A 57,671-nucleotide genomic window follows, 5' to 3' on the forward strand; every position below is an offset into this window, starting at 1 on the left:
GCCCGGCCTGTTCCACCAGCCGGTACAGGCTGCGTTCCATCTGCGAACGGTCATTGGTGTCGTCGCCGAATTCCTCGCATTCGACGATCCGCGGCGGCGGATCGTCCACGGGGCGAACGGGCGACGGGTCGATGCCATGAAGCCGATCATGGATGAAGCGCCCCCGATGGCCGAAAAGGGTTTCCATCTGATCGGTGCTGAGCATGGCGGCCTGAAATACCCGGGTCATGTTGAAATCATTCAAATGTGCCAGGTCGTCTGGCTCGATGCCGGGCACCAGAAAGAGGGGCAGGGGCGCCAGAAAGGCTGCTTCGTCGCCGGGATCCACGATATACTCGCCCAGAGGCTTGACCAGCCGGGTGGCGATTTTGGCGATGAGCTTGCTGGTGGCCACCGACCAGATGGGAGCCAGACCGAGGTCCCGCCGGATCCGGCGGGACAGCCGCCAGGCTACATCCACCGGCGGCCCCAGCAGACGGCTGCTGCCGGTGACATCCACAAACAGATGCCCATCTCCCTCACCCGGCTCGATCAAGGGCGAGCAGGGCAGGGCGGATTTCAGCATCCGGGCCATGGCCTGGCCGTAGCGATCCGGGCGGGGCGGCAGTACCCGGGCGTTCCGGCACCGGCGAAGGGCCCGGCTCAGGGGCATGTGCTTTCTCACTCCGGCCTGAAAGGCCTCTTCGCTCATGTCGACTACCGCGGCCCGGGTGGCTCTTGCCGGTGCGACGATCACCGGCCGGCTGTCGAGCCGGCGATCCAGCACGCGCTCCACCGCTACGGCGAAGTCGGCGACGTTGATGTGAATGATCGATCGTTCCATGATTGACGGATCCCTAAAACGTCCGATATCTGCGTTAGGCTTCATCCCTCGTCACTGCGGCGTACAACAAGTACGCCTCATTCCTCAGGATTCGCAAGCCTTGATCTCGAACGTTTTACGGACCCGTCTGGAATGTGAGTTTATACGATTACATCAAAATCCTGAGGTCAGAGGCCAGAACTTCGGGATCGGAATTCTGTCTTCAATTTTCGGTCAGCTGTTCCATCAGCATTCGGGCATTCTTCGGTGCCTGGCCGCGGACGTGGTTATTGAAAAAAATGATGCCGGTGTCTGCCTGCCGGGTCATTTCGGGAATGCGTGACCGGGACCACTGGGCCAGTTCGTCGTCGCTGTAGTCGTAGTCGAACTGTTTTTGCATGCTTCCCGAACGCCAGCCGGCAGCGTTGCGGCCGTGAAAGCGGATGTAGAACAGGTCCGGGTTGGTGACCACGGCCAGGGGCGGGAACAGATCCTTTAGTTCCGGGCCGTCCACGCAGGCCAGGGTGACCCGGCGCGCTTCCAGGGCGGCGAACACCCGGTCGATGGCCCAGGAGGCGTGGCGGAACTCCACGACCAGGGGCAGGCCGGAAAGGGCATCCAGCAGCCGGGACAGATAGCTGCGGTTTTCCGGATTGCGCCGGAAAAAGGGCGGCAGCTGCACCAGCACGGCCAGCAACTGGCCCGACTGCACCAGCGGGGCGATGCCCTCCCGGTACAGAACCGCCTGGGCCGGCCATCCGTTGGCGTCCATCTCGTGGGTCAGGCTGCGGGTGAGTTTGGCGGCAAAGCGAAAACCCTCCGGCGCCTTGCGCCGCATGCGGTCGATGGCCGGTGCTTTGGGCATCTGGTACCAGGTATAGTTGATCTCGGTGACCGGGAAGATACGGGCGTAATGTGCCAGCATCCGGTCGGAGCCGGTGCCCGGCGGGTAGAAGCCGGCATCCACCCACTCGCTGTATGCGTATCCGCTGGTTCCCACCAGGATGCCGGCCGGATTTTGGGTCTCCTTACGTTGCATGGCTGTTGTTTGGAAAAAAGAATCCGTTTCGGTTTGCTCGATGAATTCTGTCTTCTGGATTCTTCCCTCACATGTTTTCATGTGCCTTTGGCAGTTGTTTGGGATGTAATATCCGCTGGATGCCTACCACCCGTCCCTGAATCAGCACGTCGTCAAATCCGTAGCGCATGGCCGGATAGTCGGGGTTTTCCGGTCGCAGTTCCACGTGGTCCCGGTGGAGAAAAAACCGTTTTACCGTGGCTTCCTCCCCGTGGATCAGGGCCACGACGATCTCCCCGTTTTCGGCATACTGGCGCGGGGCGCACACGGCTATGTCCCCGTCCAGGATGCCCGCCCCTTTCATGGAATTTCCCCGCACCCGCAGGGCGAAAAGATGCTGGCCGCGGTAAAGGGTGCGGTCCAGCACCAGGCTACCCTCCCACTCCTGCTGGGCGTACAGGGGCAGACCGGCGGTGACCCGGCCCACTACCGGCACTTCCCGCCACCGCTGGGCCGCTGCCGTTTCACCGGCAGGACTGAGCAGGTGAAGGGTTCGGCTGTAGCGGCCCTGGCGCTTGACCACGCCTTTTTGTTCCAACAGCTTCAGGCCCTGGGAGACGGCAGCGTGGCTTACGCCAAGGTCCTGGGCCGCCTGGCGGAGACTGGGCGTGCTGCCGGTGCGTTCAATGATTTTTTTCAGGTAGTCGAAAAGCCGTCTCTGTCCCGTTGTCAATTCGGGTTCCATTTTGCATCTCCACGCATCGGTGATTTAGCTGTCTCCATTATAAAAAACAGAATGTAAATGTCAATGTAAAGTTTATGCGTTTATGTTTATTAACAAAACTGCAGGTGTTGGACTTGGGACTTTACCTGAAGGGGCGGCCGGTGTATGGATGCACGGTAATGCCGATGTTGCCGATGCCGCCTATCTCTCCTATGGACCCGGAAAGAACCGATTGCCATGACCCCCCAGAGATCCTTTGATATCGACCGCTTTGTTGCCGTCATCGAAGCCAATTACCGCCAGTGGAATCCTCCCATCATCACCTTTATTGCCAACCGCGGAGCCACCCCCTTCGAGGTGCTGGTCTCCACCCTGCTTTCCCTGCGCACCAAGGACGAAGTGACCGGTGTGGCTGCCCAGCGGTTGCTGGCGGTGGCCCGGACGCCGGAATCGATGGTCAAGCTGCCGGCGCGGGAAATCGAAACACTGATCTATCCGGTGGGGTTCTATCCCACCAAAGCCAAGCGGCTGCTGTCCATCAGCCGGATATTGCTGGACCGCCACGGCGGCAAGGTGCCGGATACCCTGGAGGAACTTACCGCCCTGCCTGGTGTGGGCCGCAAGACCGCCAACCTGGTCCTCGTGGAAGGATTCAAAATCCCGGCCATCTGTGTGGACACCCACGTGCACCGGATCAGCAACCGCATCGGCTACGTCAAGACGAAGACTCCGGACAAGACCGAGCAGGCGCTGCGCAAGAAACTGCCCAGGCGGCACTGGGTCCGTTACAACGAACTGCTGGTGGCCTTCGGCCAGGTGCTGTGCCGGCCCGTTTCCCCTTTTTGCAGCCGATGCCCGGTGGCCGCCATGTGCCCGAGAATCGGAGTGGACCGCCACCGCTGATTTTCTTGCGCACATGCGTAGATAAGGTGACGTAAATATTCAATCGCAGAGGACTCAGAGAGAAGGAAACCCATGCCAACGCAAACCATCAAACTGCTTTCCTGGAACGTCAACGGCTACCGGGCCGTCATGAAAAAGGATTTTCTGATATCCATCCGCAGCCTGGATGCAGACATCGTGGGGCTCCAGGAAACCAAGCTCCAGGAAGACCAGTTGACCCGAACCATGAAGGCCATCGATGGCTACGAGGCCGCCTTTTCCTTTTCAACGGTTAAAAAGGGGTACAGTGGGGTGGCCGCTTATTCACGCCTGATTCCCCAGGCGGTGCGCCACGGCATCGGCATCCCCCGGTTCGACGATGAAGGCCGTGTGGTGGAACTGGAATTCGATGCGTTTACGTTTTTTAACGTCTATTTTCCCAACGGCCAGATCAGCGAGGAGCGCCTCCGCTACAAACTGGATTTCTACCAGGCCTTTTTCGATTATGCCGAAAGGTTGCGCAAAGAGGGAAAAAGCTTGATCATCGCCGGTGATTTCAATACGGCCCACAACGACATCGACCTGAAGCACCCCGGGCCCAATTCCAAGCGATCCGGATTCCTGCCCATTGAACGTCGGTGGCTGGACCGCATCGTCGGGATGGGCTACGTGGACACGTTTCGCCACCGCTATCCCGATGCGGTGAAATACTCATGGTGGTCCTACCGCTTCAATGCCCGGAAAAACAACGCGGGCTGGCGTATCGACTACTTTTTCGTTTCCGAGGACATTATCCAAAAAGGATGGCTGAAAGATGCGTTCATCGACAACGACATTTTCGGATCGGATCATTGCCCGGTCGGGATCGTTCTTGAACTCTAAGCGGTTGAGGGATTGCCAATGCCAATGGTGAAGATCGGTGGTCTGGACGTGCACTATGAAATCCACGGGGAAGGAGAGACCATCGTGCTGCTGCACAACGGATTCTCCTGCGGCATGATGTGGGAGGAAATCCATCCGATGCTGGTGGCGGCCGGTTTCCGGGTGATGTTATATGACCGGCGCGGATTCGGTCGGTCGGATGGCGGCGCTGATTTCGCCAGCCACTATGTGGATGAGGATTTCCGCGAACATAGCGTGTCGGCAATGGCTGAATTGGTCACTCTGCTGGGGCTCGACCGCTTTCACATCGTCGGCCAGTGCGAAGGGGGGGTGGTGGGTGTGGACTATGCCGTTCGTTTCCCCGGCCAGGTCAGAACCCTCGTCACGGCCAGCACCCTGTGCCACAGCGTCATCTCAATGCAGGCGTTCAACCGTCAGAAGTTGCCGGCAACTTTTGACAACCTGGCCCCGGCACTTCAAAAAAAATACATCCGCTGGCACGGCGCCGACCGGGGGAGGATCTTCTACGACATCTGTGCTCAGGGAGGCGGTTGCTATGGCCAAACCGGCTTTTTCGATCTCCGGCCAGCCATTTCACAGGTGACCTGTCCGACCCTGGTCATGTACCCGGACCGGGGCTATTTTTTCGATGTGGAACAGGGGGTTGACTTTTACCGCCATTCGATCAAGGGTGAACTGCTGGTTTTTCCCAAATGCGGGCACAACATTTTCGAGCACTACCCGCAGATGTATGCCCGCCAAGTGGTAGACTTCATCCGACGCCAACGGTCACCTTCCCGGGCGGCCGAAGCGTAGAAAAAATAGAAGGCGGTTTTTATTTCGTTTCTAAAAAGCAGTTGACGGATGGTCGGGTGAAATGTCAGTTAACAGAAGGGGACTGAATCACATCTTGGGAATTGCCTGAACCGGGGAGGGCGCCAGGTTGAAGAACAATTATATCGATGATCTCATCCATTCTGTGGCACGGGTGGTGAAGCCGAATGTCCCGTTGCTGAAAGACCTTCTGGTGATCGGCGGCATGCCTGATAAAACACAGAATCTCCAATATCTGAGCTACAACCGCGATACCACTTTAGCCAGAGGCCTGTCCTGTGAATTTTCCGCCGTGGCGGTGATCAATAACCGGCGCGCCGCGGAATGGCAGCTCACCGGGTATCCCAAGAAAATCAGCCGCTGGATATTTAGTACCCGTTGGGCCCGCAACCCGCTGGATCTGTTTTTAAACAACCTCCGGTGCAACCCGGCGGTCATATCCGTTCTGGCCGGGGCGACCAGCAATTTTACCCTGCTTGGCATCCTTACCGAAACCGAACTTCATGGATCGGGACTGACGAAACGCCGGGCGCAGTACATCTGTCCGGTTGTGGCGGTACCCGGTATCGAGGTTACTGCCTTGCAGACCATTCAGGCTTTTGAATCGGCCAACCAAATTAAAAAATCAGGGATTATCGGCTTCCAGTTTTATCGAAAGACCGGCCGCCAGATGGCGGGGACCTGAAAAAAAAAGGTTCAAGGATTCCCAGGGGGCAAGGTTCAAGGATCTTTTTTCGGTGATCCTGTTCCCACCCTCCTCTGATTCATTGCACAGAGCCCGCAGGATGTGTGTCGGGCATATTATATTGCGCTTTGCCCTTCTTGAGCCTTTCACTTGAATCCTATCCCGTCCTAAAATAAAGCCTCCACGAATTGCTTCGGGTCGAATGGTTGAAGGTCTTCGACGCTTTCTCCCACACCGATATATTTCAGCGGGATGTTCAGGCCGCTGCAGATGCTCACAACGATGCCTCCCTTGGCCGTACCATCCAGCTTGGTGAGGGCGATGCCGGTAACCCCCAGCGCCTCGTTGAACATCTTGGCCTGTGACAGGGCGTTCTGGCCCGTGGTGGCGTCCAGTACCAGCAGCACTTCATGGGGAGCGCCGGGCATCCGTTTGGTCAGGGTACGTTGGATCTTTTTGATTTCCTCCATCAGGTTGACCTTGGTGTGAAGGCGGCCGGCGGTGTCGACGAAGACGATGTCCGTTCCTCTGGAGATCGCGGCATCGATACCGTCGTAGGCCACGGCCGCCGGATCGGCATTATCCTTGCGGCGGACGATGTCCGCACCGGCCCGTTCGGCCCAGATCGCGATCTGTTCGATGGCGGCCGCCCGGAACGTATCGGCGGCGGCAACCAGCACTTTTTTCCCTTTGCGGGACTCAAGGGCGGCCAGTTTACCGATGGTGGTGGTCTTGCCCACACCATTGACGCCCACCACCATGACGACGTGAGGCTTGGCGTCGGCTTCGGGCGCGGGACCGGGCAGGGCGTCGAAATAGGCCAGAATCTCTTCTTTTAAAACCGCTTTCAACTCCTTGGCACCGGCGATGCGCGACCGTTTTTTCGAGATCCGTTCCATGATGTCCATGGTGGTCCGGACACCCATGTCGGCGGTGATCAATAACTCTTCCAGGTCCTCAAGCATGTCGTCGTCAACCAGTTTTTTGCCGAGAAACAGGTCGTCGATATCGGTGGTGAGAATTTTACGGGTTTTGGAAAGCCCGGATTTCAGACGGGCGAACAGGCCCTTACCCTTTTTTTCAGCGGGCCCATCATTCGCCGGTGATGGTGCCGGCGCCGCTTCCTCCGCCGGGACAGGTGAGTCCGCTTCCTGTTCAGCATCCACTGCCGGTTCAATACCCGTGTTGATGGGGGCTTCCGTTTCATGAATGACCGCATCGCCGCTGTCATCTGTCGATGGCGCTGCGGCCGCTTCCTCATCGGGACGAGGCGGTGCCTCTGGCGGCGCGTTTTTGTCCTTATTCTTTTTAAACCATTTGAATGCCATGTAAACCCTTCAATACTACTAGGCAGCGGTCAATTCTTTTGAGTGGTTTTCGCGGTCCAGGTTGACCGATACCACCTTGGACAACCCTTTTTGCTCCATGGTGATGCCGAAAAGGGTGTCGGCAAACTCCATGCTGCTCTTGTTGTGGGTGATCATGATGATCTGGGATTTTTCCCCGATTACCTTCATCAGGTTGTTGAAGCGCATGACGTTGGCGTCGTCCAGCGGCGCATCGATCTCGTCCATGAGACAAAAGGATGCCGGCCGGAGCAAAAAGATGGAAAAGATGAAACTGATGGCCGACAGGGCCTTCTCCCCACCGGAAAGCAGACTCATGCGGGTCAGTTTTTTTCCTGGCGGGTGAACCAGGAACTCCACCCCGGTTTCCAGCGGTTCACTGGGATGGGTCAGTTCCAGGCGGGCGGTGCCGCCTTCAAACAGCCGTGGAAACACTTCCTGGAGTTTTTCGTTGATGCGGTTGAAGGTGTCCAGAAACCGCTCCTGGGTGATGCGGTTGATCTTGCGGATTACCTTGTGCAGGCCGTCGATGGCTTTGATCAGATCGTCCCGCTGCTCGCAAAGAAAATCGTACCGCGATTTCTGTTCCTCGAATTCGCGGATCGCTTCCAGGTTGACATCGCCGATCGTTATGATTTTCTGGCGGATGGTGGCAAGGGCCGTTTCCAGTTCCTCGGGGCGTTGTTGGCCGGTTTCATCCGGCGGGTCGTCCGTTTTTTTAAGCTCGTCGATGGCGCAGTGGTAGTATTCCTGGCAGCGGTTTTCCAAGTTTTCCCGCTTGATCCGCTTTTCGGCCAAATCCATTTCCAGCATTCGGATCTTCTGATGAAGCCCTTCGCGCTCGTTCTGGATCCGGGAAATTTGCGCGTCATTCTCCTTCAGTACGGCATCGATGTCACCAAACGCCTTTTCGTCCGCTTCCAGCCGGCCATCCAATTGTTTCAGGGCCTCATAGTGGGCGGCAAGATCCCTGCTGATGATTTCGTTGCGCTTGGCGGTCCCTTCGGTTTTTTCGCTTTTGGCGGAAATGTCACGGGCGAGCTGTTCGAGACGCCGGATCCCGTCTGCCTGGAAATCCTTCAGGCGGCGAAGCGTGCCGGTGCAGTTGTCCAGGTTGGCGCTGGCGGAGGTGAGTTTGAGCTTCAGGTCCACGATCCGCTGGTTGAAGGCTTCCAACTGTGAGGCGGTTTCATCCATTTGGGCCGACGAGCGGGCCACCTGTTCCTGGGCGTCGGTGACCTTGCGGGCGATGGTTTCCAGCAGGGTATGGTAGCGCTGGATCTCGTCGTCCAGGTCCATCTCTTCCCCCATGAGCTGTTCCTGCTCGAGCCGGACAATCTCCAGGTGCCGCCGGGCGCTTTTCAAATCTTCCCCGGCCCGGTAAAGGGCTTTTTCCGCCTCCATGGCGTCCTGGGCGGCATGACTTTTTTCGGCGATGGCTTCCTGCAGGTGCTTTTCAAGGCCGCGGACCCGGATTTCCATTTTCTTCTGGGCGTCGTGCGCCTCCTCCACCCGGGTGTCCAGCCGATCGCACTGCACGGCCAGGGATTTGATTTCCTGTTTTTTGGCCAAAATGCCCGACAGCTTGTCCGGGCTGCCCCCGATCATCACTCCCTGGTGGGACAGCAGGTCGCCGCTCCGCGTGACCACGGTCTGCACCCGGCCGTTGCGGTTATGCAGATCCCGGGCCGCATCCAGGGTGTCGGCGACCACCACGTGTCCGAGCAGGGCGCCGGCCACGGATTCGAAACCTTCCTTGATCCGGACATGATTCAACAGGAGATGGTCGGACTCCGGCCGTTTGTCCGGGCGATCGTCCATGGCCCGCATGCCGCCTACAGGGATGAATCCGCACCGTCCGGCCTGGGCCTGCTGCAGATAGCCGATGGCATGGGCTCCCGAGGGTTGGTCCTGCACCAGGATGTACTGGAGGGATTCGCCGAGGGCCGCTTCCACAGCGGTTTCATAGGTGGGGGCCGGATCGAGCACATCGGCCAGAAGCCCGACGATGCCGGTGGGCCGGGTGGCATCCGGATGCGGCGCTTCCTGTCTGGCGGCGTTGAGCACGGCCTTGACCCCGTCTTTATACCAGTCCAGGTTGGCTTCCATCTTTCTCAGGGCGGCCAGGCTGCTGCGGGCCTTGCTGCGCTCCATATCCATGGTCTGGGCGGTTTTGACCTGGGCGGACAGGGACGCGATGGCGGCGTCCAGTTCCTTCTTCAAGGATGCGATTCGGCCTTCCATACCCCGGATTTCGGTTTTTATCCGGGTCAATTCGGCCTCGGCGGCCTCGCGGCGGCCGGTCGCTTCCCGCACGGTTTTTTCGGCCAAGGCGGTTTCTTCATCGGTGCGTTTAAGGCGGCGCTTGAGGTTCTCACGGTTGTTGGCGGCGTTCTGGTGGGTGTTTTTAACCCGGGCCTCCTCGGCCACCATTTTCATCAGATCGTTCTTTCCGGTTTCCAATGCCTGATTCAAGGTGTCGATGCGACCGCGTAGGCTGGATGAATCGTGATTTTCCCTTGCGATGGTCTCCTTCATCTCACTGATTTGAGATTGCAGTCCTTGGTGCTGACGCTGAACCTGGTCGATCTCCGAAACAATGCTGCTGTTTTTGGCCTCCAGATCGGTTTTGGCCGCCTCCAGTTCGGCAACCTCGCGTATCAGGCGTTCCCGGTCCGTCTTCATATGGGCCAGGTCAGCCTCCATGCGGTCAATTTTTCTCTGAATGTCGAACTTGCGGGATTTTTGGGCGGCGATCTCCCGGTCTTTTTCAAAACGCCGGAGTTTGATGGATTCGATGGCCGCATCGATTTTTTTGAGTCGGGTGCTCTGGCCGATGTCTTCGTCTTTCAACGATTTTAGCAAATTACCGGCTTTGTCCATCTGGTGACCCAGGTCGGTATCGTGGACCCGGATAAGCCGGATGTCGATCTGTCGAGCCTCCGCTTTGAGACTTTTAAACCGCTCGGCTTTTTGGGCCTGCCGCTTGAGGCCGGCCATCTGGCGGTCGATTTCGGTGATAATGTCCTTGACCCGCAGCAGATTCTGGTTGGTGGCGTTCAACTTTCTCAGGGCTTCGGTCTTGCGCATCTTGTAGCGGGTGACCCCGGCCGCTTCCTCGATGAAGACCCGTCGTTCGTCGGGGCCCGCGTCGGTAATTGCGCCGATGTTTCCCTGCTGGATGACCGCGTAAGTGCGGGCACCCACGCCACTGCCCATGAAGATGTTGTGGATGTCTTTGAGTCGGCAGGGCTGCTTGTTGATCAGGTAGGCGGTTTCGCCGCTGCGGTAGAGGCGCCGGGTCACCATGACCTCGCTGAAATCCCGGAAGGCTTCGGGCATGCTGCCGTTGTCGTTGACCAGGGTCAGGGAGACCTCGGCCATATTCAACGACGGTTTGCCGCTGGCGCCGGAAAAAATGATGTCTTCCTTATCCTTGCCTCTGAGCTGTTTGATGCTTTGCTCCCCCATGACCCAGCGGAGGGCGTCCACTACGTTGCTTTTGCCACATCCGTTGGGGCCAACCACGGCACAGATGCCCGGTGGGAAGGCAATGCTCGCCTTTTCGAAAAAGGACTTGAATCCGACAATGTCCAGCTTTTTAAGTTTCATTGCTGCCTGCTCCTGCTTGCCTGTCCGGCGATAATCGCTCGATGAGGGTTGGCAACAGCTGTTATGCCCGAAGGCGAAAAGATATTGGATTGCGTTGATTACCCTTTAAATACCGGAAGCGGTCGCCGAACGGGGCGATTACTGGTACGTAGATATCATCATGGTCAGTGGTTGTAAAGAAGAAAGCACAATCGGGGGGGTGATAGGAAGATGTATGACACTATATGTGGTGTAAACATTCACATGATAGATTGCGGTTGAGGCCAAGGCCGCCGCTTTTTCGCAATCGCAGGCGTGGCATCGCACCATCGAAGATTGCGGAAACGTGAGAACGCTGGCCGGGGGCGCAAGGTGCCGTTTCCGGATAGACACGAGCTAATCTTTTTTTAACAACAGGTACAGCAGCGCCATGCGGATGTAAAGGCCGTTCATGGCCTGCTGAAAATAGCGTGCCCGGGGATCGTCGTCCACTTCTTTGGGAATTTCGTCCACCCGGGGCAGCGGATGCATGATGATGGCACCTGGCTTCATGGTCTGGACCCGGTCCAGGGTGAGGATGTATTTGCCGGCGGCCGCAAGGTAGTCTGCGGGGTCATGGAACCGCTCCTTCTGGATGCGGGTCATGTAGATGCAGTCCACCTCCGGCGCAACTTTGGCCAGGTCGGTCTCTTCCCGCCACGGAACGTTGTTTTTATCCAGGTAGGCTTTGATGTCGCCCTCCATTTTGCACACCGGCGGCGACACGAAGATGATCTCCACGTTTTCATACTTGGTCAGCAGGTAGGACAGGGATCGTACCGTTCGCCCATAGCGCAGGTCCCCCACCATGGCGATTCTCAGACTGCTCATCCCCGAGAAGGCATCCACGATGGTATACATGTCCAACAGGGCCTGAGTAGGGTGCTGGCCGGCGCCGTCGCCAGCGTTGATCACGGGGATGCAGGATATTTCCGAAGCCCGCGCCGCGCTGCCCGCCTCGTTGTGGCGCATGACGATCACGTCGGCGTAGCCGTTCATGATCCGGGTGGAATCGGAGAGGCTTTCCCCCTTGGCCGCACTGGAAAACTCCCGGGCATTTTCCGTCGTGATCACCGATCCGCCAAGGCGCAGCATGGCGCTTTCAAAGGAAAATCGGGTACGGGTGGAGGGTTCGTAAAACAGGGAGGCCATAATCCTGCCCTCCAGGGCCTTGGCAAAGTGGCGTTGACCATAAAGATCCGCCTTCATCTGGTCCGCGGTCTGGAAAACCACTTCCAGCAGGTCCCGGTCGAACTGCTGGGACTCAATCACGTGCGCCAACGGAAAAGTAGCCATGGGGGCGTCCTCCTTGATATCTTTGTTGTTAATTAACCGATGAACAAAAAATTAAGGGTTCAGGAGTCGAACGTCTGAGGGCAGAGATCGGGAGGGCCGAAGCCTGATTCGCAATTTCCGACCTCGGTCCTCCGACTGCGATCTTCCAGTCCCTCAATCAATGACGAATTCGGTGCCGGCCGTTCCCGCCACCGCGTCGACGATGCGGTCAATCCGGGTAATCACCGCCCGATTCCCTCCGCTGCCGACGAACTGCATGGCTGCTTCCACCTTGGGCAGCATGGCGCCGGAGGAGAACTGGCCATCGATGATATGTCTGGCCGATTCCTCGAGACTGACACGGGTCAGATAGCGCTCGTCGGGCTTGCCGAAATTAAGGGCCACGCCGTCCACATCCGTGGCCATAATGAACAGATCCACGCCCACCTCTTCAGCCAGGCGGGCACTGGCCAGGTCCTTGTCGATGACGGCGTCCACACCGTCGAAGGTCCTCCCGGCGCGCACCACCGGAATACCGCCGCCGCCGCAGCAGATTACGATGAAACCCGTATCGATCAGGGTTCTGATTTCCCTTTTTTCAACGATGGTCACCGGTTTGGGGGAAACCACCACGCGCCGATAGCCTTTGGCGGTTTTTACCGTGGGGTAGGGCAGGGTGGCGGCCTTTTCTTTAGTAAACACCGGTCCCACCGGTTTGGATGGCGATTTAAAGGCTTTGTCGGTTTCATCCACCACCACATAGCTGATCAGGCTGACCAGCGGCTGGCTGTTAACACCCATGGCCATGAGAGCTTCGTCCAGGGTCGATTCGATCATGTAGCCGATCTGTCCCTGGGTCTGGGCCACGAGAATCTCCAGCGGCAGTCGGGGAACCGTGTCGCAGCACTCCTGCTGAAGCAGCAGGTTGCCTACCTGGGGGCCGTTGCCGTGGGTGATGATGACCCGGAAATCCCTTGACAACCGGGCGATCTGGGTCATTGGAATTTTCAGGTTGTCGAACTGTTCCTCCACGGTGCCGATCTGGCCCTTCTGGATCAGCGCGTTTCCCCCCAGGGCGATCAGCAGCACGGGTTTCTGATTGGCCTTCTTCTTCATCAGGCCTTCCCGCAAATCTTCAGGAGGATGGCATTTTGGGCATGCATGCGGTTTTCGGCCTCGTCGAAGACGATTGACGCCTCGGATTCGAGCACCGAGTCGGTGGTTTCCACGCCGCGTTCGGCGGGAAGGCAGTGCATGAACAGGCTTGTTTTGCCGGTGGCGGCCATCAGTTCATCATTGACCTGGAAGCCCTGGAAACGGGCCTTGCGCGTTTCAGCCTCTTCCTTTTGCCCCATGGAGGCCCACACGTCCGTATAGACGATATCCGCATCCTTGACAGCCGCTTTGGGATCGTGGCTGATTTCTATTTCAGACAGGCCGGCTTGTCGGGAATCGGCGATGGTCTGAGCGTCGGGTTCATAGTCATCCGGGCAGGCGCAGACAAAATGAAAGGATAATCGCTGGGCCATTCGCAGCCAGGAGTGCACGATGTTGTTGCCATCGCCCACGTAGACCACCTTCAGGTCCTTGAGGTGGCCGCGGTGCTCAAAAATGGTGAACATGTCCGCCATGATCTGGCAGGGATGGTTGTAGTCGGTGAGGCCGTTGATCACCGGCACCGATGCGTATTCGGCCAGTTCCAGTACATGCTCGTGGGCGAAAAGCCGGGCCATGATCACATCGTTGTAACGGGCTACCACCCGGGCGATGTCTTTGACCGCCTCGCGCTTGCCGATGGAGATGTCCGACGGCCCTAAATAAAGGGCGTGGCCGCCCATGCGGAAAAAGCCCGTTTCAAAGGAGATGCGCGTACGGGCGGACGGCTTGGCGAAAATCATGGCCATGGAGTGGTCCTTGAACGGTTTGAAATCCTCCCGCCGCTTGAAGCGGGCCTTGACTTCTTTGGCCAGGGCAAAGGTCGCCTGGATCTCGTCGGCGGTAAAATCGGTGACATGCAGAAAATCGCGTTTCACGGGTTTTCCTCCTGAAAATAAGTGATGTTTCCACATTCAAAAAATTCGCAGCGTTCCGTTTCGGCTGGGATCAGGCAGTCATCACCGCAGCGATCTGCTCCAGTGCCCAGTCCACTTCGTCCTTTTTAATGACCAGGGGGGGGGCGAAGCGGATGGTATCTACATGGGTTTCCTTGCACAGCATGCCTTTTTCGGCCAGCTTGTAGCAGAACGGGCGGGCGCCGCCGACTTCGGGAAACAGCTCCATGGCGATCATCAATCCTCGGCCGCGCACCTCTTTGATGTGTGGACTCCGGATTTTTTTGAGGCCGGCCAGGAAATAATCACCCATTTCGCTGGCGTTTTCAATCATCTTTTCGTCGACGAGCACCCGAATGGCGGTTCGGGCGATGGCGCATGCCAGCGGGTTGCCGCCGAAAGTGGAGCCGTGTTCGCCGGGTTGCAGCACATCCATGACCTCCTTATTGGAAAGGACGGCGGATACCGGATAATACCCTCCGGACAAGGCTTTTCCCACCAGGGTGAGGTCGGCCTCGATGCCCTCGTGCTCCTCGGCCAGGAGCCTTCCGGTGCGTCCCAGGCCGGTCTGGATTTCGTCGAGGATCAGCACGACATTATGATGGTCACAGATTTCGCGGGTGGCTTTGAGGTAGCCAACCTTTGGTATGATAACGCCGGCTTCACCCTGGATCGGCTCCACCAGAAAACCGGCGGTGTTGGGGGTGATGGCCGCTTCCAGGGCATCGGCATCGCCGAAGGGGATGATCTTGAACCCCGGTGTAAAGGGGCCGAATCCGCTGCGGGCCGTGGGATCGGTGGAAAACCCCACGATAGTGATGGTACGGCCGTGAAAGTTGTTGGCGCAGACGATGATTTCCGCCTTGTCCTCGGGGATGCCCTTTACCTGGTAGCTCCATTTCCGCACCGCTTTGATGACGGTTTCGACGGCTTCGGCGCCGCTGTTCATGGGCAGCACCTTGTGGGAGCGGGTCAGTTCGCAGATCTCCTTGTAAAAATGACCCAACTGGTCGTTGCGAAAGGCCCGGGAGGTGAGGGTCAGTTTCTGGGCCTGGGCCATCATGGTTTTCATGATGGCGGGGTGACAGTGGCCCTGGTTGACCGCACTGTAGGCAGCCAGGCAGTCCAGGTAGCGTTTGCCGTCCACATCCCAGACCCAAACGCCTTCACCTTTTGTCAGGACGACATCCAATGGCTTGTAGTTATGGGCGCCATATTCGTTCTCGAGATCAAGATATTCCTGGGTGTTCATGGGTTGCCTCCTTTTTCGCCCGAGACCCTGTCGGACGGTTGCTGACTGTTCATATACCGGTTGAAACGACGCACGTGGCTTTGCATGAGCGAGCGCACGGCAGTGGTCTGCTGTTTTTCCAATGCACTGACGATGTTGCACAGATCCTGATAGTTTTCTTCCATGAACTGCCGGTCTTTGAGGGGATGGGCTTCATAGTACTGTTGGATGTTGTCGTGGACCATGCGCAGGACGAACTCGTAAACCCGGTTGCCGGCGGCTTTGGCGATGGCCACGTGGATGCGGTTGTCCACTTGGCAAAACGGCTCCCATGCCTCGATACCCTCTTTCACATGTTTTTTAGCCTGCCGAAGCAGTCCGTTGAGCTGGTCGATATCCGCCTGAGTGGCCCGCTGGGCAGCGATGGCGGCGACATCGCCCTCCACTCCTTCCCGAAATTCGGAGAGCTCTGCCAGGGTGATTTTACGGTGACGCACCAGCAGCCCCAGGCTTTCCGCCACGGGTGCCATGCCCGGCTGTTTGACCATTGCCCCACCGCGCACCCCGCGCTTGATGTCCAGAAGCCCCTTTTGTTCCAATACGCGCAGTGCTTCGCGAAGGGGTCCCCGACTGGTCTGGAACATATCGACAAGATCCCGTTGGGCGGGCAGCTTGTCGCCTGCCTTGAGGCGGCCATCGAGAATGGCCCCTTCAATCTGCGCGACCAGATCTTCGAAAATCCGCTGCTGGCTTGTTTTTTTAAACATGGCTGCCATAAACTGGATCTGTTTGCGGTCTTATGATGAATCCGTCAGATGGGTCCTGAATGTCAATGGGTAACCCATTAGTCCAATGGGGATTGAAAGTCAATGGAATTTGTGGTTCCGACAGCCCGGTTTTAAATCCGATCGGCAGACTTAAATGAGTCCTCGTCTCTATGAAGATGCTCACTATCCGGGGAGCCAAAAGAAAGCGCCATAAAGACGCAGTGGCTATCCTGCCTTAAGGCTTATTTGATGAAAGCGTGATCGAACGGCATGACGGCAAAGAAGAGAATTTCACTTCCTCGGCGATATGAGTTCCAACAGTTCCTGGGACGTGTCCCGAAGGTGCAGGCTAAGCAGTTGGGCGATTGATCGCAGGATTTTGACACCAATTTCCGGGTGTTCATCACAGATCTGATCAAAACGTCGGCGTGGCAGGGTGAGCAGGGTGGCATCGGTGCGTGATTTGACTGTGGCGGTGCGGGAAAAGTTGCCTATTACGGCCATTTCTCCCAGGGAACCGCCCGGGGCTTTAACGGCAATTTTCTTTTCAAGCTTGCCGTCATATAACTTCAATACGTCCAGCGTGCCGTCAACCACGAAGCACACTTCATCGCCCGGGTCGCCTTCGCTAAAGACGATATCGCCGGCTTCAAACCGCGATACGTGCATGTGGTCGCTGATCGTATTCAGCTCAGCGGGATTCAAGTCAGCGAAGATAGGAATTCCGGACAGGCAGTTGATGATGGCTTCTTTAAGCACATTTTTAGAACTGGTTGGTTTCACTTCCTGTATGTCCTCAGCGTAAAAGAATGTCTGTTTGAATGGGCTATGGAAGATGACGCATCCTAACCGGTGAATCACCTGATTGGTTATCCTAAGATACCCTGCCATGTCAAATGCCAATGCGGGTAAAAAGGAAATGAAAGCAAACAAACGTTTTGGATGGCGATACGGACCTTGTATTTTTGTGGAGGGTTTAATATATCCGATATCAAACCATTAAAAAGGAGTTTTGAATGGACGCTTCATTGTCCCATGTTTTGGACTTCGACGTGGATGAGATGGTCGCGGGCGACAAGGATCATCTGTGGCATCACATTAAACCCCACAAATGTTTTCAAAACCAGGAGCAGATGATTATTGTTTCGGGCAAAGGATTGATCCTTACGGATATCCGGGGGCGTGAGTATTTGGATGCCACTTCGGGCGGTGTGTGGTGCGTCAATGTCGGCTTTGGCCGTGACAGCATTGCCGATGCCGTGGCTGCCCAGATGAAGAAGATGGCCTACTTTGCTGGCAGCGTCGGTACGATCCCGTCCATCAAGCTTTCCGGCAAATTAATGGAACTGTTGCCGACAATGGGCAAAGTCTATTACTCCAACAGCGGGTCCGAGGCCAACGAAAAAAGCTACAAGATCATCCGCCAGGCCACCACCATCGACCCCTCCCGGAAAGGCAAATACAAAATTTTATACCGGGACCGGGATTACCACGGTACCACCATTGCCGTATTGGCTTCCTCGGGACAAGCCGAGCGCAAAAAGGACTTTGGCCCCTTTCCGGAGGGATTCGTGCAGATTCCCCACTGCCTATGCTACCGCTGTCCTTTCGGCAGCACCTACCCGGATTGCGACATCCGGTGCGCCAGAGACGTAGAGAAGATTATCTTGAATGAAGGGCCGGAGAGCGTGGGCGGGTTGATCGTGGAACCGATTACCGCCGGTGGAGGCATCATCATTCCGGTGGATGAGTATTTCTCCATTATCCAGGAAATATGCCGAAAATACGGGGTCTATCTGGTCATCGACGAGGTCGTGGCCGGGTTTGGACGAACCGGAAAATTTTTTGGTCACCAGCATTTTGACGTGGACCCGGACATGATTACCCTGGCCAAGGGCATGGCCAGCGCCTATGAGCCCATCTCCGCCACGGTGGTCAAACAGCATGTCTACGACTTGTTTCTCAACGATCCGGCCGATCCGGACAGACGGATGCATTTTTTCCGGGATATCTCTACCTATGGCGGCTGCGCCGGTGTCATGGCGGCGTCGCTGGAGAATATCCGCATCATGGAATCTGAAAACCTGGTTGAAAACAGCCGGGTGATGGGCGACTACCTACTCGACAGACTCCGGGGGCTGCTGGACCACCCCGCGGTCGGCGATGTGCGCGGCAAGGGCCTTTTCTGCGGCGTGGAACTGGTGGCCGATAAAAAGGGCAAACAGCCGGCCGGTGAAGCGCAGGTCGGTGCGGTGATCGATGCCGTCAAGGCCGAGGGTGTGCTGCTCGGGCGAACCAACAGCAGCCTTCCCGGACTCAACACTACCTTATACTATGCCCCTGCCCTGGTGATCACCAAAGATGAGGCGGATCGGATGGTGGATGCGACCCAAAAAGGTATCGAAAAGGTGTTCGGATGAGAAAAATGGATGCTACCGGTCCGCATCGCCGGGCAGCAACCCGGACCGGTAGCAGAGGGGAGCGATCCATCAACGAACCGCGGCCAACCCCATTTGGCAGGATTGTTAGTGAAAACAACCGTTTTTTTATATTCGAAAAAGCGCATTTGCTGCAGGCGATGCCTTCTGCTTCTGGAGATACTGCTGGTTGGGGCTACCCTGGCCTGTCAATGGCCAACCCAAAATCACCCTCCCACCGTTCACCTCAGGGCCCGCCCATGGCCGGCCGCCGATCGTCTCTTTCACCAGGACCCCCGCTGGCTGGGGGCTGACGACGCCCACAGCGTGGATCTTGGAAAAGGCAGGGTGCTCTGGCTGTTTGGCGACACCCTCATTAAGGCCGACGGCCGCGGAAATCGTTCCCGGTCAGACATGATCCGCAACAGTATCGGAATCCAGACCGGCCGCGATCCATCTTCGGCCGCGATGTCTTTTTTCTGGAACCAGACAGGCACCCACCCACCGGCATCCTTTTTTCCCGAATCCGGACAAACCTGGTTTTGGCCTGGCGACGGCATTCGCATCGGCCGTCAATTGCTGATATTTCTCACGGTCATCGAACCTTTTGCCAACGACCTGGGGTTTGTCATGGCCGGCTGGCGGGCGGTGGTGGTGGAAAATCCCGATTCCCCTCCCGGAGACTGGCAGGCCGTTGACGTGCTGAAAACGAGAGGCAAATTTTCTCTGGTCTTGGGCACCGGCGGGCTATTGCGCCATGCGGGCTGCATTTATGCCTATGGCACCAACCCACGCGGCAATCAGGCCTATCTGGCCCGGTGGCGTGAGGAACAGGCGGGGGAAGGGGATCTGAGTGATCCGGAATGGTGGTGTGGTGCGGGTCTGGGATGGAAGCGGGAATCGCTGATGGAGGGTGAACCGGCGGTGCTGTTCGCCGATGCCCAGGCTGAGTTTGGTGTTCATTTCGACCCCCGGATCAACCAGTTTGTTCAGATTCAAACCACCGGTTTTGGTGCCGGCAACCTGGGATGGCGGATCGCCCCACGGCCCGAAGGACCATGGGGGCCATTGACTGATTTCTATTTCCCGAAAGAAGCGTCGATTCCCGGTATTTTGATTTATGCCGCTAAATCACACCCTTTTCTGACCGGGGCCGATCTGGTGATCACATACGCCACCAACCATGCAGATCCAGAACGCCTGAACGACTATCCAGGGTTATACTACCCTCGCATGCTGCAATGCTGGTTCGAATCCGCCGGTGGTGCTGAATGAACTTAAAATGAACGATCCGCAACCTTGATCCGCGACCCCTCGCACATGATGAGGACAGGCTGCGGCAACATTGTGCCGGTCACTTATTCCCCCGGCAGCTTTTCCAGGCGTGTCGGTTTGCCGGCCGTTTTACGGATTTCATTCCACTCCTGGCGGGTAATTACCGCCATGTCTCCCGGGAGACTGTCTATGATTTCGAAATAATCCAGATTGTATCGGTTCTTTACCACCTCGTCCCGCGGCTTGCAGCGCACCACGTATACCGTTTGGACGGATTGATGATCAAAGTCCCGCCAGACCTGTTCATCTTTCAACAACTGGTAATGGTGACCTTCCAGTGCTTTAATGACCTTGGCCGAGTCAAAAGTGCCGGCCCGTTCAACGGCAGCTTTGTACTCGTACATGATGGTGTACGCGGAACCGGCAGAGGAACTGGGATAGCGCTGGTGTTCTTTTTGGAAATCCTCAACAAATTTGATGCCTCGTTCGTAGTTGTAGGTATACGGGATCTGCCAGCACCAGGGCAGCGTTCCCACCACCCCCTGCATGGCTTTGGGGGTTCCGCGCTCAGCCATTCCGAGGGTCAGATTGGGCACCAGGACCTGCATCCGATCCTTCATGCCCATTTTGTGCGCCGAACGAATCGCATTGGCCATTTCCTGGCCGAACAAAACCAATACCAGGACATCCGGTTTCTCCTGATCGGCCTTTTTCAGCGCAGCGGTGAAATCGGTGGTGGGAAACGGTGTCAGCACACCCTTGTGAACGGATTTGTCTTCAGTGCCGCTGAATTTTCTCAATGACGCTTCCGTTGTCCAGCCCCATGTATAATCCGCCGTGATATAGAAGTATCTCTTGCCCTGAAAATTTTTGTTTAAATATGCTGACATGGCCTTGGCCGCCATCCACGAATCGTAGCATTCCCTGAAAGTATGGCGTTTTGCCTCGGTTCCGGTGACCGTGGTGGAATAGGTCAGCGTACCGAAAAAGGGCACGCCTTTCTCCTGGCAGACCTTGGATACTGCTACGGCAACCGCACTGGAGGAACCTCCGAAAACCATCTTCGCACCATTGGTGTCGATGGCGTAAGCGGCATTCTTGGCTGCAATTTCGGAGCTGGATTTGGTGTCGTAGGTGACCAGTTCGATTTTTTGATTTAAAATGCCACCGGCGGCGTTGATTTCATTTTCCGCAAGATTGGCGGCTTTCCATTGGTCCTTGCCCTGCATGGAGTAGGGACCCGTTTCGGGATAGTTTAATGCAATTTTGACAGTGCCAGTGCTGGCCAAGGAAAACGATGTTGATAAAAATAGGAAAAGTCCAATGAAAATGAGGGTGAATACTGATCGGTCGTGTAGCATTTTTTCTCTCCTTTATTACCGGTTCAATCGGTTTATCTCTTTTTCAGGGCCTTTCCGCTCGATTGTTTGGTTAAATGAGGCCCACCCGCTTGTCGATAACTATCGTGAATCATATTCTGCTTTTAATGACACAGCAACGAATGTGCCATTAAAATTTAGTAAACAAAACACACATAATGAAGCAAATTCAAAAATCGATAGCTCTGGACTTAATGATTTAAAATAAAAATAACTGTATTTTTTTTAAAAATCAGTTTCTTTTTAAAAAATACGCGCGGAGTTTGAAACAGCAGATTGGGAAAATGGGAAGGTCAACCCTCAGGATGGCAGGTGATAGGCCGGAAGCGCATTTTTCAGTGCTTCAGGATCGGTGATGGATTGACCGCGGTGGTAGTTGTAACCTAGCTGAACCGAGGACCCTTTGACCAAGATCCGGTTCTCTATGGTGGCGCTTTACTGAAAGGACGGGTCGGCGTCTTTCATGGATACGAGGTCTCCGCTATTGCCATCGATGTGAAAGATTTTCCGGCTGCGGATATATTTTTTTGAACCGATGGCTTCCATGACATTTTCAGACAATGCTTTGCGTGAAAACCCCACGGTGACCTGCCAGTGGCGGCCATCTTCGGCCATCTCCACCGCTTCCAGCAGTATGTCTTCAAACTTGCGGGTATCATACAGATCGTTGAGAAGATTCATGGCGGTTTGAACCGCTTCTTTAACCGTGAGCATTTAGCCTTTTCCTGATAGCGTTACCCCGCTGCCGGTTGAAAGGCGGGGCCGGAAATGCCATTATTGTCCTGATTGTTGCCAGATCCGGTCAGTCAAGTCAATGCGGAGATTGCATGGGCAATGAAACCTCATTCAGCTATAAGGGCGCAACGCTGACAGCAGATGTCGTCATCGTCGGAGCGGGTCCATCCGGTTGCAGTGCGGCCTATGACTTGTCCGTCAAAGGCCTGAGGGTACTTCTTCTGGACCGGACCGACTTCCCCCGAAAGAAAAGCTGTGCCGGGGGCCTGACGATCAAGGCGGCCCGCGCCCTTCGCTATTCCCTCCTCCCGGTCATCCAGAAAACGGTCTGCAACCTGTCGGTCAGCTGCCGGATGCGCCATCGAAGGCTGCTGAAAAGCATTGATCCCATCTGCCACCTGGTCGAACGGTCGGCCTTCGATTTTTTCTGCCTGAAAAAAACAGTGGCTGCCGGTGCCTGTTTTGCGGTTGTGAAACGCATCGATCAGATTGTGGAAAGCCCTCGAACCGTTGCGTTGATGACGGAAGGCGGCTTGATCCGATCCCGCTTTTTAATCGGTGCCGACGGTGTCAATAGCCGGATCAGGCGACTGACGGCGCGATTTTTGAAATTTCAGCGGGGGTTTGCCGTCGAGGGAATCGTGGACCGGGCACCTCCCGCGGGCCTGGGCATGGGGTTTGATTTCGGGCGGGTCAGCGGTGGATATGGCTGGGTCTTCCCAAAACAGGGACACCTGAACGTGGGACTTTATACCTTGAGGCCGGATGTTAAGATCACCCGTCAGGACCTGGTTGATTATGCGTTGGAAAGAATCGGCAGACCGATGCCGACGCGCATCACCGGTTACCCCCTGGGCATGGGGGGCTGGCGCTATCGACCCGGCAATGGGCGGGTGCTGCTGGTCGGTGACGCCGCCGGATTGGTGGATCCGCTGCTTGGAGAAGGACTCTACCATGCCATCATCAGTGGTCAGAGAGCGGCGGCTGCTATTGTCGATGCCATGGATACCGGCAGCGATGCCTGCAACACATACGCAAATGGGTTGATGCCAATTCAACACGATCTTGTTTTTGCCCGGGTTGCCTCGGCTTTTTTTTACCGGATGCCGGGGATCGGGCTTATGCTGGTCGCCTCCCCGCCGGCCAGAATTCCGCTGATGACGGGCTTTTCCCGGGGTATATCCCTGCTGGACATTTTTCTTAATGCCTACCGATTCTGGTTCGGGCTGCCAGGGTCTGTCAGCCGGAAACAGGATTGATTTTGACAGTGGCAAGAAATTAGGTAATAGTTCAAGCAGGATGCCGAAACCAAATGATTTTTCTGATGGTCTTCCCGTGCCCCGGTTCCCATCCGCTAAGATCGGCAGCGGGGGAGGTGACTCGTGGAAAAAAAAATAAGGGCCGTTGAGGTCGCGGACAACGGCGGCAGGCGCCGGATCGCGGATCGGCGGTTTCTGGTCACGGTGCCATGCGACCGGGAGCGGCGAACCCGCTGGGATCGGCGCAGTGGATACGACAGGCGGCTGAGGCGTATTCCTGAATACCCGGAAGATCGTCGGGTTGGCGAGGAAACGTTTTCTGATTAAGCTGGACCGAGCTTCGCTTTAACGCTCTCCACCTTGTCGGCCATGTGTTGATCCCGGTCCGTGCGGGTCCCGAATTTCAGGGTGGTGGTGATTCGCGGGGCCCCCATATGGTGGATCTTTTCGTGGCAGTGCCGGATGGCGGAAAACACCGCATCCCAATCCCCCTCGATGTTGGTGCCATAGGCGTGCAACTGAATGTCCAGCCCGGCTTCCTTGAGGATTTTCTGGCAGGCGGCAACATAAGGTGACACGGATACCCCCACGCCGAGGGGAACGATGCAAAGATCTGCGATGACGTTCATAATTAATTCTCAATTTTAAGTTTTGAGTTAAAGTATTTAAATTGTATAAACAATTAAAAATTCATTATTCGATTTTTCTTCCGTCCTCAGGCAATAATCGGCAGGTCGCCTGACGGCAGAATCCGGCAATTTCATTGCTGTTGCTCTGGTGATCCCGCCGCAGGTGAAAATTAAGCCAGGACGAGGTGTTGTTCAGTTCCCACATGCGTGGGGGAACACACCCGTCACACATCTCCATGATTTTCCCATGAGCGGCCAACCGGTTGTGTGCGCGGAACCATACGCAACGGCGGTCCGGGTTAACTTCGCAGAACCCGTGGCGGCTGCCGCCACAGGCGCCGTTTCGGGTATGCTTGGGACATCCCGATTCGGGACACAGAAATCCCACGTGCTGGATGGCACAGTCGCCGCATTGCAGACACCCCAGCAGCAAGCGTTTGATGGGGTGTTCGGCCAGGTGCATGAACAGCCGTCCGGCAATGCCGTTGTCCAAGGTCTTGCAGACCCTTTGATATACTGACGTCCACGGCGAATCGAAATTAAAAAACAGGTTGTGCGAATGCCGCATCAGGGGATACAGCACCCGGTCGACGACCGGCACCGGCTGGGGGTGACGACCGAAAACCGGAGAAGTAACCGGATCCGGCGGTATTTCCCGGAATGAGTAAAAGCCATGGGTCTGGGGATAGTTGAATTGGGGAATAAACGCCTGCCAGTCGTTTTCGATCTGCGCCATGCGGTCAAGAATCATCCCCACCGCGGAAAAGTCCCGATGAATTCCGCCGATGTGAATGCCCCGATATCCCATGCCCTTCATCACCGCCCCCAGGCGTGCCGCCCGCTCGATGGCAGCGTTTTTACCCTGTTTCTTATCCCGCCATTCCGACTGAACCCTGCGAAGGAGCGGGTCGGTGACCACTGCGCCCGGCACCCGCCCCTGGTTCATGATGCGGGCCGCGTTGGGGCTGAGCAGATAAACCGATCCCAGGGTGGGGACCTGAAGGTCCATGTGCCGTTGAATGCCGATCAGTTCGTGGAACTTGCGGGCATCGTAACCCAATTGGGTGATGACGAACTGAGCGCCGGCCGCTACCTTTCGGCTCATCTTGGCATACTGAGCCACACATTCCCCTTCGGACTGCTTGAACGGCGAGACGGCACAGCCGGTGAAAAAACCGTCAGGGTCGCCGGCGGCGTTGACCCGTTTGCTGATCAGCATGAGCATGATCTGCAGGTTTACCGAATCCAGGTCGAATACGGGTGCTCCCTGGCCACCGAAGCCTTTGCCCGAATAATCGCCGGTAAGGGCCAGGATGTTTTTCATGCCCATCATGGCCAGTTGCAGGGCCCGGCTTTCCATGCCCACGCGGTTCATGTCCCGGCAGGTGAAGTGAACGATGACGTCCATGCCGATGGAAAAGATTCGATAGCCGATGGCATCGGGGCTCAGTGACGGGTTCCCACCGGGGTTGTCCGTAATGGAAACCGCGGATACGCGTCCGTCGGCGAAGGCATCTTTGGCAATACCCATGACCGTGTCCACCGAGCGTCCGGTGGATTCCCGCCCGGGTACCAACTCAAGCGTGACGACGAACTGCTCCGGGTCTGCAATGTCAGTCTGAAAAACGCGTAGCATGAATAATCAGATCTCCTTGTAATCCGCCCATTGGCGGTTTTAAGTCGCTATCTCAAATTTGATGGAATCGTAAAAAGTCGAAATCTCAGATTTATTGTCATCCCCGCGAAGGCGGGGATCCATAAGATTCAAATAGTTATAGATAGCGCTAAAGCTTCACTGCGTGTGCCCGCCTTCGCGGGAATGACACATCGGAGACTTTTTACGAGGCCATCAAATTTGACTTGAAAAAAATGTTCGTCGGGCATAATTAATTTCACTTTGCCTTTGGCGAGAGAATTCCCAATGGATGTGATAAGGTGGTCGGTTCGTGAACGATTTTGAAAATCACAAATGGCCGGCGGTAGTTTTTTTCCTGACTTGCGGCCTCTTTTTTTTCGGGTGTGTCTGGTACCTGTGGGTCGGCGCACGGAATCCGGAATATTACTGGCACCCATCTCCCACGCTGACCGGTCAACCCGCGGATCGGGTTCTGGAAAAGAACGCATCTATTCTTCTGGAAAAAAACCATGGTGCTCGGGTTGACAGTGCCCGCATCGTCTATCGCGGCAGCTGCAACGGTACCCTTCACATGGACCTGTATGTCCTCCAGTTGGACCCGCACTACGGCTATCCTCACCAGGTCGAGGAAGATCAGGCCCGCAAGGGGTTCCGCATGGGAGAGTATTATTTTCAGGTGCTTGCCTCCAGTGACGGCAAGATCAGCCTGAAGCGCCTCTGAAGAGAAAAAATTATGAATTATTAGTTTTGAATCTTCAATTACGTCAATTAATAATTCCTCACTCAGTCCAACTCCCTATATCTCACCGGCCGGCAGATGTCCCGATGCCGCCACAATCGTGAAAAAGGAGCGCCCACCGGCAGGACGTCCGCTTCCAGTCGGCCGACGGCCACAGAAACGGTTTCACGGGCGTAATCCGGATCCCAGGGCTCGATGATCAGGGCGCTTTGGTCCAAGGGCCACAACCGCGGCATGATGGGGTCCGGCCAGGATCGGCTGCGAGATTCGGCTATCAGGGTGTCAAAATCGGCGAAGGACAGCATCTGGTGCAGGGTCACCAGGGTTGGCGGGCTCAGCGGAAGGGTGCCCCGTGCGTTTTCCGTCAGTGCCTTTCTGGGATTGATCCAGGTGCCGTGAACCGTTTCATGGTTGTCCGGCTGACAGCGTCGATTCTGTCCGACCGGTGCCACAAAAAAAAAGGTGTCGAAACGTCGCGGCATCATCTCAGGGGTGATCCAGTGATGCCAGCGCCCCAGTTTGGAGACGGACAAGGCAAGGCCGCCATCCTGGATTCTCCGGATGAATGGGGTGCCGGTGTTTCCGGCATGTTCAGGGTCGGAGGATCCTTTCATGGGGGCAGCCAGCAGCAGCCCGGCCTCTTCCCAGGTTTCCCTGATTGCCGCAACGGCAAAGGGCAGCATCCGGTCCACCTCGCCATTCAGAGCCAGGGCCAATCGATCCGCGGTAAGATCCACATGTTTTTGCCAGAAGGCCGTATTCATGTCTTCGGCTTCCAGGTTACCTCCTGGAAAGACATAGGTTCCCGGCATAAATTTGCTGGCGGCGCTGCGGCGCAACAGATAGACTTCGATTTCCGCTTCGCGCCTGCGGGCGAGAATGAGCGTGGCCGAAGGGGATGGCATCGCTGCACGGCACGATGAGTCAGTCATGGCGGTGAAGGGTTCCTTTTTGTCGCTGCACAGTTCAGTGGCGAAGATAGGAAATGTTGAGTGATGAATTTTAAATTTTGAATTAACGGCCTTAAATCAATTAACCATTCAAAACTCACCATTCAAAATGGGTATCGCTGTTCAAACTGCAGGCTGGTGGTGTCCATTGTCAATCACTTCTCGGATGGCATGGGAGAGCTTTTCCATGCCAAAGGGTTTCTGGATGAATCCGTTGCATCCCCGCGAGATGATGGCAGCGGCGTCGCCCATGCTGTAGCCGCTGGCCAGCAGTACCTTGATGTCGGGCCGGATCGTGCGCAGCCGGTCAAAAACATCGCCGCCGCCGATGTCCGGCATGATCAGATCCAGAATCACCAAGTCGATTTTTTGGCGGAAATCGGTGAAAACACGGATTGCATCATTGCCGCAGGATGCTTTGATTACGGTGTATCCCATTTTTTCAAGCATCTTCACCCCTATATCAAGGATATAGGACTCATCGTCTACGAGCAGAATGGTTTCAGGACCTTTTAAGATACCCTTCGGGGCGGGTGCCGGCTCTTTGCTGGTTTTCTGGGAGACAGGCAGGTAAACACTGAAGGTGGTGCCGCGCCCGGGATGGCTTTCAAAATCAACAATGCCATCGTGGTTCTTCACGATGCCGAACACCGAGGCGAGCCCCAGGCCCGATCCACAGCCGAACTCCTTGGTGGTGAAAAAGGGGTCGAAAATCCGGTGGGAGATGGTCGGGTCGATTCCTTTCCCCGTATCCGTGACCGATATCCTTACATAGTCACCGTAATTGATTTCAAAGGGTTTGACGAATTTTTCGTCGATGGTGACATTCTGCGTTTCCAGGTAAAGATCACCTTTTTCCGACATGGCCTGCCAGGCGTTGAGGTAAAGGTTGATCAAAACCTGTTCGATCTGGCCTCGATCGGCGGAGACCATGCGGACGTTGGGTTCATAGGTTTCATGGATCCGGATGGATTTTCGGGTTCTGCCGAAAAGGGCAGCCGTTTCGGTAACCACCTCGTTCAAGTTTACCGGTTTGACCACATATTTACCGCCACGGGCGAACCCCAGCAACTGACGGGTCAGGTTGGCACCGCTATCCACCAGCTGCTCGATACTGTGGATATTCTCGTACAGCGGATGACAGTGGTTGACATCCAGATACATCAGGGAGATGTTTCCCTGTATTCCCATTAGCAAGTTATTGAAGTCATGGGCAATGCCGCCCGCCAGGGTACCGATGGCTTCCATCTTCTGCGCCTGCTGGAGTTTGCTTTCAACATTTTTTTTCTCGGTAATATCGATGATGACGCTCTGGTATTCCATGGCATGGCCTTTTTCATCGAACAGGGCACGGTCGGTCCACTGTCGCCACAGGATATCGCCGATTTCGGTTCGGGTACACTGTTCGTAAATGACCATGGGTTTTTCCGGACGAAGGCGCTGCAGTCGATTTTTCATGCGCTGCCGCTCGTTGTCGGGAATAAAAGTGAAAACATTGAAATCCAAGAGCGTTTTGTCGGAAAGCTGAAAGTGGTTCTTGAACCGAATGTTGGCAAAGGTAAGATCGCCGTTGGGCAGGTACCGGCAGACCATGGCCGGCATATCCCGGGAAACGGAGCGGTATCGGTCCTCGCTTTCCCTCAGGGCCTTCTCTACCCGCTTGCGCTCTTCGATTTCATTGCGAAGTTGATTGTTGGCCTGCTCCAGAGCCTCGGTACGCTCCTGCACCCGCCTTTCGAGACGGTCGTTGGCCTTTTTCATCCCGGCTTCCGCATGCTTCCGGGCGGTGATGTCGTGGGTGACCACCACGGCATGGGTGACCTGGCCGCTATCGTCCCGATAGGGATTGTAGGTGACCTGATAACACCGCAGTTCTCTGCCGTCGAACTTGAACCAGTCTTCAGAGCTGGTCACATTTCCGGCAAAACAATGGTCAAGCTTGGGTTTGATAATCGAGTCGAATTGAGTCTGCCCCCAGACGGCGGCGACGCTTTTACCGATGACATCTTCGTGCCGCTGCCCCCGGGCCCGACAATAAGCCTGGTTGACGCTTTCGTATGTGTACTTCCGGTCGATCATGGTCAGCAGCTGATCGGCCGCATTGGCGATGAACTGGGTTTTGCGCCAGACCTCTTTTTCATTCTCCAGAAGCCGCAGCTTTTCCCGAAGGAGCTTGTTTTCCGCTGTTAAATCGTCCATGCTGAGGGTACGGGTCATTTCCGGCCGATGTCGCCTGAAGTCCACATATGAGGGGAAGATCAGGAAGACGCCTTTTTTATGTGGTTTCGTGCAGTCAATTCATGAGTATCCATAGACCGGATGCCATCGTTTCGTCAATACGTGGTTGCGATAAGATTTTTTGTTGACATCCGCTGCAACAACACTATATTAGCGCACCAGCAAACTGATCGGTAGTCGAAGGTCCCACATATGGTGCGGTCATTGCCAAATGCGGGATCTTTTTTTATTATACCTTAATACAAAGACCGAGCGCATCGACCGGTCAGGAAAAGCGCTCATAAACAGAGGACAACATGGCAACACGCATCGAGAAAATCAGAAATATCGGAATCAGCGCCCACATCGATTCAGGCAAAACCACGCTAACCGAGCGGATTCTGTTCTACACCAAGCGCATCCATGCCATCCACGACGTGAAGGGCAAAGACGGGGTCGGGGCAACCATGGACTCCATGGAGCTTGAAAAGGAGCGGGGGATCACCATTGCCTCCGCGGCCACCTACTGCGAGTGGAATAAACATGAAATCAACATCATCGATACGCCGGGCCATGTCGACTTTACCATCGAGGTCGAGCGCAGCCTGCGCGTACTGGACGGCGCGATCCTCGTGCTTTGTTCAGTGGGTGGGGTTCAAAGCCAGTCCATTACCGTCGATCTGCAGATGAAGCGTTACAAGGTCCCTTGCATTGCATTCATCAATAAATGCGACCGCAGCGGCGCCAACCCCTTTAGGGTGGTCAGCCAGCTCAAGGAGAAGCTGGGCCACAACGCCGTGGCCATGCAGATTCCCGTGGGGCTCGAGGCCGACCATGAAGGCGTCGTGGATCTGGTGACCATGAAAGCACTCTATTTTGACGGCGATAACGGCGAAACGATCCGTGTGGAGGAGATCCCTGAATCCCTCTTGGATCTGGCCAATGAGAAACGGGAAGCGCTCATCGATGCCGCTTCCATGTTTTCCGATGAACTGACCGAGGCGGTCCTTGAAGAGGCACCCATTTCGCCAGAGATGCTCATCGACGCCGTGCGTAAGGGAACCCTGGAACGGAAGATCACCCCCGTATTCATGGGCTCCGCATATAAGAACAAAGCGGTTCAGCCGCTTCTGGATGCGGTCACCCAATTGCTGCCCTGCCCGGCGGATGTGGCCAACCAGGCCCTGGATCTGGACCAAGACGAGGCCCAGGTTACCCTGACCTCAGACGCCACCAAGCCCACTGTCGCGCTGGCTTTCAAGCTGGAGGACGGCCAATACGGTCAGCTCACCTATATCCGTGTCTACCAGGGAGCACTGAAAAAGGGCGACACGGTGGTGAATGTGCGTACCGGCCGAAAGGTCAAGATCGGCCGTCTGGTGCGCATGCACGCCAACCAGATGGAAGATATCACCGAAATCTCCGCCGGATACATTGGTGCGCTGTTCGGGGTTGACTGCGCATCGGGGGACACCTTCACCGACCGCAGCGTAAATCTGACCATGACTTCCATGTACGTGCCGGAGCCGGTGATTTCCCTGGCGATTGTGCCCAAGGACAACAAGTCGGAAGTCAATATGTCCAAGGCGTTGAATCGCTTTTCCAAGGAAGACCCTACCTTTCGTACCTACGTGAGCGAAGAAACCGGTGACACGATCATCTCCGGCATGGGTGAACTCCATCTGGAAGTATATATCGAACGGATGCGGCGGGAGTATAAGGCCGAGGTGACCAGCGGCGCGCCCCGGGTGGCTTACCGGGAGACCATTACCCGCCGGGCCGAATTCAACTACACCCACAAGAAGCAAACCGGCGGTTCGGGCCAGTACGGCCGTGTGGCAGGCTATGTGGAGCCGGTGGAAGGGGAAGATTTTTCCTTTGTCAACGAAGTGACCGGCGGGTCCATTCCCACCCAATTTATTGCGGCCTGCGAAAAGGGCTTCAGGAACTGCCTGGCCAAGGGGCCCAAAATGGAGTTTCCGGTCACCGGCGTCAAGGTGGTGATCAATGACGGCGCCTCCCACAGTGTGGATTCGTCGGAGATGGCTTTTCAGGCGGCCGCCCGCGGTGCTTTTCTGGAGGGTTACATGAAAGCCGCACCGGTAATTCACGAGCCGATTATGAAGGTGGCCGTGGAGACCCCCACCGAATTCCAGGGTGGGGTCATGGGTTCTTTGAACCAGCGCCGCGGCATGATTGTCGGCTCCCAGGACGAGGGGCCCATGTGCGTCATCGAATCCCAGGTGCCTCTGGCTGAGATGTTCGGGTATTCGACGGTGCTGCGTTCCCTGACCCAGGGTAAGGCCCAGTTTACCATGGAATTTGCCACCTACCGGCAGGTTCCCCAGTCCATTTCCGAAGAGATCGCCAAAAAACGTCAGGAAGAGAAAAAGAACGTCGCCTAATGGGTTCGGTGATCACGACAGAAGATACGGAAGAATGGCGAAATGCCCGGAAGCGGGCACAGACACGTGCATACGCATCCCCTGCCTTATCAGCCGCAGACGGGCCATGTATTAAAAAGCCCTGTCAGATCAAGGATCGGCGCAACAGGGCCAGGGTCATAAATTTGAAAGAGAGGAACCTGGATATGCTCAAAAACGACCTGATCCTCAGAAACCCACTGAGGCTGATGGGCCACGAAAACGAGGCAATTGTTCCGCAAGGGGGCTTCGGGGCTGTACTGGCCCGTGCCGGCGTGGGGAAAACCGCCCTGATCGTTCAGGTGGCCCTCAATAGCATGCTGCAGCAGAAAAATGTACTCCACGTGAGCCTTAACGAACCCGTGGACAAGGTGAGTCTGTGGTACCAAGAGGTACTCACCAGTTTGGCCAACCAGTACCATGTGCGGCAGATCAAGGAATTGTGGGAATCCATCCAGATGCATCGGTTTATCATGACTTTCAAGGTGGAAGGATTCAGCGTGCCCAAACTGGAAGAACGGGTCAAGGACCTCACCGAGCAACAGATCTTCAATCCCCATATGGTGATTATCGACGGGTTGCCTTTTGATGAGAGCTTGAGAACTCCGCTGGAAGGATTGAAAGCCTTTTCAGAGAACCATCGTCTCCACCTGTGGTTCACCGTTACCACGCACAGGCACGAAACGCCCGATGTGGACGGTTTGCCGGTACAATTGTCAGGCGTTGCCGATCTGTTCGACGCAGCCATCCAACTGCAGCCCGAAGGAAAGAAAATTCACATCCGCTGTTTAAAGGGTGGACCCGAGGATGCAGAAGCCTGCGACCAACTGCTGGATCCGTCGACCATGCTGATTCAGGATCCAAAAAACGCTTGATACCGGACTGATTGGAAATGAAAGCCGGCTCGATGCTTCAGGCATCGCGGCCGGCTTTCTTATTTTTATGGATAGCGGAAAAAAATTGAGGCCGGGAGTCGGATTTTCATCTTCAATGCCCGTAATCAAATAGCAGAACGTCCAACATCGAACACCCAACATCGAACGTCGAATAAGGTATACTATCTTTTTTAGGATCAGATGGAGCGAAGCGATCTCAGCATTCGACGTTCAATGTTCAACGTTGGATGTTTGATGTTCATTTTTTCCACCCTCACGTTGCGTATTCAGCCGTTGGATCACTGTTTCATTCCCAATCAAACCTGGTAGATTGACGGCGGCTGAGTCCCCTGACTTCCTTCTTCAAGTGCCGCAATCCGCTGGAGCACCGGTGGGTGAGAGTAGTTCAGGAATACATAAAGCGGGTGAGGAGACAGATTGGACAGGTTGTGGACGCTGAGTTTTTTCAGGGCGTCAACCATGGGGCGGATGTTCCCGGTGGTGGTCGCGGCAAAATGGTCTGCCGCGAACTCGTGCCGGCGGGAAACGTAGTGGATGATCATCCCCAGAAAAAAGTCCACCGGCGCATAGAGCAGGCCAAAGAACACCAGCCCGGCGTAAACCGACGGTTGTTGAACGTAAAATGCTTCAAACAATGCCGGCGTGTTGATGACCAGGGACATGAGAAATAGCAGCATGCCGGTCTGCAGAATGCTGAGTGCCATCATCTTCAGAATGTGCCGCATCTGGTAATGTCCCATTTCATGGGCCAGTACAGCCACCAGTTCGTCCGTGGTGTGGCGGGCGATGAGGGTGTCGAAGAGCACGATGCGCCGGTGCCGGCCGAACCCTGTAAAAAAGGCATTGGATTTGGATGAGCGTTTAGAGCCGTCCATGACATAGACATTGTCCAGAGAGAAGTTGATGGTGCGGGCACAGGCCATGATGGCATCTTTAAGTTCGCCTGCCTCCAAGGGATCGAACCGGTTGAACAGGGGCATGATCCAGGCCGGGGCGATAAACTGGACCACGATCATGAACAGGGTGACCAGCCCCCAGCACCAGATCCAGGCGGATGCGCCGGCATATTGGAAAAAGGCCAATACGCCGGCCAGCAGCGGGATGCCAAAGAGCATGGCCAGGAGCAGGGCTTTGAACCGGTCCTTTATCCAGGTGCCCAGGCTGGTTTGGTTAAATCCGAAACGCTGTTCGATCACAAAGGTGGCGTAAAGACTGAAAGGCTGGTCGATCAGGGTCTTCAGTCCTGCAAGAACGCCAATGTACGTTAAACCCGCGGCCAGGGGGCCCCAACCGAACGAACGGGTCCATCGGTCCACGAACGCAAACCCCCCGCCGAACCAGAAGACGACCAGGACCAGCAAATCCACGGCAGCGGCAATCTGCCCGAAGCGGGTATTGGCCCGCAGGTAATCTTGCGTCTGTCGGTATTTCTCCGGCTCGAAAACCCCTGTAAATGATTCCGGTATTTCATCGGAGAGCGCGTTGAGGTTTAACCGGTCGGCCGCCAGGCGAAGCAAAAAATCGGCGATGAGAAATAAAAGAATGGTCCAGGCGATCCAGTTCATGGGCAATGATTCCGTTGGGTCTTGTTTGCTTAGCTTTGCTGAGGTCTGATCGTATCGGCGATACCTGCAAGTGATGTCGGAGTAGTCAGAAGTCAGAATTCAGAATTCAGGGGAAGGATTCACCTTTGGCTCAGTCAATCGTATAAAATGGCCGGCTCGGAGCGACTTCATTTCCTTCTGGCTTCTGACTCCTGACTCCTGACTCCTGACTCCTGACTCCTGGCTTCTGACTCCTGGCTTCTGACTTCTGGCTTCTGACTCCTGGCTTCTGACTCCTGGCTCCTGGCTCCTGGCTCCTGACTCCTGACTCCTGACTCCTGGCTCCTGGCTCCTGGATTCTCGGTCAATTGGTTTCTTCAGTCTGCGGAAGCGGCACCGTGTCGGGCGCTTCTTCGACAGGCGCAGGGGCCAACCGGGGCTGCCGGCGAATGTGATCCAGAAAATCGCCGATGGCGCGGTACACCCGTTCGGAACCCTCTCCCAGCAGGATGCCGTGGCGCTGGAAGTTGAACAGCACCATCTGCTTGTCCGTCGAACCCAGCAGTTTAAATATTTTTTCGGTTCCCTTGGGGTTGACCACCGGATCTTCGCGCGACTGGATCACCAGCGCCGGGGCCTTGATCTGCGGCAGTCGCGGCTCCAGAGAAGACATGAGCCGCTCCAGTTCGCGAACTCCGGAGATGGGGTTTTTGAAGTAGTTGATGTGCGGGTTTTCCGGATGGTTGTCCACGAAGGCCTTTTTGGCCTCATCCAGGTTAAATCGTTCCATGAAGCGGTTCCACACATCCACGGCCGGAACGAAACGGGCCGCCATGTCCTGCAGCCGCAGGGGGGCGGATACGGCAAAAACGCCGGCCACCTCCGGGATCCGCCGGGCCAGATCCAGGGCCAGGCCGGCACCGGTTGAGAATCCGCCGGCGATCACCCGCCGGCACAGGTTGCTGATGATGGCATATCCGGTATCCATGGAATCGATCCAGTCCTGAAAGGTGCAGCCGGCCAGGTCCTCCGGGGCGGTGCCGTGTCCCTTCATGCGGGGGGCGTAGACCCAAAACCCCATTTTCCCCAGGTAGTCGGCCAGGCCTCTCACTTCTGCCGGGGCCGCCATATACCCGTGGGCCAATACCACGCCCACCCGCCGGCGATCTCCTTTGATCAGAAAGGGTCGGCCCACATCCCGGGGCCTGGAGGTTTCCAGAATCGAAAAAGTCTCATAATCACGGTTAAAAGCATCCAGTTCCCGCCTGATGAGATACCGGGCCACTTTGCGTTTCAGCCAGAACCCGGGCTGCCAGCACAGGCGCGAGATGCGGCGCTGCAGTCGGGTCATCGGTTCGACTTCATTGGCCATCACCGCGATGGGATTGTCGATCCGGGATCGATGAAAATCGAATATCGTGGCCAAACGGGCGGTATTTTTTATCAGAACCGTTCCGTCGGATGCCAGCACACCTTTTTCCATGGCAAAGTCTACGAATTCACTAAATTTGTGGTATCGGTCGTCGGTGAGCAGGTGCACCTGGTCTTTGTCGAAGCTGTTGTGGAAATAAACGCGGCCTGAAACCGCCCCTTCTTTTGCCGCCAGAAACACCCGTCGTTTCAGATTTTCCGGGTTGATGCGGCTGACCGGCGATTTTTTCAGGCAGGCGGCGAACAGGTGATCGTGATTGACTGTGGTCATCCGGTAGATTGCGGACATATAACGCTGCATGATCTTCAAGGCTTCCCGCCTCATGAATTTGCGGGAGGGGATCCGGTCGTCGAAGCCGATGGGTGACGATGATCGAATATCGCGCTGTATGGTCTGGTAGGAGAGACAGGCGGTGATTTCAATGGGCTTGCCGAAACGCATGTCGATATCCACCCCGGACAACAGCATGGCTCCCTCGGTCATGATCTCTTCAGCCACCCGGTCCGGCAGATCCTCCATCACTCGCCCGGCCAGTCGGCTCAAAGCGTTGTCCCGCGCCCGCAGCGGGTAGTAGGTCAGGTTTACCGGTACGATGCAGGTGGGCTGCCCGCTGATACTGTCCACGGACGGCAGTTCGAACCGGTCTCCCAGCCGTTGGGCTTCTTCAGGGTTGGCGTGGACCATCTCTGCAATACGCTGGCGGTAGAATTCGGTTCTCAAGGCCAGGGTGGCGGCTCCGGTATGGGGTGGGTGTTTGCCGCCGGCGTAGGAGATCATGTACCGCCCCTTTTCCATAATCTTCTTGTTTTTTACCATCCGACCTTCGGGAAATACGATCCAGCAGGCTTCGGCGGTGAGCAGGGTTTTGACCATCAATCGGTCCCGGTCCGGCGATTGGGTTGAAACGGCACCCAACTGCTCCAGGTAACGTCCGAATCGGCCCACAAACAGTTCCGGGGCAGCCAGCGACCACACCGGCCTTCCAGTCAGCCGGTGCAGGTGGTAGGGCAACAGAAAGGTTTCGATCCGCGTGAAGTGGTTGACCACAAAAATGGTGGGGCCTTTGGGGATGTTCTCCTCACCATGGATATTCATGCGGGCACGGGCAAGGCCGGCGATGGTTTTAATGGCCAGCCCGGTGGTGCGGTATGCGAAACGGTTCATGGATTAATTTGGGTTCTGGTTGAAAAACATGGAGGTGGTTTTATGTAGCCTTAAAATGCTGTTTAAGCATGAGAAACAGTTCGTGCCTGCCCGAAACGAGGGTATTTGTCCGAGATCAAGGCATGCGAAAAATTTTACCGAGGGCATATAGTTGATATTCCGAGGATAAAATTTTGAGCCTAACGCAAATATCGGGCAAAAAGACCTTTTCCGGATGGGCACGGGTTATGGTTGACACATATTAATCAAACTATTAAATTACATGGCTTGGAAATAAAAGTAAAGAATCCTACGGAGAAAGACTGGTGTATTCAAAAATACTCAAACTGCGGTTTCCGGTCACCGAAGTCCAGAAACCGGTGGTCTGCAACCTGGCCCGGGAATACGATCTGGTGTTCAACATCCTCAATGCCGGCATCCTTCCCCGCAAAGAGGGTTTCATGGTGCTGGAGATATCCGGCAGCCGGAAGAATTTCAAAGATGGTGTCAATTACCTGAAACGCCAGGGGGTGGATGTACAGAACGCCTCTCAGGAAATTAAGCGAAACGAGAAAAAATGCACCCACTGCGGATCCTGCACGGCCGTGTGTCCCACGGGCGCTCTGTCCATCAAACGCCCGGAGATGGAGGTTGAATTTGATCAGCAGAAGTGCAGCGTCTGCGAACTGTGTGTCACCGCATGCCCGCCGCGGGCCATGGAAGTGCGTCCTACCGACCAGCTTTTTTTTGAATGACGGGTTCCATCGCCATTGCCGTTTCCGGCGGCGTTGATTCCCTGGTTTCCGCCTATCTGCTCAAACAGCAGGAAAACGATGTTTTCGGCATCCATTTTCTCACCGGTTATGAAAAACCAGTCGAATCGGGTTCCGAGGGTATCAAGGCGCTTAGTCGACAGCTGGGACTTCCGATTGTCTCCATCGATCTGAAAACCCAATTCAAGACCCGGGTCGTGGATTATTTCACTGCCGCCTACCAGAACGGAGAAACCCCCAATCCTTGCCTGGTGTGCAATCCGACGATAAAATTCGGTGTGCTGTTCGATGAGGCACGTCGATTGGGCGCTTCACGCCTGGCCACCGGTCACTATGCGCGGGTAGAGGCGCAACAGGATGGGCGATATCGACTGTGCCGGGGCGTAGACGAAACCAAGGATCAGTCCTATTTCCTCTCCCGCCTCACCCAGGATCAGCTGGCTCGGGCCTGTTTCCCCTTGGGGACATGGACCAAGGCGCAAGTCAAAGCGCTGGCCGAGGAAAAGGGGCTGCACCCGTTGACCCGGCAGGAGAGCCAGGATGTGTGCTTTATCCGTGACGCCTCATATGCCGAGTTCCTCACTCGGACCGCGGGTATTTGTCCGCAGCCGGGAGATATCGTAAACACCGCCGGCCATCGGGTGGGCACCCACAACGGGTTGCACCGGTATACCGTGGGCCAGCGGCGGGGAATTAACTGTCCGGCGAGCCAAGCCTACTATGTGGTCGGGATCGACATCCGACGAAATCGTCTGGTGGTCGGATTCAAGGATGAATTGGTCGCCAATAGCTGCCGGGTATCGGATATCAATTGGATCGCCGGTGTTCCGCAAACCCCCATGGCAGCCGATACGCGAATTCGGTACCGTCACCGGGCCGTGCCCTCGATGGTGTCGCCTGTCGGGCATGACGGTGCTGTGGTCCGGTTCGATCGTCCCCAGACTGCGGTCACGCCGGGGCAGGGGGCGGTTTTTTACCGGGGCGATGAGGTCCTTGGCGGCGGGTGGATTGCCGCTGAATAGCAGTTTGTTTGTTGAATTTGTTGGTTGGTTGAATTGGTTAGTTCGTCGGCTGTGAGTCAAACAATCAAACCAATCAAACCAACTAAACCAATCAAACCAACTAAACCAATAAAACAGATTTTTTATGAAAAAAATCCTCATCAAAACCCTCGGCTGCAAAGTCAACCAGTGCGAGTCCGAAGCCATCCGGAATGCACTGGTGGAATCGGATCACGGATTTGCCATCGGTGACGATGGCATGGCCGACGTCGTGATTGTCAATACCTGCACCGTGACCCGCAAAGCCGCCATGCAGAGCCGGCAGGCCGTTCGCCAGGCTGTCCGGGCCAACCCCGGTGCCCGCATCGTGGTCACCGGCTGCCATGCTCAGACCGCACCGGCTGAGTTGGCCGCCATCGAAGGTGTGGATCTCATCGTCGGCAATCGGGACAAACACCTGATCCCCCGACAGATTTATTCCGATATGCCCAAACGCACCGGCGATCATACGCCGGTTGAATGCCCGGACATCGCCGGCATCGTCCAATTCGACGTGTTGCCCGGCATCGCCCACGGCGGCCGAACCCGTCCTTTCCTTAAGATTCAGGACGGTTGCAACGCTTTTTGCACCTATTGCATTGTGCCTCATGCGCGCGGAAGAAGCCGCAGTCTGCCCATGGACCCGGCCTTGCGTCAGATCGAGCAGCTGGGGCGGCTGGGCTATCGGGAAGTGGTACTTACGGGGATCCACATCGGCTGCTACGGCCACGACCTGACTCCGGCCATCGGATTATATGATCTGCTTTGCCGCATCCGGGATGCCGGCGCCATCGATCGCGTTCGCATCAGTTCCATCGAACCGGCAGAACTGTCCGACGATATCATCAACCTTGCCGCATCAGGTGAAGAACCTCCCGGCCGGCTTTGCCCGCACTTTCATATTCCCCTGCAAAGCGGGGACGGCGGGATCCTGAAACGGATGCACCGGCCCTATGGCCGCGACTATTTCATGGAGCTGGTCCAACGCATCATCGGCCGGCTGCCTGACGCCGCCATCGGCGTGGACACCCTCATCGGTTTCCCCGGAGAGACAGACGAGGCCTTTGAAAATACTTACGCATTGATCCAGTCGCTGCCCGTGGCCTACCTGCACGTGTTCCCTTTTTCAGCGCGCGAAGGGACCCCGGCCTTCTCCTTTAAGGACCAGGTTCCCGCACCGGTGATAAAAAAACGCTGCGCGAGGATGCGGCGGCTGGGATCGAAAAAACGCCGGGAATTTTATGCACGCCATGTCGGCAAAGTGGTGACCGTCCTGGTGGAAGAGACCCGTGATCGAACCTCCGGGCGCTTAAAAGGATTTTCAGACAACTACATCCCCGTAACTTTTGACGGGCCGGACGATCTGGCCAACACCTTTCAACCGGTTGAGATTCAGCGTATTTCATCCGAGGGGGTACCGAGGGGGGTGGTAATTTTGAATGTTGAATGATTAATTTTTAATTAAGGGAACGAAATCAGCTAAAAATTTAAAATTCAAAACTAAAAATTCAAAATTATAACCAAGCCAATCCAACCCATCCAACCCATTAAACTAATTCAACCAACTCAGTGACCCAATAAACTCAATGAACTCAATAAGCACCAATAACACCCCCCCTTCCATGGCCACCGGCCTGTTTGTCTGGAGCTTCGGTGCGGTTTTTTACCTGATGGGTTTTTTTCACCGGGTGGCACCGGCGGTAATTACCGGCGAGCTGATGCGCGATTTCCAGATCAGCGCGGCTTCCCTGGGAAATCTTTCCGCCTTTTATTTTTACAGCTATGTGGCCATGCAGATTCCCACCGGCATTCTGGCGGACCGCTGGGGGCCGCGGCGTCTGCTCACCCTGGGAGCACTGGTCGCCGCCATGGGGGCCGTGATGTTTGGATTGGCACCGGGCATTGGCTGGGCTGCTGCCGGAAGGCTTCTCATCGGCGGGTCGGTTGCCGTTGCCTTCGTGGGGCTGCTCAAGGTGGCGGCCAACTGGTTTCCTGCCCGCCGGTTTGCACTGGTATCGGGACTGGCCCTTTTTTTCGGGATTGTCGGGGCCGTCTTTGCCGGCACGCCGTTGCGTTTTCTGGTGGACCTGTTCGGTTGGCGCAGCGTCATTTTCCTTTCCGCCGCAGTTACTCTGGTCATCGGGGCCGGCACCTGGATCGTCGTGCGGGATTTTCCCCATGAAAAGGGATATCAAGATTTGCCGGTTGCAGGTTTGGCAGGCCCATTAAAGCCGGAGACAGGTGTTGTCGAAGGGATCGTTCAGGTGCTTGCCTACCGCAACACCTGGCTGCTGTTCATCATTCCCGGCGGAATTGTGGGATGCGTACTCACCTTCTCCGGGCTGTGGGGGGTGCCCTATCTGACCGCTCTTCATGGACTTTCTACCGCCGCTGCCGCCAGCCTGACATCGGCACTGCTCGTGGCCTGGGCGGTCGGTGGGCCTTTTTTCGGGTGGTTTTCAGACCGGTGGGGAAACCGGAAAACGCTCTATCTGGCAGGATGCGGGATCTCGGCGGCCGGGTGGGGTGTAATTCTTCTGGCAACCGATATTTCCCTGACAATTCTGATTCCGGTTTTGCTGATCACCGGCTTCTCATCAGGCTGCATGATCATCAGTTTTGCGTTCGCGAAAGAATCGGTGCCATCCCATTTGTCGGGGACGGTGTCGGGCGTAATCAACATGGGGGTCATGACCGGCCCGATGGTCCTGCAGCCGGCGGTGGGCCTGGTGCTGGACCGGATGTGGCAGGGGCAGATGGTGGAAGGCGTCAGGGTCTACAGCGTTGGCGCCTACCACAGTGGATTTTCCCTGATGCTGGTATGGGTTGTGGTTTCCTTTATTCTACTGCTGTTTACCCGGGAAACCGGTTGCCGGCAGGAGGTTGAATGAAAAATAAATTTGGTTGATTGGTTTAATTGGTGGGTTGGTTTGATCGGTTCGCTGGATTGGTCCTGCTTCGAACCCTGGAATGCCGGGGCTCCGGTACCCCCCTCGTCCCATAGGGGCGAGGGAACCTTGTCAAAAATCACCGACCACCCGCTTAAAGGGTGGTTTGATCAAGCCCCCTCCGAAGGGGGCTGAAACCCAAACCCATGAACGCCGAACATCCAACGTCCAACGTCCAACATCGAACGTCGAACTTCGAATAAGGCATTCTATCGGTTTTAATGCGATTAAACCCTATTTCAACTGCACCTATGACCCGGTGCTTCTTTTAACAGATTGACGGAGAGAAGCGATCTCCGCATTCGACGTTGGACGTTCGATGTTCACTGTTCGACGTTCAAATAACCATTTGCCGGCTGAATGGCTCTCCGGATCGGTCCGAACCTCTTCGGGTCGCTCGGGCTTAGCCCGATGTTTAATTTACTGCAATTAGTTGGATTAGTCTGATTGGTCTCACTTGACCCCCTGGATCCTCGAATCCTTGAATCCTTTTTTTAAAAATGAACGTCCACCATCGACCATTGAACATCCAACGCCGAATAAGATATGTTATCATCTTCTATGAATAATTGGATTGAAGCGATCTCAACGAACCAACCCAACCAATCAAAACAAATAACGAACCGACAAAAACGATGAGTATCAACACGATGAAATCAAAAGCGATCATGGATCAATTGAACCGGCTGGCCGGCTGTGTTCAGGACCGGGAATTCGACCAGGCGCGTTCCCTGTCACGGACAATTTTTAACAACCTGCTGAAATCGGTGTATGCGTTGGTCCGCGGTCAGGCTTCCGCTGCGATTATGCGAGGTCTGCTGGAATTGGAGATTGAAATCGGCGGTGAGAATAGTGAATTCAGGGATTTCGCCAGCGGGCAACTGATCGATCTGTTCAGCCGTGGGAATGTCATCCGTCACATGGAAATGGAGATGGCGCCAGGACCGAACCTATCCACGGCGCTGGATTTTCAAGTCATCGCCCGATGGCTCGAAGCCGGAGCGAATGACGACGGATTTCCACGTCCGGCATCTTTACGATTCGTCCACGCTTGGCTGACGCTTTTGGCAGAAGAAACCGGTTTGCTTGACTCCGATGAAGAGGTCACTGCGGCGCCTCGCATTATTTCAAAAACGGCCGGGAAAAAGGTCGCGGAGTTTCCGGACGAGGGGAGCCCTTTCACCGATCCCGTTACCGATATGACTTTTGTGTTCGTTCCCGGCAGCACCTTTTCCATGGGAGACACGTTCAATGAAGGGGTCGAAGACGAAAAACCGGTTCACGAGGTGAGCCTTTCGGATTTTTACATGGCAACCTGTCCGGTGACTCAGGCTCAATGGAAACGTCTGATGGCGGAAAATCCCTCAAATTTCAGCGGTGACGATCATCCGGTGGAACAGGTGACGCTGGTCGATGTCATAAACTTTATTGATAAACTCAACGCGGCTTCGGGAACCGGTCTGCATTTTGATCTTCCCTCGGAAGCCCAGTGGGAATATGCCGCCCGCAGCGGTGGAAAAAATGAACTATACGCCGGCGGACAAAGTCCTGAGGCGGTGGCTTGGTTCGAGGACGACAACCTCGGAGGTACCGCTCCGGTTGCCCAAAAAACTCCAAACAAGATAGGTCTTTACGACATGAGTGGAAACGTATGGGAATGGTGTCGGGACATCTATCATCCGGAAGCCTACCGGCGTCACACAAAAAATGACCCGGTTTGCACCGGCGGCAGTACCGACCGGGTGATTCGTGGCGGCAGTTGGAATTTGGATGCCTGGAGCGCCCGCTGCAGCCGACGGTTTCGCTTCGATCCCGACCTTTTCGGCCCGGCGCTGGGGTTTCGGGTGATGATGCGGATGGATGGTTGATTGGTTTTATTGGTTGGGTTGGTTTGCTATGAGTCAGGAGTCAGGAGTCAGGAGTCAGGAGCCAGGAGTCAGGAGTCAGGAGTCAGGAGCCAGGAGTCAGGAGCCAGGAGCCAGGAGTCAGGAGTCAGGAGTCAGGAGCCAGGAGTCAGGAGTCAGAAGTCAGGAGTCAGAAGTCAGAAGAAAAATGATGTCGCTGCGCTCTACCCCCTTTAATCTAAGACCTGAGCCGAAGGCGAATCCATTATTCTGAATTCTGGCTTCTGACTCCTGGATTCTTTTGCAATATCGTTTTATTGGTTGGGTTGGTTAATTGGTTGGTTTATAAAAATAGGATCCGAGGGGTCGAGGGGTCAAGGATTCAAATTTAACCTAACTAATTAAACTAACAAACAAATTAAACCAATGAAACCATTCTGCGTCATTTCTCCGGCGGAATGATATTAAGATCGCTAATTTTATAGAGCAGTGTTTTGTAGCTGATCTTTAATATCTTTGAGGCCTTGCTTCGATTCCAGTCGGTTTTTCCAAGAACATGGGAAATAATTTCCCGTTCCACCATTTCCACTGCATTTTTCTTGGCGCTTTTCAGTGAAAAAGATTGGCTGTCAGGAGAATTCTTGCCGCCTAAATCGAGTATTTTTGACAGCGAGGCATGATGGTTCAGCTTATCATCCGTCCCGCTGGTCGGGGACACGATCCGTTCGCTGTTGAAAAGCTCCTCGACAATCTGACCGCAATCGCCCAGCACCAGCATCCGTTTCAGGACGTTTTGAAGCTCGCGGACGTTTCCCGGCCAACTGTAAGTGCACAGCCGGTCGATTATTTTTGGGCCCGGTTTTTCGATGTGCCGGTTATTGAGCATGGAGGTGTATTCTTTGATGTAGTAATCAATCAGCGGGGGGATGTCTTCGGGCCGCTCCCGCAACGGTGAAAGATAGATTTTGATAATGTTGAGCCGGTAATAGAGATCTTCTCGGAACCTTCCTTCCTCGATATCCTTTTTCAGGTCGTGATTGGTGGCCGCGATTACCCAGGTGTCCGCCTTGACCTCTTTTTCAGATCCAAGGGGTGAAAATTCGCCGCCGCTTTGGAGTACATGAAGCAGCTTGGCCTGAAGGGGAAGGGACATGTCGCCGATTTCGTCCAGAAGCAGCACGCCGCTGTGGGCCAGCTGAAATTTGCCTTTCTTCCTTTGTTCCGCACCGGTGAAGGCGCCCCGTTCGTAGCCGAAAAGTTCACTTTCCAGCAGGCCTTCGGGCAAGGCCGCGCAGTTGATCTTGATAAATGGTTTGCCCAGCCGGGGAGATTTTTGATACAGGTTTTGGGCAACCACTTCCTTGCCCACACCGCTTTCACCAAAAACGACCGTATTTAAGCCCGTGCTCGCCACATGCTCGATCAACTCACGAACCCGCTCGATGTTTTTGCTCACACCGACTATGGGTGGTCCCGATTTTGAATTTGAAGGGTTACTCATTTCAATAATTTCTTAACCAGTTGTTCCAGTTCAGGCAGTTTAAATGGCTTTTCCAGCACATAATCGGCATGGGCTTCCTTTGCCAATGATTCCGGGTGCTCTCCCCAACCGGTAATGGCAATCACCGGGGTATCGGGAAATTTTTTCTTAACGATTGAAATGATGGCCACCCCGCTGATGTTCGGCAACACAAGATCCGTAATGATCAGGTCGAAAGCGGCATCTTTGGCCTCGATATGCTTCAACCCGTCGAGACCATTGGCCGCGGAAACGACGTCATATTCTTTCTGGGAAAAAAAATTCGTCAGCGCGGTGAGGATCTCTTCGGCGTCATCGATGATTAAGAGTTTGAAAGGCTTTTTCATTTCAGCCTCTTATGTTTTTTAACCATAAGGTGGAAGGGCAAAATCTGACTATATGGATGCTATATATGAATGTTCAAAAAATGGCAAGTTTTTACATAACTTTCATTCAGGGGCGTTTTTTTTTAATACTTAGCCCAACTTTGCCGATAAGTATATAACACCTTGCGTTCAATATTCTTTTTCGGATTGTGATTTCAGAAGTGGAAAAAGTTTTCATAATATGTAATATGAGTTCACTTCGCTGGAGCGATCTTTGACAATCAGGTGCAGGTACGGAAAGTGGCGGTTCCGACCGAAAATCTATAAATATATAACGAAAACAAATTGATATAGGCAATCCCAATTGAGGACCAGTACCTGTTGGAGCCAATAATTTTAGCTGGCATGGTAATTGTAAAGGGAGAACGGCAAGAGAGAAACAGAGCTACCAGGTGCGTTAGTGAATTAAAATTGAAGCCAAATTTAAAAAAGTCGATTGTTTTTTAATATGGAACCGGCCACTGCCTTCGTTCTCGATAACGATCAAGCCCAAAGAGATGATATCCGCATTCGTCTGTCCAACTGTGGTGTTGTGCCGATCTGTTTCAACGACGAATGGATCTGCCTGGAGAACATCCACTATTTCAGACCTGCCTTTGCGGTATTGCGACCCGATTCTCGGGAGACGGCGATCCGGTTTGTCAATATCGCCAAGGCGATCCGAAGTACATTCCCGATTATCATCCTATCGAATCAAAGTGAAATTGAAAGCTTCGTTCGCAACAACTGGCTGGTCGATCTCATTTTTTTGCGATACCCGGCCGATGAAAAGGACTTTCAGGGTGTGTTGGCGCTACTGGCTGAATCGAAAACCAATGGCGGCCGTCCCGTTTTAATTGCCGGGTCCCAGGAATCCCAAAGGCGCATCGAACGCTTGCCGTTGTTCGGTGGATCCACAGAGCCGGTGCTGATCCAGGGTGAACCGGGGGTCGGAAAGCGACTGATGGCCAAAGCCATCCATAGCTGCGCGACGGATGCAAATAGGGTTCCGGTGTTTATCAATGACGGGGACATTTCCGGCGGCTGGATTCACAAAACCCATCAACGTATTCATTCGCCGTCCGGCGCCGGCGGGAAAATCCTTTTCACCGTTATCGAAAATATCGAAAACCTGTCGATTGCCCAGCAAGCTCAGTTGCTGCTGATCATGGAAACGCCTTCAGCCAACGGGAAACGCAACGACGCCCGCGAGACCGTGCGGCTAATCGCGCTCGCAGAAACCGATTTGGAACGGTCCAGCCGTGAAGGCCGGTTCAGGAAAGACCTGTACCATCGGCTCAGTGTACTGAAAATGACCCTGCCGCCGCTCAGGGATCGCAGGGATGACGTGCCGGTGCTGGCGGACTTTTTTGCGTCTCAATACAGCATCCGGCACAGTGGGGCTATTTTTCGACTGCCTGAGGAGGTTCGCACGGTTCTCAGTAACTATGATTGGCCGGGCAATGTCTCGGAACTCAAAGGCTCCATCAAACGGGCGTTGGCCGGAGATGCGGCCCATTGGGCGGAGAATTTGTCAACCTGGTGCAAAAATCAGATCGTGACGCGCAGCCGCCAGATCGGCGGATCGACCATGAATCTGAACGACGATGTGCGCCGGTTTCTGGAAAACAACCGGGATCTGCCCCTGAAGAAGGCCAAGCAGCGGTATGCCATGCGGGTTGAAAGCCGGATCATGAAAGCGGCCCTGTTCACCACCCACGGCAACTGTAAAAAAGCGGCGAAGTTGCTGAACATCAGCTATAAATCGATGCTGAACAAGGCCAAGGAATATCAACTGGTTTAAAAGAACCGTTTGATTAGTTGGGTTAGTTGAATTGGTTTGATTCGTTGAGATAGTTAAATTTGTTTTGAAGCGGTTGCATGGAATGGATTTGAGTCTTTTCTGTGGACCGTGAACTCAACCAACTCAACCAACTCAACCAATAAAACGAACTAAACCAATAAAACGAACTAAACGAAAGCGGTTAATCATGCCCCCCCAACCCATACCGATGGATCCGAAAACCATCCTTGATATTGTCATCAAACGACGATGGATCGTGATGGTACCTTTTTTTCTGGCAATGGTTGTCGGCATCGTTCTTTCCGTTAAACTCCCGCGGGTTTACGAAGCCAGCACACTGATCCTGATCCAGCCTCAAAAGGTCCCTCAAAACTATGTCCAATCCATTGTTACCACCGATCCCGGAGAGCGGATCAGCACCCTCTCCCAGCAGATATTGAGCCGGACCAACCTGGAAAAGATCATCGAGGAGTTCCAGCTGTACAAGGGGCCGGAATTTGAAAACCTGTACGTGGAAGATAAAATCAACAACCTCCGCAAAAACATCTCGGTCTCGGTGTCCAACGACAAACGACGGGAGAACGACGCCTTTACCATTTCGTATCAGGGAAAGGATCCGCAACGGGTGATGCGGATTACCAATACGCTGTCCACCTTTTTCATCGATGAGAATCTTCGTCTACGGGAAGCTCAGGCGGTCGGGACCAGCGATTTTCTCGACGATGAATTGACCGTGATGAAAAAGCGCCTCGAAGAGGTGGAGACCCAGTTGAAGAATTACCGCGAAGCCTATATGGGAGAGCTTCCCGAGCAGCTTGACTCAAACCTGAGAATTCTCGACCGCCTGCAGGCGCACCTGGGCGAGATCCAGCAGAGCATGAGCGATGCCAAGATACGGCTGGCGACCCTGCAGAACGAAGCCGCCGCCTTGAAGGAGCAACCGGCCAAGGTTGTCGCGGGGGGCACCCAATCGGCCGAATCCAACGATCTCGACCAGCTGCAGGCCCAACTGGAGAACCTGCTCACCCGCTATACGGAGCGCCACCCGGATGTGCTCCGCTTGAAGGCCAGAATTGCGGACTTGCAGAAACCGTCTCAAGGCCCGCCCGCCGCCGACCAGCCCGCCGCCGACGGGCCGGCCGCCGGACAAGGCGCGTCGGCTTCGGAGTCCCCGGAAATTCGGGCGCAATACAATGAAATAATTGAAGAAATACGCAGAATCGAAAGGGACATCGCCGACACGACAGAACAGATCCGCATCTACCAGAAGCGGATTGAGAATACCCCCAAACGGGAACAGGAGCTTCTGTCCCTGAAAAGGGACTACGACAACATCCTGGCCACCCACAACTCCCTGCTGGCCCGGAAACTCGAGGCTGAAATCGCCGTCAACATGGAGCGCAAGCAGAAAGGCGAGCAGTTCCGGGTGGTGGACAGCGCCCGCCTGCCGGAAAAGCCGATCAAACCCGATATGAAAAAGCTGTTCGCCCTCGTCGTGGGGGCCGGCCTGGCCGTGGGCGGCGGCATCATTTTCCTGCTCGAGTACCTGGACAGCTCCCTCAAGCGCCCCGAGGAGATCGAATCCGATCTGAAGCTGCCGGTGCTGTGCATGATTCCCGAGATTATCAGCCGGCGGACGAGAATACTGCGCACCGTCGAGCATGTCGCCTGCGCGTGTTTTGCGTTCGCGTCGTTGGCCCTTTTCGCCGGTTTTACCGCTCTTTACCTGAAGGGGGTGGATCAGACCCTCAATGCCCTGAAAATTTGGTTGGGATGAACCGCGATAGCGAGCGAACTGAAAATAGACGTTCATCCTTACGTTGCTGCGCAGCACCGCCGTTACAGGCGGACCATTCCCCGCGGCTTGCCGCGGGGAGGGTTCAATAAACAGAAAGCCAGGTACGTGTAATGGGAAAGATCCACGAAGCATTGGGAAAATTTGAAAAACGGCAGAGTCTAAAAGTGATTTCTCAGACCCGATCCATCACCGGCAGTGCCAGGACAAAGACTGCGGGTGCAGCGGCTGCCAATCCGGGTCGTGAAGTGCGGCGCAGCGATGCCCCTCACATCGACCCCAACCTGGTCGTCTACCATGACTCCGCATCCATGGAAGCCGAGATCTTCAAGGTGTTGCGAAACAACATCCTGTTTCCCAAGGAGGGCGCGCCGCCGCCGTCGATCATGGTCACCAGCGCCGTGCCGGGAGATGGCAAATCATTCGTCGCCGGCAACCTGGCCATTAGCATCGCCCAGGGGGTTGAAGAACATGTGCTGTTGATGGATTGCGACATGCGCCGGTCCGCCATCCACCGGCAGTTCGGATTTGCCGACAATGTCCCCGGGTTGTGTGAGTACTTGTCCAAGGGCGTCGAACTCGCTTCGCTGCTTAAGAAAACGGTCGTCGATAAACTGACCATCCTGCCGGGCGGGTCGACCCCCGACAACCCCTCCGAGCTTTTGTCCAGCCAGGCGATGAAACACCTGCTCCAGCAGGTCAAGAATCGATACAGCGACCGCTTCATTATCGTCGACTCGCCGCCGCCCCAGCTGACCGCCGAAACCACGGCGCTGGCAAAATATATCGATGGGATCATTATCGTGGTGCGGTCCGGTAAAACGCCGAAAAGCATGGTGAACGATCTGGTCAACGTGCTGGGGCGGGAGAAGATTTTAGGCGTGGTGCTCAACGGCTATAAAACGCCGGTCACGGAGCGATACGGCTACGGCCGTTATAAGGAATATAAAAAAGGGTACCATAAGTGAGCCAATTTCAAAACGTCCCATTTCAGCCAATATCGGCGTTGGGCTCCCATTTCAATCCTCGACGTAGCGCGGCTACGCCTGCGGTTGAAATGATCGCCTGCCTTGATTTTGACCGAACTGAAACGTTTTGAAACAGGCTCGATAATTAATAATTTTGAATGAATAGCTGTTTGATTGGTTGAATTCGTTTAAGTGGGTTGAATTCGTCGAATTGGTTCAATGGGTTGGAAAGAAAAGCAAAAAATAGCGGTTGACTGTCCGGTAGAATGTGGATTTTTTGTTCGATGTTCGATGTTCGATGTTCGATGTTCGATGTTCGATGTTCGATGTTCGATGTTCGATGTTCGAATTTAAAATTGAAAATTCGGCATTTAAAATTGTTTGTTAAAGACTCCGGTCTTTGGCGAACGGTTATATAAAAATAATATATTTACGGTTGGTTATAAAGATTTCGATCTTGTACGCCACCATGCGGAGCTATCTTAAAAATAGTTTTTTGGTTAAATTGGTTCTATTGGTTTAATTCGTTCAGAGCATTATCCAACCAACTCAACCAACTCAACCGGAGGTGGACCCCATCGGCTGGACAGCCTGAGGGGTAGAATAAGCTATGAGCCGAGAGCTTTTTAAAAGATAAAAAGGCATCAGGCAGCCTCGGCGAAAGGATGGGGCAGACCGTAATAAACCTCATCCGGGGTTCTGTCGTCAAGGGCCGAATGGCCCCGTTCGTGATTGTAATAATCGAGCCACCGGCCCAGACCCTGCCGCAGCGCCTTACCGGTGTCGAATGCGTGCAAGTAAATGTATTGGTGTTTGAGGGTCCACCACAGCCGCTCGACGAATATATTGTCCTGGCAACGACCCCGACCATCCATACTGATGGCGACCTTGTTATCGATGAGAACCTTGGTGAACGCGTTGCTGGTAAATTGAGCCCCTTGGTCGGTATTGAAGATTTCCGGTGGCTCATAGCGGCTCAACGCCTCTTTAAGGGCATCGATACAAAAGGCGCTGTCCAGGGTGTTGGATATCCGCCAGGCGAGCACCTTGCGGCTGTGCCAGTCCATGATCGCCACCAGATACATGTACCCACTGGCCATGGGGATGAAAGTGATGTCGCTGGCCCAAACCTGATTGGTGCGACTGATGGTCATACCCCTTAGCAGATAAGGATATACCTTATGCTGGGGATGGGGGCGGCTGGTCCGCGGTTTGGGATACACCGCCTCGATACCCATTAATCGCATCAGCCGCTGAACCCGTTTGCGATTGGCTGTTATGCCCTGACGATCCAGCTGGCGGCTGATCGTTCGGCTGCCCGAGGATGGATTGGTAAGATACAGTTCGTCGATCTTGCGCATCAGTTCCAGCTCGTCTTGGCTTATGGGTATGGGTTGGTAGTAATAGGATGACCGGCTAAGATCGATTAGTTCACACTGCCGGGAAACGCTCAGCTGCCGATCCAACGGATCGATCATGGATTTACGCTGTTTGCGATTCAGCTGCTGAGCTTGCGTGCTAAAAAATCGTTTTCCACCTTGAGTTGACCGATCTGGCGGTACAGTTCGGCGGTTTGGGCATCGGCCTGTTTTCTGGATCGGTGGCTTTTATCGAAGATATCGGCTGCACCGTCGAGCATCTGCCGCTTCCAGGTGGAAATCATGGTGGGGTGAACACCAAATCGACTGGCCAACTGTGCTGCGGTTTCTTCGTTCTGAATGGCAGCCAGAGCGACCTTGGCTTTGAACTGTGGACTGTGTGATTTGCGCTTGTTACCCATCGTCAGATCCTCCTCATTTTTGGTCTGACTCATAGCTTAGCACATTGTCCAGTTTTTGGGGTCCACCGCCACCAACTCAACCAACTCAACCAACTCAACCAACTCAAACAACTCAAACAACTCAACCAATTCAAACAACTCAACCAATTCAACAAAGGTTCTAACATGCATCTGGAATTCAAAAACGCCCTGGTTACCGGTGCGGCCGGCTTCATCGGCTTTCACCTGTCCAAAAGACTCCTCGATGAAGGATACCGGGTCGTCGGGGTGGACATTCTCAACGACTACTACGACCCGCAGCTGAAACACGATCGCTTGGCCATATTGAACGCTTATCCGTCGTTTTCCTTTCACCGGACCGACATTTCGCAGGCCGCCGACTTCGAAGCGATCTTCAAGGAGAACACCATCGAGGTAGTGGTGAACCTCGCCGCACAGGCCGGTGTGAGATATTCGCTGACCAATCCCCAGGCCTATGTCGACTCCAACCTGGTGGGGTTCGTCAACGTGCTCGAATGCTGCCGGCATCACGGGGTCAAACACCTGGTCTTCGCCTCCTCCAGTTCGGTTTACGGGGCCAACACGAACATGCCGTTTTCCGTGCATCACAACGTGGACCACCCGGTCTCGCTGTACGCCGCCTCCAAAAAATCAAACGAATTGATGGCCCACACTTACAGCCACCTGTTCGGGTTGGCCTGCACCGGGCTGCGGTTCTTTACGGTATACGGCCCGTGGGGCCGGCCGGACATGGCCCTGTTCCTGTTTACCAAAGCTATATTGGCCGGCAAGCCCATCGATGTCTTCAATCACGGCAAAATGAAGCGTGATTTCACCTATATCGACGATATCGTCGAAGGCGTGGTGCGGGTGATGAAAAGACGACCCGATCCCAACTCGGCCTGGAGCGGTGATTCACCGGACCCCGGCTCCTCCTACGTCAATTACAAGATTTACAACATCGGCAACAACCAGCCGGTTGAACTGCTCGATTTCATCAGTGCCATCGAAGCCGTCCTGGGAAAAACCGCCATCAAAAACTTCATGGACCTCCAACCCGGTGACGTGCCGGCCACCTATGCCGACGTCAATGACCTGATCAGGGATGTGGACTTTAAACCGGAAACCTCCATAGCCGAAGGTATTGGCCGGTTTGTGGAGTGGTATAGGGGTTATTATTGTTAGTTGGTTGAATTAGTTGGTTAGTTTGATTCGTTCAGATAATTGGAGCGTTCGTGGCGACAATAAAGCGTTTTGAGGATCTTGATTGCTGGAAAGAGGCAAGATCTTTTGTCGGGATTATCTACAGGTTGACGAAAAACAAGCCCTTTACTAAAGACTTTGATTTGATCAGCCAGATAAGGAGAAGTGCGGTTTCGTCAATGGCCAATACCGCTGAAGGTTTCCATCGAAGCAGTTCAAAAGACTTTCTAAAATTTCTTGATTATTCTCGATCTTCTATTGCCGAAACTTTAAGCCATGCTTATGTGGCGCTTGATCAGAACTATATCAGTGAAAATGAAATGAATGAGTTAAAACTATCAGGAAATACAGTCTGGAAGAAAGTTAACGGTTTGATCGCCTATCTCAAACGCTGTCAGCAAACTAATAATGCAAATAAAACGAACTAACCAATTCAACAAATCAAACAAATAAAACCAACTGAACAATGGAGTCAAAAATGCCAAAAAAACCTCCTATTATATTCATATTAACCATTATATTCCTCATGCTCCCTCAACTCTGTTTCTCCCAGAGCAACCTGTCGGCAGAACCCACGGATTCCTATATAATCGGCAATGGGGACGTCCTGGAGATCGTAACCTGGAAGGAACCCGACTTTTCCAGAAACGAGATTGTCGTCCGCCTGGACGGCAAAATTTCCTTCCCATTGCTGGATGACCTCGTCGCCGCCGGCAGAACGCCGACGGAACTCAAGGTGGACATCCAAAGGCGACTCAAGGATTTCGTCGCCGATCCCAACGTGACCGTGAGCGTCAAAAACGGCGCCAGCAAACGCTTTTACATTTTGGGCGAAGTGATCAAGACGGGAGAGTATCCCCTGGTCAAGCATCTGACCGTCCTGCAGGCCTTCGCCATCGCCGGTGGCTTTACCGAATGGGCCTCCAAAAAAGAGATCATCGTCTTTCGCCGGGAGGGGGGCGAGGAGACGGTGATCCGCATCGACTACAAAGATATCGTCAGGGGCAGGGACTTCAGTCAGAATGTCGAGATCAAGGCGGACGATACGATTATCGTTCCGTAGAAAATGGTTGGTTAGTTGGTTAGTTGGTTTGATTGGTTAGTTGGTTTGATTGGTTCAATTTGTTGGATTTAAAATAAATAGCTGTTGACCGAACGGTAGCATGTCTATTTCTTTTTGTTCGATGTTCGATGTTCGATGTTCGATGTTCGATGTTCGATGTTCGATGTTCGATGTTCGATGTTCGATGTTCGATGTTCGATGTTCGATGTTCGACGTTCGACGTTGGACGTTGGACGTTGGACGTTGGACGTTGGAAGTTCGGCATTTAAAAAGGGGTCAAGGGTTCAAGGGGTCGAGTGAAAAGAACCGACTCATTCAACCAATCCAACTAATAGAACCAACCAAACCAATCCGACTCATTTAACCAGTGGAACCAATCAAATCATCGGAAAAAGGAACATCCATGGATGCAAAGCAAAGACGCTGCACCACATTGTGGAAGCTGACCCAGATCGCCGCCGTTTTCTTCGTCCTGTGGCCGCAGGCTGGCCATGCCTTCATGGAAATCACCCCCCGGGTGAGCGCCGGGGCAGAATATACGGACAATGTGCGGCTCGTGCCGGACAATGCGGAATCCGATGTCATCACCACGGTTACCCCCGGACTTACCCTGGACCTATCCGGACGACCCGCCGGCCTCACGCTGTCCTACGACCCGTCCTACGTCGATTATGCCGACGGCACCTATGAGGACTACTGGCGCCACCGGGCCGCGGGAACGGGGTGGTGGCAGCCGGTCAAGAGCACGCGGTTGGAATTGACCGACACCTTTCTGAAAACCGAAGACCCGATTTCAGACGAGGACCTGACCGTGCGGCGGACGCGCAACCCTTACACCCGCAACACGGTAACCGCCCGCGCGGATTATCAGTTCGGCGACGAGAACCGGGCTTATGTGGACGGGCTGCACACCTTCCTGGAGAACGAGGACCCCACCATCGAAGACAGCGAGCGCTTTGGCGGATCGGCCGGTGTGGCCTACTGGTTCAACGTCCGCTGGGGGGTGGATGTGGATGGCGAATACTACCGGGCCGAATACGAGGAGTCCGAGGATTTTACGGACCTGGTGGGCCGCCTGCGCCTCAATCACCGCTTCAATCCCCATTTCACCGGGTTCGTCGGATATGCGCACACCTTCCATGACAACGATGACGACAGCGATGACTTTCAGATCTACGATGGCTCCATCGGCTTCGACTACGCCATCAGCAAGAGCATGGATCTGGGGATGAGCGTGCACTATTTCGTGCGCGACTTCGAGGACAGCCATGACCAGTCGGAGACGCCGGTGAACCTCAGTTTGTCCAAGCGGTTCCAGAGCGGGTCCATCAGTCTCGACGGGGAAGGCGGGTACAACTACACGACGACCAGCGCGGAGAACCTGGGGTATTACACCTACTATCAGGGCGGGCTCTCGGCCGACTACGCCTTCACGCGGCGCCTGACCGGGGATGCCAACGCCCTGTATGCCTATCGCGATTACAAAGACACCCTGCCGGCACGCGAAGACGATGTATTCCGGGCCGGGTGCGGCCTCTCGTTTCAATTGCTGCGGTGGCTTTCCATGCGCGCCGGCTACCAGTACCGGACGGTCAACTCCACCGAGGATGTCAACGACTACAAGGAAAACCGCGTGTCCCTGCAATTTACGGTGCGGCCTGAGCAGCCGTTTAGACTATAAAGGACCGATAATTTCATAAAATGAATACCCAGCCGACCATTATCGTTACCGGAGGTGCCGGATTCATCGGCGCCAACTTCGTTCACACCTGGCTGGGGACGGGCAAAGGCCTTGTCGTCAACCTGGACAAACTGACCTACGCCGGCAACCCGGAAAACCTGGCGCCATTGGCGGACAACCCGAGCCACATCTTTGTGAAGGGGGACATCGGTGACCGCCGGCTGGTTGCATCGCTGCTCGAAGAACATAGACCATGGGCGATTGTCAACTTTGCCGCCGAGAGCCACGTGGACCGGTCTATTTCCTCTCCGGATGACTTTATCCGGACCAACCTGGTCGGCACCTTCAACCTGCTCGAGCAGGTGCGCCACCACTGGGAGAGCCTTGGACCGGATGACCGGTCCGCATTCCGCTTCCTGCACGTGTCCACCGACGAGGTGTACGGCTCACTCGAAAAAGACGATCCGGCCTTCTCGGAGACCACACCCTACTCGCCCAACAGCCCTTACTCGGCCTCCAAGGCGGGCTCTGACCATCTGGTCAGGGCCTACCACCACACCTATGGCCTGCCGGTCCTGACGACCAACTGCTCCAACAATTACGGGCCGTACCAGTTCCCGGAAAAGCTGATCCCCCTGGTCATTCACCATGCGCTGAACTGCCGGCCGATACCGGTCTACGGCGATGGGGCAAACATCCGCGACTGGCTGTACGTGAAGGACCACTGCCGGGCGATCATGGCGGTTCTGGAAAAGGGCCGGCCCGGTGAGGTTTACAACATCGGCGGGAACAGCGAGAAGACCAACCTGGATGTAGTCAACACCATCTGCACCATTCTGGACGAGGTGACCGGGGACCGGAACCGCCGGGATACCCTGGTCACCTTCGTCACGGACCGGCCCGGCCACGATCGGCGATACGCCATTGACGCGTCGAAGATAAAGGCCGAGATCGGGTGGACGCCGGAGGAATCCTTTGAAACCGGCATCCGCAAGACCGTGCAGTGGTACCTGGACAATGCCCAGTGGGTGGAAAACGTCACCAGCGGTGCCTACCAATCCTGGATCGAAACCAACTACGGGAAACGATAATGCAAAAAAAGCGCAAAGGAATCGTCCTTGCCGGCGGCAGCGGCACCCGGCTCCACCCCATCACCATCGCCATATCCAAGCAGTTGCTGCCGATCTACGACAAACCCATGATCTATTATCCGCTGACCACCCTCATGCTGGCCGGCATCCGGGATATCCTGGTCATCTCGACCCCCCAGGACACCCCGCGCTTCGAGCAACTGCTGGGAGACGGCAGTCAATGGGGAATCAGCATCGCCTATGCGGTTCAGCCCCGACCGGAAGGGCTTGCCCAGGCATTTATCATCGGCAGCGATTTTATCGGCTCGCATCCCAGCGCGCTGGTCCTGGGGGACAATATCTTTCATGGGCACGATCTTTCCAGGCACCTGTCGACGGTCAATCGAAAATCGGATACCTCGACGATTTTTGCCTACCAGGTGACCGATCCCCAGCGATACGGCGTGGTGACCTTTGATCAAAACAGCAAGGTGATCGGCATCGAGGAGAAGCCCAAGCACCCACAATCGGATTTTGCCGTCACCGGCCTTTACTTTTACGATCATCAGGTGGTCGAGATCGCCAGGGATATCCGGCCCTCGGCACGCGGTGAGCTGGAAATTACCGACGTGAATCAACGCTATCTCGATCTGGGAAATCTGGAAGTTTCGCTGATGGGAAGAGGGTATGCCTGGCTGGATACGGGGACCCACGCGTCATTGTTGGAAGCTGCCCGGTTTGTGGAAATCCTGGAGCGCCGGCAGGGGCTGAAAATCGCCTGCCCGGAGGAGATCGCCTGGCGGTCGGGCTACATTACCGATGAACAGCTCGAGACGATCGGCAATTCCATGGGCAAAAACGGGTATGGGCAATATCTGTTGAAAATCCTGAAAAAGAAATCGGTGCCTTCTGCCCGTTTAGGTTCCGTTTCTCTTGAAAACCAGAGCCTGCCCGGCGTCAGCAATGGCGCGGTTGACGGGTAGTCGGGGCGAGGGAGGATAGGCGATGGGCTGAAGG

At 55.1% G+C, this 57,671-nt stretch carries 47 protein-coding genes (1 of these 47 only partly in view); 25 read left to right on the forward strand and 22 right to left on the reverse strand.

Annotated features, from left to right (window positions below):
• From ACHZBS_RS23725 to lexA, 3 genes are all read right to left on the reverse strand, one after another.
• On the reverse strand, window positions 1-823 hold the 5' portion of the coding sequence (locus tag ACHZBS_RS23725) for a hypothetical protein (protein WP_319408965.1). 350 nt of this gene lie to the left of the window's left edge; only the first 823 of its 1,173 coding nucleotides appear in the window; the start codon lies at window positions 821-823; its stop codon lies off the left edge, out of view.
• A gap of 202 nt (window positions 824-1,025) precedes the next feature.
• On the reverse strand, window positions 1,026-1,922 hold the full coding sequence (locus tag ACHZBS_RS23730) for a DUF72 domain-containing protein (protein ID WP_319408966.1): 897 nt from the start codon (window positions 1,920-1,922) through the stop codon (window positions 1,026-1,028).
• Window positions 1,909-2,565: a transcriptional repressor LexA gene (gene lexA, locus ACHZBS_RS23735; RefSeq protein WP_319408967.1), complete on the reverse strand. Its 657-nt coding sequence runs from the start codon at window positions 2,563-2,565 to the stop codon at window positions 1,909-1,911. Before lexA ends, ACHZBS_RS23730 begins: the two co-directional genes overlap by 14 nt.
• 216 nt (window positions 2,566-2,781) lie before the next feature.
• On the opposite strand from lexA, the gene nth reads away from it, so the two are divergent.
• The 4 genes from nth to ACHZBS_RS23755 all read left to right on the forward strand — a co-directional run bounded on the left by nth (window position 2,782) and on the right by ACHZBS_RS23755 (window position 5,827).
• On the forward strand, window positions 2,782-3,447 hold the full coding sequence (gene nth / locus ACHZBS_RS23740; protein ID WP_319408968.1) for an endonuclease III: 666 nt from the start codon (window positions 2,782-2,784) through the stop codon (window positions 3,445-3,447).
• A 72-nt stretch (window positions 3,448-3,519) separates the two neighbouring features.
• Window positions 3,520-4,308, forward strand: a complete 789-nt coding sequence (locus tag ACHZBS_RS23745; RefSeq protein WP_319408969.1) for an exodeoxyribonuclease III — start codon at window positions 3,520-3,522, stop codon at window positions 4,306-4,308.
• Window positions 4,309-4,326: 18 nt separating this feature from the next.
• Window positions 4,327-5,124 (forward strand): alpha/beta hydrolase, encoded by a 798-nt coding sequence (locus ACHZBS_RS23750; protein WP_319408970.1) that lies wholly within the window; start codon window positions 4,327-4,329, stop codon window positions 5,122-5,124.
• Between the two features lie 127 nt (window positions 5,125-5,251).
• A complete protein-coding gene (locus ACHZBS_RS23755) occupies window positions 5,252-5,827 on the forward strand; it encodes a hypothetical protein (protein ID WP_319408971.1) in 576 nt (191 codons plus the stop codon).
• Between the two features lie 167 nt (window positions 5,828-5,994).
• Here ACHZBS_RS23755 and ftsY read toward each other — a convergent pair whose 3' ends face one another.
• From ftsY to ACHZBS_RS23795, 8 genes are all read right to left on the reverse strand, one after another.
• Entirely contained in the window at window positions 5,995-7,155 is a 1,161-nt protein-coding gene (ftsY, locus tag ACHZBS_RS23760; protein WP_319408972.1) for a signal recognition particle-docking protein FtsY, read from the reverse strand.
• Window positions 7,156-7,173: 18 nt separating this feature from the next.
• Window positions 7,174-10,785: a chromosome segregation protein SMC gene (gene smc, locus ACHZBS_RS23765; RefSeq protein ID WP_319408973.1), complete on the reverse strand. Its 3,612-nt coding sequence runs from the start codon at window positions 10,783-10,785 to the stop codon at window positions 7,174-7,176.
• Window positions 10,786-11,160: 375 nt separating this feature from the next.
• Window positions 11,161-12,099: an aspartate carbamoyltransferase gene (pyrB, locus tag ACHZBS_RS23770; RefSeq protein ID WP_319408974.1), complete on the reverse strand. Its 939-nt coding sequence runs from the start codon at window positions 12,097-12,099 to the stop codon at window positions 11,161-11,163.
• Between the two features lie 153 nt (window positions 12,100-12,252).
• Window positions 12,253-13,194 (reverse strand): carbamate kinase, encoded by a 942-nt coding sequence (locus tag ACHZBS_RS23775; protein WP_319408975.1) that lies wholly within the window; start codon window positions 13,192-13,194, stop codon window positions 12,253-12,255.
• Entirely contained in the window at window positions 13,194-14,111 is a 918-nt protein-coding gene (gene argF, locus ACHZBS_RS23780) for an ornithine carbamoyltransferase (protein ID WP_319408976.1), read from the reverse strand. The genes ACHZBS_RS23775 and argF overlap by 1 nt, the downstream gene beginning before the upstream one ends.
• Window positions 14,112-14,181: 70 nt before the next feature.
• Window positions 14,182-15,381 (reverse strand): ornithine--oxo-acid transaminase, encoded by a 1,200-nt coding sequence (gene rocD / locus ACHZBS_RS23785; protein WP_319408977.1) that lies wholly within the window; start codon window positions 15,379-15,381, stop codon window positions 14,182-14,184.
• A complete protein-coding gene (locus tag ACHZBS_RS23790) occupies window positions 15,378-16,127 on the reverse strand; it encodes an FCD domain-containing protein (RefSeq protein ID WP_319408978.1) in 750 nt (249 codons plus the stop codon). The genes rocD and ACHZBS_RS23790 overlap by 4 nt, the downstream gene beginning before the upstream one ends.
• Before the next feature lie 291 nt (window positions 16,128-16,418).
• Window positions 16,419-16,910, reverse strand: coding sequence for a cyclic nucleotide-binding domain-containing protein (locus tag ACHZBS_RS23795; RefSeq protein WP_319408979.1), 492 nt, complete (start codon window positions 16,908-16,910; stop codon window positions 16,419-16,421).
• Window positions 16,911-17,143: 233 nt separating this feature from the next.
• Here ACHZBS_RS23795 and ACHZBS_RS23800 point away from each other — a divergent pair, with 233 nt between their 5' ends.
• Together ACHZBS_RS23800 and ACHZBS_RS23805 are read left to right on the forward strand one after the other, a co-directional pair.
• Entirely contained in the window at window positions 17,144-18,547 is a 1,404-nt protein-coding gene (locus ACHZBS_RS23800) for an aminotransferase class III-fold pyridoxal phosphate-dependent enzyme (protein ID WP_319408980.1), read from the forward strand.
• Window positions 18,548-18,655: 108 nt separating this feature from the next.
• Window positions 18,656-19,819 (forward strand): DUF4185 domain-containing protein, encoded by a 1,164-nt coding sequence (locus ACHZBS_RS23805; RefSeq protein WP_319408981.1) that lies wholly within the window; start codon window positions 18,656-18,658, stop codon window positions 19,817-19,819.
• Window positions 19,820-19,902: 83 nt separating this feature from the next.
• On the opposite strand, the gene ACHZBS_RS23810 is transcribed toward ACHZBS_RS23805, so the two are convergent.
• Both ACHZBS_RS23810 and ACHZBS_RS23815 read right to left on the reverse strand, forming a co-directional pair.
• Window positions 19,903-21,180, reverse strand: a complete 1,278-nt coding sequence (locus tag ACHZBS_RS23810; RefSeq protein ID WP_319408982.1) for a substrate-binding protein — start codon at window positions 21,178-21,180, stop codon at window positions 19,903-19,905.
• 453 nt (window positions 21,181-21,633) lie between these two features.
• On the reverse strand, window positions 21,634-21,912 hold the full coding sequence (locus ACHZBS_RS23815; RefSeq protein WP_319408983.1) for a hypothetical protein: 279 nt from the start codon (window positions 21,910-21,912) through the stop codon (window positions 21,634-21,636).
• A 113-nt stretch (window positions 21,913-22,025) separates the two neighbouring features.
• Here ACHZBS_RS23815 and ACHZBS_RS23820 point away from each other — a divergent pair, with 113 nt between their 5' ends.
• Window positions 22,026-23,192, forward strand: coding sequence for a geranylgeranyl reductase family protein (locus ACHZBS_RS23820; protein ID WP_319408984.1), 1,167 nt, complete (start codon window positions 22,026-22,028; stop codon window positions 23,190-23,192).
• 123 nt (window positions 23,193-23,315) lie between these two features.
• Window positions 23,316-23,519: a hypothetical protein gene (locus ACHZBS_RS23825; protein WP_319408985.1), complete on the forward strand. Its 204-nt coding sequence runs from the start codon at window positions 23,316-23,318 to the stop codon at window positions 23,517-23,519.
• Here the strand turns inward: ACHZBS_RS23825 and ACHZBS_RS23830 are convergent.
• Window positions 23,516-23,821 (reverse strand): MTH1187 family thiamine-binding protein, encoded by a 306-nt coding sequence (locus ACHZBS_RS23830; protein ID WP_319408986.1) that lies wholly within the window; start codon window positions 23,819-23,821, stop codon window positions 23,516-23,518. The genes ACHZBS_RS23825 and ACHZBS_RS23830 overlap by 4 nt on opposite strands.
• A 64-nt stretch (window positions 23,822-23,885) precedes the next feature.
• Window positions 23,886-25,457, reverse strand: a complete 1,572-nt coding sequence (locus ACHZBS_RS23835; protein WP_319408987.1) for a methylenetetrahydrofolate reductase C-terminal domain-containing protein — start codon at window positions 25,455-25,457, stop codon at window positions 23,886-23,888.
• 310 nt (window positions 25,458-25,767) lie between these two features.
• Between ACHZBS_RS23835 and ACHZBS_RS23840 the strand changes: the two genes are divergently transcribed.
• Complete coding sequence (locus ACHZBS_RS23840; protein ID WP_319408988.1) at window positions 25,768-26,178, forward strand: hypothetical protein; 411 nt, start codon at window positions 25,768-25,770, stop codon at window positions 26,176-26,178.
• A 62-nt stretch (window positions 26,179-26,240) separates the two neighbouring features.
• On the opposite strand, the gene ACHZBS_RS23845 is transcribed toward ACHZBS_RS23840, so the two are convergent.
• Together ACHZBS_RS23845 and ACHZBS_RS23850 are read right to left on the reverse strand one after the other, a co-directional pair.
• Window positions 26,241-27,128: an NUDIX domain-containing protein gene (locus tag ACHZBS_RS23845; protein WP_319408989.1), complete on the reverse strand. Its 888-nt coding sequence runs from the start codon at window positions 27,126-27,128 to the stop codon at window positions 26,241-26,243.
• Window positions 27,129-27,269: 141 nt separating this feature from the next.
• Window positions 27,270-29,363, reverse strand: coding sequence for a PAS domain S-box protein (locus tag ACHZBS_RS23850; RefSeq protein WP_319408990.1), 2,094 nt, complete (start codon window positions 29,361-29,363; stop codon window positions 27,270-27,272).
• Between the two features lie 317 nt (window positions 29,364-29,680).
• Between ACHZBS_RS23850 and fusA the strand changes: the two genes are divergently transcribed.
• On the forward strand, window positions 29,681-31,768 hold the full coding sequence (gene fusA, locus ACHZBS_RS23855; protein WP_319408991.1) for an elongation factor G: 2,088 nt from the start codon (window positions 29,681-29,683) through the stop codon (window positions 31,766-31,768).
• A 185-nt stretch (window positions 31,769-31,953) separates the two neighbouring features.
• Entirely contained in the window at window positions 31,954-32,661 is a 708-nt protein-coding gene (locus ACHZBS_RS23860; RefSeq protein ID WP_319408992.1) for an AAA family ATPase, read from the forward strand.
• A gap of 317 nt (window positions 32,662-32,978) precedes the next feature.
• Here the strand turns inward: ACHZBS_RS23860 and ACHZBS_RS23865 are convergent, their stop codons facing one another.
• Complete coding sequence (locus tag ACHZBS_RS23865; protein ID WP_319408993.1) at window positions 32,979-34,247, reverse strand: M48 family metallopeptidase; 1,269 nt, start codon at window positions 34,245-34,247, stop codon at window positions 32,979-32,981.
• Between the two features lie 343 nt (window positions 34,248-34,590).
• Window positions 34,591-36,822 (reverse strand): alpha/beta fold hydrolase, encoded by a 2,232-nt coding sequence (locus tag ACHZBS_RS23870; RefSeq protein ID WP_319408994.1) that lies wholly within the window; start codon window positions 36,820-36,822, stop codon window positions 34,591-34,593.
• A gap of 305 nt (window positions 36,823-37,127) precedes the next feature.
• On the opposite strand from ACHZBS_RS23870, the gene ACHZBS_RS23875 reads away from it, so the two are divergent.
• The 5 genes from ACHZBS_RS23875 to ACHZBS_RS23895 all read left to right on the forward strand — a co-directional run bounded on the left by ACHZBS_RS23875 (window position 37,128) and on the right by ACHZBS_RS23895 (window position 43,430).
• Entirely contained in the window at window positions 37,128-37,556 is a 429-nt protein-coding gene (locus ACHZBS_RS23875) for an NIL domain-containing protein (protein WP_319408995.1), read from the forward strand.
• Window positions 37,553-38,596, forward strand: coding sequence for a tRNA 2-thiouridine(34) synthase MnmA (mnmA, locus tag ACHZBS_RS23880; protein WP_319408996.1), 1,044 nt, complete (start codon window positions 37,553-37,555; stop codon window positions 38,594-38,596). The genes ACHZBS_RS23875 and mnmA overlap by 4 nt, the downstream gene beginning before the upstream one ends.
• A gap of 124 nt (window positions 38,597-38,720) precedes the next feature.
• Window positions 38,721-40,064: a tRNA (N(6)-L-threonylcarbamoyladenosine(37)-C(2))-methylthiotransferase MtaB gene (gene mtaB, locus ACHZBS_RS23885; protein ID WP_319408997.1), complete on the forward strand. Its 1,344-nt coding sequence runs from the start codon at window positions 38,721-38,723 to the stop codon at window positions 40,062-40,064.
• A 136-nt stretch (window positions 40,065-40,200) separates the two neighbouring features.
• Window positions 40,201-41,505 carry an MFS transporter gene (locus ACHZBS_RS23890; protein ID WP_319408998.1) on the forward strand — a complete coding sequence of 435 codons (1,305 nt, stop codon included), beginning with the start codon at window positions 40,201-40,203 and terminating at the stop codon, window positions 41,503-41,505.
• 707 nt (window positions 41,506-42,212) lie between these two features.
• Window positions 42,213-43,430: an SUMF1/EgtB/PvdO family nonheme iron enzyme gene (locus tag ACHZBS_RS23895; protein ID WP_319408999.1), complete on the forward strand. Its 1,218-nt coding sequence runs from the start codon at window positions 42,213-42,215 to the stop codon at window positions 43,428-43,430.
• Between the two features lie 418 nt (window positions 43,431-43,848).
• Here ACHZBS_RS23895 and ACHZBS_RS23900 read toward each other — a convergent pair whose 3' ends face one another.
• Window positions 43,849-44,862 carry a sigma-54 dependent transcriptional regulator gene (locus tag ACHZBS_RS23900; RefSeq protein ID WP_319409000.1) on the reverse strand — a complete coding sequence of 338 codons (1,014 nt, stop codon included), beginning with the start codon at window positions 44,860-44,862 and terminating at the stop codon, window positions 43,849-43,851.
• A 41-nt stretch (window positions 44,863-44,903) separates the two neighbouring features.
• Window positions 44,904-45,272, reverse strand: coding sequence for a response regulator (locus ACHZBS_RS23905; RefSeq protein ID WP_319409001.1), 369 nt, complete (start codon window positions 45,270-45,272; stop codon window positions 44,904-44,906).
• A gap of 487 nt (window positions 45,273-45,759) precedes the next feature.
• Between ACHZBS_RS23905 and ACHZBS_RS23910 the strand changes: the two genes are divergently transcribed.
• The 3 genes from ACHZBS_RS23910 to ACHZBS_RS23920 all read left to right on the forward strand — a co-directional run bounded on the left by ACHZBS_RS23910 (window position 45,760) and on the right by ACHZBS_RS23920 (window position 49,857).
• Window positions 45,760-47,094 (forward strand): sigma 54-interacting transcriptional regulator, encoded by a 1,335-nt coding sequence (locus tag ACHZBS_RS23910; RefSeq protein ID WP_319409002.1) that lies wholly within the window; start codon window positions 45,760-45,762, stop codon window positions 47,092-47,094.
• Window positions 47,095-47,281: 187 nt separating this feature from the next.
• Window positions 47,282-48,871: an XrtA system polysaccharide chain length determinant gene (locus tag ACHZBS_RS23915; protein ID WP_319409003.1), complete on the forward strand. Its 1,590-nt coding sequence runs from the start codon at window positions 47,282-47,284 to the stop codon at window positions 48,869-48,871.
• A gap of 131 nt (window positions 48,872-49,002) precedes the next feature.
• Complete coding sequence (locus tag ACHZBS_RS23920) at window positions 49,003-49,857, forward strand: CpsD/CapB family tyrosine-protein kinase (RefSeq protein ID WP_319409004.1); 855 nt, start codon at window positions 49,003-49,005, stop codon at window positions 49,855-49,857.
• Window positions 49,858-50,501: 644 nt separating this feature from the next.
• Here the strand turns inward: ACHZBS_RS23920 and ACHZBS_RS23925 are convergent.
• A protein-coding gene (locus tag ACHZBS_RS23925; RefSeq protein ID WP_319409109.1) for an IS3 family transposase occupies window positions 50,502-51,637 on the reverse strand; the annotation gives its coding sequence in 2 pieces (ribosomal slippage) (window positions 50,502-51,358 and window positions 51,358-51,637; 1,137 coding nt in all).
• A gap of 165 nt (window positions 51,638-51,802) precedes the next feature.
• Between ACHZBS_RS23925 and ACHZBS_RS23930 the strand changes: the two genes are divergently transcribed.
• The 6 genes from ACHZBS_RS23930 (at window position 51,803) to rfbA (ending at window position 57,637) form a co-directional block, all read left to right on the forward strand.
• On the forward strand, window positions 51,803-52,822 hold the full coding sequence (locus tag ACHZBS_RS23930; RefSeq protein ID WP_319409005.1) for an NAD-dependent epimerase: 1,020 nt from the start codon (window positions 51,803-51,805) through the stop codon (window positions 52,820-52,822).
• Between the two features lie 50 nt (window positions 52,823-52,872).
• Window positions 52,873-53,268 carry a four helix bundle protein gene (locus ACHZBS_RS23935; protein ID WP_319409006.1) on the forward strand — a complete coding sequence of 132 codons (396 nt, stop codon included), beginning with the start codon at window positions 52,873-52,875 and terminating at the stop codon, window positions 53,266-53,268.
• A 50-nt stretch (window positions 53,269-53,318) separates the two neighbouring features.
• Window positions 53,319-53,903: a polysaccharide biosynthesis/export family protein gene (locus ACHZBS_RS23940; RefSeq protein WP_319409007.1), complete on the forward strand. Its 585-nt coding sequence runs from the start codon at window positions 53,319-53,321 to the stop codon at window positions 53,901-53,903.
• 403 nt (window positions 53,904-54,306) lie between these two features.
• Window positions 54,307-55,584, forward strand: coding sequence for an outer membrane beta-barrel protein (locus tag ACHZBS_RS23945; protein WP_319409008.1), 1,278 nt, complete (start codon window positions 54,307-54,309; stop codon window positions 55,582-55,584).
• Between the two features lie 20 nt (window positions 55,585-55,604).
• Window positions 55,605-56,675 carry a dTDP-glucose 4,6-dehydratase gene (gene rfbB, locus ACHZBS_RS23950; RefSeq protein WP_319409009.1) on the forward strand — a complete coding sequence of 357 codons (1,071 nt, stop codon included), beginning with the start codon at window positions 55,605-55,607 and terminating at the stop codon, window positions 56,673-56,675.
• Window positions 56,675-57,637 (forward strand): glucose-1-phosphate thymidylyltransferase RfbA, encoded by a 963-nt coding sequence (gene rfbA, locus ACHZBS_RS23955; protein WP_319409010.1) that lies wholly within the window; start codon window positions 56,675-56,677, stop codon window positions 57,635-57,637. Before rfbB ends, rfbA begins: the two co-directional genes overlap by 1 nt.
• Window positions 57,638-57,671 lie beyond the last annotated feature (34 nt).

Source organism: uncultured Desulfosarcina sp., from assembly GCF_963664155.2.
Lineage (GTDB): Bacteria > Desulfobacterota > Desulfobacteria > Desulfobacterales > Desulfosarcinaceae > Desulfosarcina.

Excerpts from the sequence above, each read along its gene's own strand:
- ACHZBS_RS23730 (WP_319408966.1), bottom strand. The coding sequence starts at position 1,922 with ATGAAAACATGTGAGGGAAGAATCCAGAAGACAGAATTCATCGAGCAA.
- lexA (WP_319408967.1), bottom strand. The coding sequence starts at position 2,565 with ATGGAACCCGAATTGACAACGGGACAGAGACGGCTTTTCGACTACCTG.
- nth (WP_319408968.1), top strand. The coding sequence starts at position 2,782 with ATGACCCCCCAGAGATCCTTTGATATCGACCGCTTTGTTGCCGTCATC.
- ACHZBS_RS23745 (WP_319408969.1), top strand. The coding sequence starts at position 3,520 with ATGCCAACGCAAACCATCAAACTGCTTTCCTGGAACGTCAACGGCTAC.
- ACHZBS_RS23750 (WP_319408970.1), top strand. The coding sequence starts at position 4,327 with ATGCCAATGGTGAAGATCGGTGGTCTGGACGTGCACTATGAAATCCAC.
- ftsY (WP_319408972.1), bottom strand. The coding sequence starts at position 7,155 with ATGGCATTCAAATGGTTTAAAAAGAATAAGGACAAAAACGCGCCGCCA.
- smc (WP_319408973.1), bottom strand. The coding sequence starts at position 10,785 with ATGAAACTTAAAAAGCTGGACATTGTCGGATTCAAGTCCTTTTTCGAA.
- pyrB (WP_319408974.1), bottom strand. The coding sequence starts at position 12,099 with ATGGCTACTTTTCCGTTGGCGCACGTGATTGAGTCCCAGCAGTTCGAC.
- ACHZBS_RS23775 (WP_319408975.1), bottom strand. The coding sequence starts at position 13,194 with ATGAAGAAGAAGGCCAATCAGAAACCCGTGCTGCTGATCGCCCTGGGG.
- rocD (WP_319408977.1), bottom strand. The coding sequence starts at position 15,381 with ATGAACACCCAGGAATATCTTGATCTCGAGAACGAATATGGCGCCCAT.
- ACHZBS_RS23790 (WP_319408978.1), bottom strand. The coding sequence starts at position 16,127 with ATGTTTAAAAAAACAAGCCAGCAGCGGATTTTCGAAGATCTGGTCGCG.
- ACHZBS_RS23800 (WP_319408980.1), top strand. The coding sequence starts at position 17,144 with ATGGACGCTTCATTGTCCCATGTTTTGGACTTCGACGTGGATGAGATG.
- ACHZBS_RS23810 (WP_319408982.1), bottom strand. The coding sequence starts at position 21,180 with ATGCTACACGACCGATCAGTATTCACCCTCATTTTCATTGGACTTTTC.
- ACHZBS_RS23815 (WP_319408983.1), bottom strand. The coding sequence starts at position 21,912 with ATGCTCACGGTTAAAGAAGCGGTTCAAACCGCCATGAATCTTCTCAAC.
- ACHZBS_RS23820 (WP_319408984.1), top strand. The coding sequence starts at position 22,026 with ATGGGCAATGAAACCTCATTCAGCTATAAGGGCGCAACGCTGACAGCA.
- ACHZBS_RS23830 (WP_319408986.1), bottom strand. The coding sequence starts at position 23,821 with ATGAACGTCATCGCAGATCTTTGCATCGTTCCCCTCGGCGTGGGGGTA.
- ACHZBS_RS23835 (WP_319408987.1), bottom strand. The coding sequence starts at position 25,457 with ATGCTACGCGTTTTTCAGACTGACATTGCAGACCCGGAGCAGTTCGTC.
- ACHZBS_RS23845 (WP_319408989.1), bottom strand. The coding sequence starts at position 27,128 with ATGACTGACTCATCGTGCCGTGCAGCGATGCCATCCCCTTCGGCCACG.
- ACHZBS_RS23850 (WP_319408990.1), bottom strand. The coding sequence starts at position 29,363 with ATGACCCGTACCCTCAGCATGGACGATTTAACAGCGGAAAACAAGCTC.
- fusA (WP_319408991.1), top strand. The coding sequence starts at position 29,681 with ATGGCAACACGCATCGAGAAAATCAGAAATATCGGAATCAGCGCCCAC.
- ACHZBS_RS23860 (WP_319408992.1), top strand. The coding sequence starts at position 31,954 with ATGCTCAAAAACGACCTGATCCTCAGAAACCCACTGAGGCTGATGGGC.
- ACHZBS_RS23865 (WP_319408993.1), bottom strand. The coding sequence starts at position 34,247 with ATGAACTGGATCGCCTGGACCATTCTTTTATTTCTCATCGCCGATTTT.
- ACHZBS_RS23870 (WP_319408994.1), bottom strand. The coding sequence starts at position 36,822 with ATGAACCGTTTCGCATACCGCACCACCGGGCTGGCCATTAAAACCATC.
- mnmA (WP_319408996.1), top strand. The coding sequence starts at position 37,553 with ATGACGGGTTCCATCGCCATTGCCGTTTCCGGCGGCGTTGATTCCCTG.
- mtaB (WP_319408997.1), top strand. The coding sequence starts at position 38,721 with ATGAAAAAAATCCTCATCAAAACCCTCGGCTGCAAAGTCAACCAGTGC.
- ACHZBS_RS23890 (WP_319408998.1), top strand. The coding sequence starts at position 40,201 with ATGAACTCAATAAGCACCAATAACACCCCCCCTTCCATGGCCACCGGC.
- ACHZBS_RS23895 (WP_319408999.1), top strand. The coding sequence starts at position 42,213 with ATGAAATCAAAAGCGATCATGGATCAATTGAACCGGCTGGCCGGCTGT.
- ACHZBS_RS23905 (WP_319409001.1), bottom strand. The coding sequence starts at position 45,272 with ATGAAAAAGCCTTTCAAACTCTTAATCATCGATGACGCCGAAGAGATC.
- ACHZBS_RS23910 (WP_319409002.1), top strand. The coding sequence starts at position 45,760 with ATGGAACCGGCCACTGCCTTCGTTCTCGATAACGATCAAGCCCAAAGA.
- ACHZBS_RS23915 (WP_319409003.1), top strand. The coding sequence starts at position 47,282 with ATGCCCCCCCAACCCATACCGATGGATCCGAAAACCATCCTTGATATT.
- ACHZBS_RS23920 (WP_319409004.1), top strand. The coding sequence starts at position 49,003 with ATGGGAAAGATCCACGAAGCATTGGGAAAATTTGAAAAACGGCAGAGT.
- ACHZBS_RS23930 (WP_319409005.1), top strand. The coding sequence starts at position 51,803 with ATGCATCTGGAATTCAAAAACGCCCTGGTTACCGGTGCGGCCGGCTTC.
- ACHZBS_RS23940 (WP_319409007.1), top strand. The coding sequence starts at position 53,319 with ATGCCAAAAAAACCTCCTATTATATTCATATTAACCATTATATTCCTC.
- ACHZBS_RS23945 (WP_319409008.1), top strand. The coding sequence starts at position 54,307 with ATGGATGCAAAGCAAAGACGCTGCACCACATTGTGGAAGCTGACCCAG.
- rfbB (WP_319409009.1), top strand. The coding sequence starts at position 55,605 with ATGAATACCCAGCCGACCATTATCGTTACCGGAGGTGCCGGATTCATC.
- rfbA (WP_319409010.1), top strand. The coding sequence starts at position 56,675 with ATGCAAAAAAAGCGCAAAGGAATCGTCCTTGCCGGCGGCAGCGGCACC.